The 57,671-nt window shown below is 70.6% G+C and carries 45 protein-coding genes (2 of these 45 cut by a window edge); 24 read left to right on the top strand and 21 right to left on the bottom strand.

Annotation, left to right across the window (positions count from 1 at the left end; all coding sequences use genetic code 11):
- Window positions 1-186 carry the 3' portion of an arsenate reductase family protein gene (locus ACFVYN_RS08820; protein ID WP_389994544.1) on the top strand. It extends 177 nt beyond the left edge of the window, so the window shows 186 of its 363 coding nt (coding positions 178-363); its start codon lies beyond the left edge, outside the window; the stop codon is at window positions 184-186.
- Window positions 187-293: 107 nt separating this feature from the next.
- Entirely contained in the window at window positions 294-953 is a 660-nt protein-coding gene (locus ACFVYN_RS08815; protein ID WP_389994541.1) for a hypothetical protein, read from the top strand.
- 2 nt (window positions 954-955) lie between these two features.
- Here ACFVYN_RS08815 and ACFVYN_RS08810 read toward each other — a convergent pair whose 3' ends face one another.
- On the bottom strand, window positions 956-1,819 hold the full coding sequence (locus tag ACFVYN_RS08810) for an alpha/beta fold hydrolase (protein WP_389994538.1): 864 nt from the start codon (window positions 1,817-1,819) through the stop codon (window positions 956-958).
- Between the two features lie 65 nt (window positions 1,820-1,884).
- Between ACFVYN_RS08810 and ACFVYN_RS08805 the strand changes: the two genes are divergently transcribed.
- Complete coding sequence (locus ACFVYN_RS08805) at window positions 1,885-2,334, top strand: MarR family winged helix-turn-helix transcriptional regulator (RefSeq protein ID WP_389994535.1); 450 nt, start codon at window positions 1,885-1,887, stop codon at window positions 2,332-2,334.
- 64 nt (window positions 2,335-2,398) lie between these two features.
- Here the strand turns inward: ACFVYN_RS08805 and ACFVYN_RS08800 are convergent, their stop codons facing one another.
- The 3 genes from ACFVYN_RS08800 to glnII all read right to left on the bottom strand — a co-directional run bounded on the left by ACFVYN_RS08800 (window position 2,399) and on the right by glnII (window position 5,442).
- Window positions 2,399-3,406, bottom strand: a complete 1,008-nt coding sequence (locus ACFVYN_RS08800; RefSeq protein ID WP_389994532.1) for an NAD-dependent epimerase/dehydratase family protein — start codon at window positions 3,404-3,406, stop codon at window positions 2,399-2,401.
- An 87-nt stretch (window positions 3,407-3,493) separates the two neighbouring features.
- A complete protein-coding gene (locus ACFVYN_RS08795) occupies window positions 3,494-4,060 on the bottom strand; it encodes a winged helix-turn-helix domain-containing protein (protein WP_389994529.1) in 567 nt (188 codons plus the stop codon).
- Between the two features lie 353 nt (window positions 4,061-4,413).
- Window positions 4,414-5,442: a glutamine synthetase gene (glnII, locus tag ACFVYN_RS08790; RefSeq protein ID WP_389994526.1), complete on the bottom strand. Its 1,029-nt coding sequence runs from the start codon at window positions 5,440-5,442 to the stop codon at window positions 4,414-4,416.
- 257 nt (window positions 5,443-5,699) lie between these two features.
- Between glnII and ACFVYN_RS08785 the strand changes: the two genes are divergently transcribed.
- The 3 genes from ACFVYN_RS08785 (at window position 5,700) to ACFVYN_RS08775 (ending at window position 9,379) form a co-directional block, all read left to right on the top strand.
- Entirely contained in the window at window positions 5,700-6,965 is a 1,266-nt protein-coding gene (locus ACFVYN_RS08785) for a sensor histidine kinase (RefSeq protein WP_389994523.1), read from the top strand.
- Entirely contained in the window at window positions 6,956-7,609 is a 654-nt protein-coding gene (locus ACFVYN_RS08780) for a response regulator (protein WP_389994520.1), read from the top strand. The genes ACFVYN_RS08785 and ACFVYN_RS08780 overlap by 10 nt, the downstream gene beginning before the upstream one ends.
- Window positions 7,610-7,792: 183 nt before the next feature.
- Window positions 7,793-9,379 carry a DUF1996 domain-containing protein gene (locus tag ACFVYN_RS08775; RefSeq protein ID WP_389994518.1) on the top strand — a complete coding sequence of 529 codons (1,587 nt, stop codon included), beginning with the start codon at window positions 7,793-7,795 and terminating at the stop codon, window positions 9,377-9,379.
- A gap of 81 nt (window positions 9,380-9,460) precedes the next feature.
- Here ACFVYN_RS08775 and ACFVYN_RS08770 read toward each other — a convergent pair whose 3' ends face one another.
- Entirely contained in the window at window positions 9,461-9,883 is a 423-nt protein-coding gene (locus ACFVYN_RS08770) for a hypothetical protein (protein ID WP_389994516.1), read from the bottom strand.
- 129 nt (window positions 9,884-10,012) lie between these two features.
- Here ACFVYN_RS08770 and ACFVYN_RS08765 point away from each other — a divergent pair, with 129 nt between their 5' ends.
- The 3 genes from ACFVYN_RS08765 to ACFVYN_RS08755 all read left to right on the top strand — a co-directional run bounded on the left by ACFVYN_RS08765 (window position 10,013) and on the right by ACFVYN_RS08755 (window position 13,419).
- A complete protein-coding gene (locus tag ACFVYN_RS08765; protein WP_389994513.1) occupies window positions 10,013-10,522 on the top strand; it encodes a tetratricopeptide repeat protein in 510 nt (169 codons plus the stop codon).
- A 196-nt stretch (window positions 10,523-10,718) separates the two neighbouring features.
- Window positions 10,719-12,674, top strand: coding sequence for a hypothetical protein (locus ACFVYN_RS08760; RefSeq protein ID WP_389994511.1), 1,956 nt, complete (start codon window positions 10,719-10,721; stop codon window positions 12,672-12,674).
- A gap of 55 nt (window positions 12,675-12,729) precedes the next feature.
- The gene (locus ACFVYN_RS08755) at window positions 12,730-13,419 is read left to right on the top strand and encodes a TetR/AcrR family transcriptional regulator (RefSeq protein ID WP_389994508.1); all 690 of its coding nucleotides are present in this window, start codon (window positions 12,730-12,732) and stop codon (window positions 13,417-13,419) included.
- Window positions 13,420-13,430: 11 nt separating this feature from the next.
- Here ACFVYN_RS08755 and ACFVYN_RS08750 read toward each other — a convergent pair whose 3' ends face one another.
- From ACFVYN_RS08750 to ACFVYN_RS08705, 10 genes are all read right to left on the bottom strand, one after another.
- Window positions 13,431-13,784, bottom strand: a complete 354-nt coding sequence (locus ACFVYN_RS08750; protein WP_069764342.1) for a 5-carboxymethyl-2-hydroxymuconate Delta-isomerase — start codon at window positions 13,782-13,784, stop codon at window positions 13,431-13,433.
- A 28-nt stretch (window positions 13,785-13,812) separates the two neighbouring features.
- Window positions 13,813-15,432, bottom strand: a complete 1,620-nt coding sequence (locus ACFVYN_RS08745) for a SpoIIE family protein phosphatase (protein WP_389994504.1) — start codon at window positions 15,430-15,432, stop codon at window positions 13,813-13,815.
- A 73-nt stretch (window positions 15,433-15,505) separates the two neighbouring features.
- On the bottom strand, window positions 15,506-20,911 hold the full coding sequence (gene pulA / locus ACFVYN_RS08740) for a pullulanase-type alpha-1,6-glucosidase (protein ID WP_389994501.1): 5,406 nt from the start codon (window positions 20,909-20,911) through the stop codon (window positions 15,506-15,508).
- A 106-nt stretch (window positions 20,912-21,017) separates the two neighbouring features.
- Complete coding sequence (locus tag ACFVYN_RS08735; protein ID WP_389994498.1) at window positions 21,018-22,418, bottom strand: glycoside hydrolase family 30 beta sandwich domain-containing protein; 1,401 nt, start codon at window positions 22,416-22,418, stop codon at window positions 21,018-21,020.
- Window positions 22,419-22,519: 101 nt separating this feature from the next.
- A complete protein-coding gene (locus ACFVYN_RS08730; RefSeq protein ID WP_389994495.1) occupies window positions 22,520-23,899 on the bottom strand; it encodes an alpha-amylase family protein in 1,380 nt (459 codons plus the stop codon).
- A 134-nt stretch (window positions 23,900-24,033) separates the two neighbouring features.
- The gene (locus tag ACFVYN_RS08725; RefSeq protein WP_389994492.1) at window positions 24,034-24,600 is read right to left on the bottom strand and encodes a dihydrofolate reductase family protein; all 567 of its coding nucleotides are present in this window, start codon (window positions 24,598-24,600) and stop codon (window positions 24,034-24,036) included.
- Window positions 24,601-24,728: 128 nt separating this feature from the next.
- Window positions 24,729-26,390, bottom strand: a complete 1,662-nt coding sequence (locus ACFVYN_RS08720; protein ID WP_389994489.1) for a glycoside hydrolase family 13 protein — start codon at window positions 26,388-26,390, stop codon at window positions 24,729-24,731.
- 116 nt (window positions 26,391-26,506) lie between these two features.
- Complete coding sequence (locus tag ACFVYN_RS08715; protein WP_389994486.1) at window positions 26,507-27,415, bottom strand: sugar ABC transporter permease; 909 nt, start codon at window positions 27,413-27,415, stop codon at window positions 26,507-26,509.
- 13 nt (window positions 27,416-27,428) lie between these two features.
- The gene (locus tag ACFVYN_RS08710; RefSeq protein ID WP_389994483.1) at window positions 27,429-28,433 is read right to left on the bottom strand and encodes a carbohydrate ABC transporter permease; all 1,005 of its coding nucleotides are present in this window, start codon (window positions 28,431-28,433) and stop codon (window positions 27,429-27,431) included.
- A gap of 157 nt (window positions 28,434-28,590) precedes the next feature.
- Complete coding sequence (locus ACFVYN_RS08705; protein WP_389994480.1) at window positions 28,591-29,859, bottom strand: extracellular solute-binding protein; 1,269 nt, start codon at window positions 29,857-29,859, stop codon at window positions 28,591-28,593.
- A 381-nt stretch (window positions 29,860-30,240) separates the two neighbouring features.
- Here ACFVYN_RS08705 and ACFVYN_RS08700 point away from each other — a divergent pair, with 381 nt between their 5' ends.
- Window positions 30,241-31,311: a LacI family DNA-binding transcriptional regulator gene (locus tag ACFVYN_RS08700; protein ID WP_389994477.1), complete on the top strand. Its 1,071-nt coding sequence runs from the start codon at window positions 30,241-30,243 to the stop codon at window positions 31,309-31,311.
- A gap of 95 nt (window positions 31,312-31,406) precedes the next feature.
- Window positions 31,407-32,327 carry a phosphatase PAP2 family protein gene (locus tag ACFVYN_RS08695; RefSeq protein ID WP_389994475.1) on the top strand — a complete coding sequence of 307 codons (921 nt, stop codon included), beginning with the start codon at window positions 31,407-31,409 and terminating at the stop codon, window positions 32,325-32,327.
- On the opposite strand, the gene ACFVYN_RS08690 is transcribed toward ACFVYN_RS08695, so the two are convergent.
- Window positions 32,315-35,302: a bifunctional [glutamine synthetase] adenylyltransferase/[glutamine synthetase]-adenylyl-L-tyrosine phosphorylase gene (locus tag ACFVYN_RS08690; protein WP_389994472.1), complete on the bottom strand. Its 2,988-nt coding sequence runs from the start codon at window positions 35,300-35,302 to the stop codon at window positions 32,315-32,317. The two genes, ACFVYN_RS08695 and ACFVYN_RS08690, sit on opposite strands and share 13 nt — an antisense overlap.
- 184 nt (window positions 35,303-35,486) lie before the next feature.
- Between ACFVYN_RS08690 and ACFVYN_RS08685 the strand changes: the two genes are divergently transcribed.
- On the top strand, window positions 35,487-35,996 hold the full coding sequence (locus ACFVYN_RS08685) for a pyridoxamine 5'-phosphate oxidase family protein (RefSeq protein ID WP_389994469.1): 510 nt from the start codon (window positions 35,487-35,489) through the stop codon (window positions 35,994-35,996).
- A 40-nt stretch (window positions 35,997-36,036) separates the two neighbouring features.
- A complete protein-coding gene (locus tag ACFVYN_RS08680) occupies window positions 36,037-36,471 on the top strand; it encodes a VOC family protein (protein ID WP_389994466.1) in 435 nt (144 codons plus the stop codon).
- Window positions 36,472-36,521: 50 nt separating this feature from the next.
- Here ACFVYN_RS08680 and glnA read toward each other — a convergent pair whose 3' ends face one another.
- Window positions 36,522-37,883, bottom strand: a complete 1,362-nt coding sequence (glnA, locus tag ACFVYN_RS08675; RefSeq protein ID WP_352383150.1) for a type I glutamate--ammonia ligase — start codon at window positions 37,881-37,883, stop codon at window positions 36,522-36,524.
- A 338-nt stretch (window positions 37,884-38,221) separates the two neighbouring features.
- Between glnA and ACFVYN_RS08670 the strand changes: the two genes are divergently transcribed.
- The 3 genes from ACFVYN_RS08670 to ACFVYN_RS08660 all read left to right on the top strand — a co-directional run bounded on the left by ACFVYN_RS08670 (window position 38,222) and on the right by ACFVYN_RS08660 (window position 41,585).
- Window positions 38,222-38,887 carry a DUF3105 domain-containing protein gene (locus tag ACFVYN_RS08670; protein ID WP_389994463.1) on the top strand — a complete coding sequence of 222 codons (666 nt, stop codon included), beginning with the start codon at window positions 38,222-38,224 and terminating at the stop codon, window positions 38,885-38,887.
- Between the two features lie 11 nt (window positions 38,888-38,898).
- The gene (locus ACFVYN_RS08665) at window positions 38,899-39,501 is read left to right on the top strand and encodes a DUF305 domain-containing protein (RefSeq protein WP_389994460.1); all 603 of its coding nucleotides are present in this window, start codon (window positions 38,899-38,901) and stop codon (window positions 39,499-39,501) included.
- A 143-nt stretch (window positions 39,502-39,644) separates the two neighbouring features.
- Window positions 39,645-41,585 (top strand): protease pro-enzyme activation domain-containing protein, encoded by a 1,941-nt coding sequence (locus tag ACFVYN_RS08660; protein WP_389994457.1) that lies wholly within the window; start codon window positions 39,645-39,647, stop codon window positions 41,583-41,585.
- Between the two features lie 75 nt (window positions 41,586-41,660).
- Here ACFVYN_RS08660 and ACFVYN_RS08655 read toward each other — a convergent pair whose 3' ends face one another.
- The gene (locus ACFVYN_RS08655; RefSeq protein WP_389994455.1) at window positions 41,661-42,089 is read right to left on the bottom strand and encodes a hypothetical protein; all 429 of its coding nucleotides are present in this window, start codon (window positions 42,087-42,089) and stop codon (window positions 41,661-41,663) included.
- A 152-nt stretch (window positions 42,090-42,241) separates the two neighbouring features.
- Here ACFVYN_RS08655 and ACFVYN_RS08650 point away from each other — a divergent pair, with 152 nt between their 5' ends.
- Complete coding sequence (locus tag ACFVYN_RS08650) at window positions 42,242-44,278, top strand: NAD(+) synthase (RefSeq protein WP_389994452.1); 2,037 nt, start codon at window positions 42,242-42,244, stop codon at window positions 44,276-44,278.
- A gap of 327 nt (window positions 44,279-44,605) precedes the next feature.
- Here the strand turns inward: ACFVYN_RS08650 and panB are convergent, their stop codons facing one another.
- Window positions 44,606-45,472, bottom strand: a complete 867-nt coding sequence (panB, locus tag ACFVYN_RS08645) for a 3-methyl-2-oxobutanoate hydroxymethyltransferase (protein WP_389994449.1) — start codon at window positions 45,470-45,472, stop codon at window positions 44,606-44,608.
- Between the two features lie 216 nt (window positions 45,473-45,688).
- Between panB and ACFVYN_RS08640 the strand changes: the two genes are divergently transcribed.
- The 6 genes from ACFVYN_RS08640 (at window position 45,689) to ACFVYN_RS08615 (ending at window position 53,215) form a co-directional block, all read left to right on the top strand.
- Window positions 45,689-47,275, top strand: coding sequence for an MFS transporter (locus ACFVYN_RS08640; RefSeq protein WP_389994446.1), 1,587 nt, complete (start codon window positions 45,689-45,691; stop codon window positions 47,273-47,275).
- A 726-nt stretch (window positions 47,276-48,001) separates the two neighbouring features.
- Window positions 48,002-48,625, top strand: coding sequence for a TetR/AcrR family transcriptional regulator (locus tag ACFVYN_RS08635; protein WP_389994443.1), 624 nt, complete (start codon window positions 48,002-48,004; stop codon window positions 48,623-48,625).
- A 196-nt stretch (window positions 48,626-48,821) separates the two neighbouring features.
- A complete protein-coding gene (locus ACFVYN_RS08630; RefSeq protein ID WP_389994440.1) occupies window positions 48,822-49,871 on the top strand; it encodes an endonuclease/exonuclease/phosphatase family protein in 1,050 nt (349 codons plus the stop codon).
- Between the two features lie 103 nt (window positions 49,872-49,974).
- Window positions 49,975-51,195, top strand: coding sequence for an MFS transporter (locus ACFVYN_RS08625; protein WP_389994437.1), 1,221 nt, complete (start codon window positions 49,975-49,977; stop codon window positions 51,193-51,195).
- Window positions 51,196-51,326: 131 nt separating this feature from the next.
- Window positions 51,327-52,352 (top strand): ATP-binding cassette domain-containing protein, encoded by a 1,026-nt coding sequence (locus tag ACFVYN_RS08620; protein WP_389994434.1) that lies wholly within the window; start codon window positions 51,327-51,329, stop codon window positions 52,350-52,352.
- 56 nt (window positions 52,353-52,408) lie between these two features.
- Complete coding sequence (locus ACFVYN_RS08615; protein ID WP_389994711.1) at window positions 52,409-53,215, top strand: ABC transporter permease; 807 nt, start codon at window positions 52,409-52,411, stop codon at window positions 53,213-53,215.
- A gap of 19 nt (window positions 53,216-53,234) precedes the next feature.
- Here ACFVYN_RS08615 and ACFVYN_RS08610 read toward each other — a convergent pair whose 3' ends face one another.
- Window positions 53,235-56,618, bottom strand: a complete 3,384-nt coding sequence (locus ACFVYN_RS08610) for a BTAD domain-containing putative transcriptional regulator (protein WP_389994431.1) — start codon at window positions 56,616-56,618, stop codon at window positions 53,235-53,237.
- Window positions 56,619-56,834: 216 nt separating this feature from the next.
- On the opposite strand from ACFVYN_RS08610, the gene ACFVYN_RS08605 reads away from it, so the two are divergent.
- Complete coding sequence (locus tag ACFVYN_RS08605; RefSeq protein ID WP_389994428.1) at window positions 56,835-57,602, top strand: site-2 protease family protein; 768 nt, start codon at window positions 56,835-56,837, stop codon at window positions 57,600-57,602.
- On the opposite strand, the gene ACFVYN_RS08600 is transcribed toward ACFVYN_RS08605, so the two are convergent.
- A protein-coding gene (locus ACFVYN_RS08600; protein WP_389994425.1) for a hypothetical protein crosses the window boundary here: on the bottom strand, window positions 57,587-57,671 show its 3' portion. Its footprint extends 95 nt past the window's final position; 85 of the gene's 180 nt are visible here — the last part of the coding sequence; its start codon lies off the right edge, out of view; it ends in the stop codon at window positions 57,587-57,589. The two genes, ACFVYN_RS08605 and ACFVYN_RS08600, sit on opposite strands and share 16 nt — an antisense overlap.

The raw sequence follows: 57,671 nt of genomic DNA, 5'->3' as shown, positions 1-57,671 counted from the left end.
GAGGCCGCCGCCAAGGAGCTCGGCCTCAAGGAGTGGGCACGGGACGACAGTTCGCGCGACCGCTGGATCACCGCGCTCGCCGAGCACCCCAAGCTCATTCAGCGCCCGATCATCACGGCGGACGACGGCTCCGCGCTGGTCGGCCGCACCGAGGACGCCGTACGGGATGCCATGGCCAGGAAGTAACCGGGTGTGACGCAGGTTACGTCACATGACTCCCGTGACCACTGAGCAACCTCGTTCGGTATCTCGTACATAGCGGCGTACGCTCCCCCAGCTCTCAGGAGTCGCGGATGTCGCGCAGGAGAACGCTCGGTACTAAGAAGAAGATCGCGCTGCTGGTGAGCGCGGCGGCGGTGGCGGGTGGTGGGGCCTTCGTGATGGCCAGCACCTCGAACGCCGCGACTCCGCAGACGGCGGCGGAGTCGACGGTCTGTCAGGGGCTCGCCACCGCGCTCGGCAACAACCAGCGGTTCATCGAGGGGCAACAGGCCGCTCCCGACGCGCAGTCGGCGGCCCGGATCGCCAACCGGGAAGCGGTGATCGCGCAGATCAAGGTGCAGCAGGAGGCGTCCGGTTGCGTGGTCGGGGAGTCGGCTCAGGGCTCCCAGGCCACCGCGGGGCAGCCCTCGCAGCCCTCACAGGCCGCCTCCCCGTCGGCGCCCGCCGCTTCCCAGGCCCCGCCCGCGGGGAACGCCGCCTCGGGACAGCGGGTGTGCAACGGCTCGACCGTCACGCTGTCCGGCGAGGGCGGCGCGCCCGCCGCGTCCAGCAACCAGTTCCCGGCCGGTACGAAGTTGAAGGTCACCAACCTGGACAACAACAAGTCCACGACGGTGGAGGTCACTTCGGTCTCCGGCAGCTGTGCCCTGCTCAACAACGCGGCCTTCGAACAGGTGCGGGAGCCCGGCAAGTTCCTCATCCGCCGGGCCCTGATCGAGAAGGTGGGGTGAGGCTATTCGGGACGTTCACCTAGGAACTCGCCGAGGCGGCGGGCCAGTTCGGGAGGTGCGGACTGCGGCAGCGCGTGGTGGGAGACGCCGGGGACGACGTCGATCTCCGCCCGCGGCACCAGTGTGCCGGCCTGGGCCGTCACCCGGTACGTGTCATTGGTCCTGCTGTTCGCGGCCACGAGCAGCAGGACCGGCGCGTTCAGGGCGCGCAGTGCTTCCGGGACGGGGCGGGGGCCGGTGACCGGTCGGGCGGCGGGGAAACCGGCGGCGGCCTCCTGGAGGCGGAGCCAGTCGGGGTCCAGGCCGGCTCCCCCGGTCTCCCACTCCAGGAAGGCACGGACGCGGGCCGGCGTCGGACGCAGCAGCATCGGCAGGGCGTGCAGCAGATACGCCGCCTTGAACCCGGCGAAGCACTGGGTCGGGTCCAGGAGGAACAGGCGGCGCATCCGGTGCGGGGCGCGCAGGGCGTAGTGCAGGGCGATCCAGGCGCCGTAGGAGTGTCCGCCGAAGTCGGCCCGTGCGACGCCGAGTCCGTCGAGGAGGGCGTCCAGCCAGGCGGCGAGGTCGGCGACGGTACGGGGGTGACGACCGGCGGCCGGTTCGCCGCGACCCGGGGCGCCGACCAGGTCGACGGCGAGGACCCGGCGAGTGCGGGCTAGGTGGGTGGCCTGGGCGTACCAGGACGTGGAGGTCGCTCCCCCGCCGCCCGGCAGCAGGACGAGCGGGGGCGCGTCGGCCGGGCCGCACGCGTTGACGTACGTCGTGCCGAACGGGGTGGGCACCCGGAGCGCCTCCCGATCGGCGGGCCACTTGCCCAGCACCTTTTCGTATGCGGCCTCGAACGCCTCACCGTCGTAGCGGCCCATCGACCCCTCCCCTATTATCTCGTTCAGCGAGATACTCGATGAGCGAGATAATAGCGGGAGTGCCCATGCCGTCACAGGGACCCGAGATGGAGATCGTCCATCTGCTGCGCGCGGTGAGCGTCGGACTCGGCCTGCACAGCTCCCGGTTCGCGCAGCGCAACGCCATGCACCCGACGGACGTACGCGCTCTGATCGCCCTCATGGACGCCTCCCGCGCGGGCGAGGAGATGACGGCGGGACGGCTCGGCGCGGAGCTCGGGCTCAACTCGGCCGGTACGACCTCGCTGCTCGACCGGCTGGAGCGGGCCGGCCATGTGCGGCGGGTGCGGGGCCGGGAGGACCGGCGCAAGGTGGTCGTCGAGGTGGACGAACGGGCCGTGGAGCTGGGGCATGCCTTCTTCGGGCCGCTGATCGGGCGGGCGGTGGAGCTGCTCCAGGGATACGACGAGGGACAACGGGCGGCAATCCGGGGGTTCTTGGCGGGGGTGCGGGACGCGGCGGCCGAGGGGAGGTGAGCTCGCCCAACACGCCCGGCGCCGCGCACCTGTGCGACCCGGCAGGCAGGGCCGAGTGCTTGTCTCAGTCGCGTTCCCCGGCGGCGAGCGCCTTCGCCTCCGTCTTCTCGTCGATACCCACCACCGGCCGGTCCGGGCGCTGCGGCGCCACCCCGCCGAGCTCCAGCAGCCACTTCCAGGTGTCGGCCACCGTCTCGGTGACCGGACGGCAGCGCAGGCCCGCCGCGGCGGCCCGCGAGGTGTCCGCGCCGTGGAGGGTGGTGTGCAGGTCGGTGTCCGGCGGGACCCACACCGGAAGGCCGGTCCACGGGGCGATGCCCGCGCCGAGGACGGCGTCCGGGTCGGTCCAGCGCAGTTCGGCGTGCGCGCCGGTCACCGCCACGCAGGCGTCGAGGAGTTCGCCCGTCGTGGTGTGGCCCGGTGGACTCACCAGGTTGTACGGTCCGCTGTGCCCCGCCGCGGAGGCCTCCAGCACCCACTCCGCCAGGTCGCGGGCGTCGACGTACTGGAGCGGGAGGTCCCGGGGTCCGGGTGCGAGGACCGGGCCGCCGCGGGCGATACGGCCCAGCCACCACGGGAGCCGGCCGATGTTCTCGTACGGGCCGAGGATCAGGCCGGCCCGTACGAGAAGGGAACGGTCCGCGCCGAAGGCCTCGACGGCGGCCAGTTCACCGCCCCGCTTGTCCCGGGCGTAGTCGGTCTGCTCCGCGTCGGCCGCGGCGCCCTCGACCACAGGCGCGTCCTCGGTGTATCCGGCCGGCTGCGGCCAGGTGTACACCGAGCAGCTCGACACGTACGCGTACCGGGCGGCGCGGTCCCGCAGCAGCCGTGCCGTGTCCCGGACCGCGCGGGGCGCCGCCGACCAGGTGTCCACGACCAGGTCCCAGGGGCCCCCTTCGGCGAGGGCCGCGAGACCGCCGGGCGCGGTGCGGTCGCCGTGCAGCGACCGCACCCCGGCCACGGGCGCGTGCCGTCCCCGGTGGAAGACGGTCACGTCCCAGCCGTGCGCCAGGGCCGCCTCGGCGACGGCCCGGCCGACGAACTCCGTACCACCCAGCAGAAGAAGTCTCATACCGGTGACTGTGCCCGCCGGGACGGCGCGGGGGAACCCCGATCTGCCGTGGGCAGAGGCCGTGCGCAGAGGCCGTGGGCAGACCGGTCAGCCGCCGGTCGGCGGGGTGTACTTGTAGCCGACCCGCCGCACGGTCTGGATCGCGCCCCGGAAGTCCGCGCCCAGCTTGCGGCGCAGCCGGGCGATGTGGACGTCGACGGTACGGCCGTCGCCCACGTGGCCGTAGCCCCAGACCGTGGTGACCAGCTGGTCGCGGGTGTGGACCCGGTGAGGGTGCTGGACGAGGTGGGCGAGGAGCTCGAACTCCAGGTAGGTGAGGTCGAGTTCCCTGCCGTTCACCTCGGCGGTGCGCTGCACGGTGTCGATCCGCACGAGGGGGGCCTCGGCGTCGGCGGCAGCGTCTGCGATCGCCGGCTCCTGGGGGAAGGGCGGGTGCTGGTCGGCCGGGACGAGCACCAGGTAGCCGATCATCGGGGGCTGGCCCGGCAGGGCGGGCAGGGTGTGCTGGGGAGCGGGCAGCCAGGTCGCGCCCGGGGGGAGGAAATCCGCCACGTTCAGGACCTCGTCCGGGCCGACGGCTCGCAGTCGGTGCCGTGCGCCGTTCTCGGACGGGGCGGGAAGGGTGGCGGTGGAGAGAGAACGAGTGGTCGCCATGAGGTCAGCTCTTTCGCGCGGAGGGTCGTCGAGGGACGTACGCTTGCGCGCTGGCCGAAGGCCGGGGTACGGCTTTAGAGGGCCTGCGCGTTCGTCGCGCGGCAACACACCCGGTCGAAGTCATGGTGCTGACGGGAAGGCCAGAAGGGCTCGAGGTCATGGCGACCCGTCGCGCTGCACTTCCGGTAGCTGGCCATGAGCTCATTGAAGCAGACGTCGGCCGACAACAGGAGCCTCCTCTCACTGCTCGGACAATTCCTTGGCTTGAAATTGGCGTGGCACCTGTGCGGCGCGACGCGCCGAGGGGCGCCCACCGTGGCCGGTGGACGCCCCTCGGGAAGCAGCGGGGGGGATCAGACCTGGCCGGCCTTCTCCAGCGCCGAGCAGCAGGTGTCGACGATCAGCCGCGTCACGACGTACGGGTCGACGTTGGCGTTCGGGCGGCGGTCCTCGATGTAGCCCTTGCCGTCCTTCTCGACCTGCCACGGGATACGGACCGAGGCGCCGCGGTTGGAGACGCCGTAGGAGTACTCGTTCCACGGGGCGGTCTCGTGCAGGCCGGTCAGGCGGTCGTCGATGCCGGCGCCGTAGTTCTTGACGTGGTCGAGCGGCTTGGAGCCCTCCCCCAGCGACTCGGCGGCGGTGATGATCGCCTCGTAGGTCTCGCGCATCGCCTTGGTGGAGAAGTTGGTGTGCGCGCCCGCGCCGTTCCAGTCGCCCTTCACCGGCTTCGGGTCCAGGGTCGCGGCGACGCCGAAGTCCTCGGCGGTGCGGTAGAGCAGCCAGCGGGCCACCCACAGGTGGTCGGAGACCTCCAGCGGGGAGACCGGGCCGACCTGGAACTCCCACTGGCCGGGCATGACCTCGGCGTTGATGCCGGAGATGGCGAGGCCGGCCTTGAGGCAGTTCTCCAGGTGGGCCTCGACGATGTCACGGCCGAAGATCTCGTCGGCGCCGACACCGCAGTAGTAGCCGCCCTGCGGGGCCGGGAAGCCGCCCTTGGGGAAGCCGAGCGGGTAGCCGTCCTTGAAGAAGGTGTACTCCTGCTCGATGCCGAAGATCGGCTCCTGGGAGGCGAACTTCTCGGCGACCTCGGTGAGCGCGGCACGGGTGTTGGACTCGTGCGGCGTCATGTCGATGTTGAGGACCTCGCACAGGACGAGGATGTCGTCGCCGCCGCGGATCGGGTCGGGGCAGGAGAAGACCGGCTTGAGGACACGGTCCGAGGAGTGGCCCTCGGCCTGGTTCGTGGACGACCCGTCGAAGCCCCAGATGCCCAGCTCGGCGCCCTTGGCGTCGTCCGCCAGGATCTTCGTCTTCGAACGGAGCTTGGCCGTCGGCTGGGTGCCGTCGATCCAGATGTACTCAGCCTTGAAGCTCACGGGCCACTTCCTTCGGGGATGTGTCTGGGGCACTGCGGGTGCTGCGGCGCTGCGGCACTGAAACGCCGCCTCTTGGTGCTCGCGAGCCTGTCAACAGGCGATTTCCCGGTCATTGCTCGAATGTGAACCCCGTGTTACCTGGTGGTGCTGTGGCGAAATTCATGGTGTGAGCACGGGAGAGGGTGTATCTGGCACCACTCCCCGGCCGGGCGGCCAGACCCAGTGACCCGCGTCGCCCCCTCGGCGAGACTGACCGTATGACCATGCAGACGGGGAACGGCAGCTGGGGTACGAGGGTGCGGGCCATCGGGCTCGCGGCCGTACGGGGGTTCGCGCTGGCGCTGGTGACGCTGCCGGGGGCGCTGCTCGGTTTCACGCTCGCCCTGCTGTCGATCGCGCTCGTGCCGATCGGGATCGGCCTGTTCACGACCCCCTGGGTGCTCACGGGGGTACGGGCCTTCGCGGACTGGCGGCGGGTCCTGGCCGCCGAGTGGAGCGGGGTGCGGATCCCGTCGGCGTACCGGCCGGAACCGAAGGACGCCAAGCCCTGGACCCGCACCTACGGGATGCTGCTCGACCCTGCGGTCTGGCGGGACCTGCGGTGGCTGCAGGTGGACATGACGGCGGGGTTCGTGACCGCCCTGCTGCCGGCGGTGCTCGTCTTCTATCCGCTGGAGGGGATCGCGGTCGCGGCCGGGCTGTGGCGGCCGCTCGCGGAGCTGGGCGGCGGCTACTGGTACGGCTTCGTGCATGTCTCCGACCAGGCCTCCGCGCTCGCCGCCGGCGCCCTGGGTGTCGCCCTGCTGTCCCTCGCCCCGTTCGCCCCGCGTCTGCTGACCGTCCACTTCCGGCTCACCCGGGCCGTACTCGGCGCGGGCCAGGGCGAGTTGGCCGAACGCGTCCGGGTCCTCACCGAGACCCGGCGGGACGCCGTGGACACCTCCGCGGCCGAACTGCGGCGCATCGAGCGGGACCTGCACGACGGGGCACAGGCCCGCCTGGTCGCCATGGGCATGGACCTCGGCACCATCGAGGTGCTCCTCGACAAGGATCCCGCGCAGGCGAAGCGGCTCCTCGCACAGGCCCGCCAGTCCTCCGCGGACGCGCTCACCGAACTGCGCGACCTGGTGCGCGGCATTCATCCGCCGGTGCTGGCGGAGCGCGGACTGGGCGACGCCGTACGGGCGTTGGCGCTCAGGATGCCGGTCCCGACCGAGGTGACCGTGGAGCTCGAGGGCCGGGCGGACGCGCCCGTGGAGTCGGCCGCCTACTTCGCGGTCAGCGAGATCCTCACCAACGCGGTCAAGCACTCGGGTGCCGACCAGATCTGGATCGACCTGCACCAGGTGGAGCGGATGCTGCGGATCACGGTCACGGACAACGGCCGGGGTGGCGCAGGGATCACGGCCGGTTCGGGACTGGCCGGGGTGGAGCGGCGGCTGGGTACATTCGACGGCGTCCTGGCCGTCGGCTCACCCGCGGGCGGTCCCACCATGGTGACCATGGAGATCCCTTGCGCGTAGTCCTGGCCGAAGACCTCTTCCTATTGCGTGACGGTCTCGTACGGCTCCTCGAAGCCCATGACTTCGAGATCGCCGCGGCCGTCGAGAGCGGGCCCGAGCTGGCCCGGGCGCTGGCCGAGCTGGAACCGGACGTCGCCGTGGTCGACGTACGGCTGCCGCCGACGCACACCGACGAGGGGCTGCAGTGCGCGCTGAACGCCCGGCGGGAGCGACCCGGGCTGCCGGTGCTGGTGCTCTCCCAGCACGTGGAGCAGCTGTACGCGCGCGAGCTGCTCGCCGACGGCACCGGCGGCGTGGGCTATCTGCTCAAGGACCGGGTGTTCGACGCGGAGCAGTTCGTGGACGCCGTACGGCGGGTCGCGGCGGGCGGTACGGCGATGGACCCGCAGGTGATCCAGCAGCTGCTGACCCGGCGGGCCGCCGACGACCAGCCGCTCGCCCGCATCACGCCCCGCGAGCGGGAGGTGCTCGAGCTGATGGCGCAGGGGCGGACGAACGCGGCGATCGCCGGCAGGCTCGTCGTCACGGAACGGGCGATCGCCAAGCACACCGCCAACATCTTCGCCAAACTGGGCCTTGAGGTGTCGGACGACGACAATCGCCGCGTTCTGGCGGTGCTCGCGTATCTGGACCGGGGCCGGTGAGCAGACGTTCATTCTCTGTAACTCCTGCTGCTCAGGGGCCTGTTGTCACCCCGAGGCCGGGCAAACCTCTGATTTGTTTGTGGGACTGGTGAACACCCTTGGGACGCCATGCGTATGGGAGGGCGCCGCTTCACTCCTGTCGGGCGCCTCGATAGCCCCGAAAAAGGAAGTCAGAGGAGTTCCATGGGACGCAATACACGTAAACGCCGCTCGTCGATGGCCTCGAAGGCCATAGCCGCGTCGGCGGCCCTAGCGCTCGGTGGGGGCGGGCTGATCTGGGCGAACTTCTACGCTTCGGCGCACGAGTCGAACAACAACGGCTGGTCCCAGAACCAGACCAAGGCCGCCGCCGCGCAGGTGGCGACCATCTCGTGCCCCGACGTCGGTCAGAAGCTGACGAACGTGCCTCAGAACGCGCGTCAGGGGGTGGCCACGGAGCTGGCCAACCTGGACAAGCAGATCACCGAGGCCTACGCCAGGCTCGCCTCGACGCGACAGGCCCAGGCAGGTGACCCGGGGTTCGTCCAGAACGCCATCGTCGGTCCCCTGAAGGAGAAGCGGGCGGCCACGATCGACCGGATCCGCATCGACATCCAGCGGGTCGGGGGTCAGTTCAACACCGCACTCAGCCAGTTGGCCGCCTGCACGACGCAGAACGCGGCCCCGCAGACCAACGCCGGCAACGGCGGCCAGCAGAACGGTGGTCAGCAGAACAACGGCGGCCAGCAGCAGAACGGCGGCCAGAACAATGGCGGCCAGCAGAACAACGGTGGTCAGCAGAACAACGGTGGTCAGCAGAACGGCGGCCAGCAGCAGGGCAACGGCGGACAGGGCGGCAACGGCCCGGTCGCGGCCGACTTCGTGGACATCACCAAGGTCCAGGGCAACGCCCAGCTCGGTGTCGGCCAGAACGGCCTCCCTGCCAACGGCAACTCGGGCTCCAAGGGCAGCTTCACCACCAAGTGCGGCACCAACGCGAACAAGAACCACAACACCGACAACGTGATCGTCGCCCCCGGTGTCGCCAACGGTGCCCACCACCTGCACGACTACGTCGGCAACCAGAGCAACGACGCCTTCGCGAGCGACCAGGAACTGGCGGCGGCCACGACCACCTGCCAGAACCAGGGCGACAAGTCCTCGTACTTCTGGCCGGTGCTGCGTCTGCAGAACGGCACGCAGGACTTCGACCAGAACAAGGACGGCGGTGGCAAGGAAGGCAACGTCGGCAAGATCCTGCAGGCCTCCCAGGCGCAGATCAAGTTCGTCGGCAACAAGAAGGGCAACGTCGTCGCGATGCCGACCGCCCTTCGCATCATCACCGGTGACGCCAAGGCCTTCGTCAACGGCAACGCCAACGCCAACGTGAACTGGTCCTGCACCGGCTTCGAGAACAAGGTGCAGCTGCACGACAAGTACCCGATCTGCCCGCAGGGCAGCCAGGTGGTGCGCACGACCGACTTCCAGAGCTGCTGGGACGGTCAGAACATCGACAGCGCCAACCACCGCACCCACGTGGCGTTCGTCCAGGCCGACGGCAGCTGCGCCAACGGCTTCAAGGCGATCCCGCAGCTCCAGGTCCGGCTCGTCTACAACGTCCCGGCCCCGAAGCTGCAGAACGGCACGGTCGTCAACCCCTACGCGGTGGACACCTTCCCGGAGAACCTGCACAAGCCGATCACCGACCACAACGACTTCATCAACTTCTTCTCCACGAACACGATGAACCAGATGGTCAACTGCATCAACACCGGCAAGAAGTGCCAGTGACGCACTGAGCTGACGCACTGAGAAAGCCGGCGGTGAGAATCTCTCACCGCCGGCTTTCTTGTGTCCGCGTCCTCGGTGCGCCTAGTGCGTGCCCATCTTCGAGTGGTCCGTGCCCTCCTCGATGTCCCCGCCGAGCGTCTTGCGCAGCCCCGTCACCGTCTTGGTGGTGTCGCCGACGGCGACCCACTTGCGGCCGACCAGGAAGTGACCGCCGTAGTCCTTGGCGCCGTTGATCCACTCGCGCTGGCCGCGGTCGGTGGCGAAGGTGGCGAGGATGAACTTGCCGGCGGCGTCCTTGGACTTCTTGCACACGGCCTGGCGCAGTTCGTCGGCGTCGATCTGGATGTTGGGCGTGCACTTCACCTCGGCGGCCAGGTGCTCCAGGCTGCCGGTGGCCGCGGGCGGCACCGTGGCGGCCGTCGCGTCACCGCCGGATCCGCAGCCCGCCAGCGCCAGCACCGCGGCCGCGCCGGTCAGCGCGAGCATCGGTCGGGTCAACCTCATGTGTTCCTCCGGTCACGGGGTCACGTCGGACGGGCCCCGGCGGGGGTCCGTCTCCCCCCATACGGCTGTGGAGCGCGGGACGCTCAAATCCTGGTGTCATCAGGGATACGGCTGTGCGAAAGTGTGCCGGTGAACGACGACTGGGAGAAGCGGGTCGACGCCGCCTGGGCGAGCTTCGACATATATCCGGAAGAACGGGCGGCCGAGTTCCGGGCCGTGATCGACGCACTCGTGGCCGAGCTGCCGGACGGCAGTCCCCTCGGTCTCTTCGAGCGGGCCTGCGCCTGGGACTCGACGGGGCACTCCGACAAGGCCGCCCCGCTGTACCGTGAGGCGCTCGCGAAGGGGCTCAGCCAGGAGAGCGGCTACAAGGGCCGCCGCGCCAAGATCCAGCTGTCCAGTTCGCTCAGGAACATCGGGCAGGCGGCGGAGGGCGTCGAGCTGCTCACGCCCGAACTGGACGCCCCGTCCGACGAGTTGGACGACGCCGTCCGCGCCACGCTCGCCCTGTGCCTGTCCAGCCTCGGCCGGGACCGCGAGGGTCTCTCACTGGTCCTGGGCGCGCTGGCCCCCCATCTGCCGCGCTACCAGCGGTCGATGGCCAACTACGCGCGCGCCCTGGTCGAACCGGCCGACTGAATTCGCCCAGCGGCGATGATCTCGTGCCGCGATGTGGCCGCAGAGCCGCGGAGACCATCGCGACGCAGGTCACCTGGGGTTCCCGTGAATGCTCCGCGTCCCACCGGTCACCGGGACCGGACGCCCCGCTCCCGCACCACCCCGCGGGACGCGGCGGCGGCGGTGACCAACCGACGATTCGCTCGTTCTGCTGAACGTGCAGTCACAGGATGTCGCCCCGCGCCCCGCGCCCGCTTCCGGCTCCGCCGCCGACCCCGTCGTCGATGTGGAGCAGGCCGAGGCCGCGCTCGTCGAGCACTACCCCCGGCTGGTCCGGCTCGCCTATCTGGTGCTGCCGCCGGGCCTGGGCCGGGGACGCCGGGTCCTGACCGCGCACGCCCTCGCCCAGCGGGCCCTGCCGCGGGGCCGGAAGGCGACGCCCGTGATCCCGGCCCAGTCGGCCGGCCGCGACGGCGACCCCGGCTACGCCTTCGTCCGCCTCCAGGTGGTGCGTACGGCACTGGAGGCGGGCCTGCCGCTCAGGCGCAGGGCGTGGCCCAAGCGCTCCCAGCTCCCGCCGCTGCTCCCCCAGGTGTGGGGACTCAGGCTCTTCCCGCGCTCCGGCGGTGCCGACGAACTCGCCCTGGACCAGCGCCTGTCGGCCATGTCAGGGCCGGCCCGCGCCGCCTTCGTCCTGCGCGGCCTGGAGAAGCTCCCCGAGGGTGACGTACGGGAGCTGCTGACGGCGGCGGGCGTGGCCGACGTGGACGCGGCGCTCGACGAGGCCGCCTCCGCCGAGGCCGGCTCTGCCGAGACCGGCTCCGCCGAGGACCGGTACGCCCTCCTCGACTCCCCCGAGTTCGACCCCTGCTCGCTCCAGGCCCGCCCCACCGACCTGATGCGGCGCAGGCAGCACATGAAGGCCGCGCTGGCCGCCGCCGCGGCCGTCGCGGTGTGCGGGGCACTGCTCGGCATGCCCGGTGACGGCTGGGGTCCGGACGGCGCCGCCGCACCCCCCTATGCGCAGAACCCCGCCGCCCAGGCCGCCCTGAACCCGGCCCTGCTGCTCAGGGTCCCGGCCGCCGCGTGGGAGTCCTCGGCGCGCACCGACTTCTCCGTGTGGCCCGCACGCGGCGACCGCACCGGCGACAAGGCCCTGCTGCGCCGCGCCCTCACCGTCTGGGCCCGCCCCGGCGAGAGCGTCCAGGTCTCCGCGACCCCCGGCACCCCGTCGGGCGGCCCCGCAGGACCGCCGCAGCTCCTGTACGCCGGGACCGTCGACAACGCGCGCGTGGTGCTCCTCTACGACGGTCTGCGCATCGTCCGCTACGCCGAGCCGCGCGACGGCACCCAGGGCGCCGCCCTGGACTTCGCCCGGGTCGACGGCGCGGACCGGGCCGGGGCGGGCGCGGTCGTGCTGGGCCGCGCCGACGGCAACATCCGCTATCTGACGGCTCCTTGGGTGACGAAGGCCGCCGAGCGGGACCTGCTGAAGCCGGGCGCCGGTGCCATGGACCTCACGCTGACCGGCGGCGCCACCGCACCGATGGCGGGACCCGCGCAGAGCGGCGCCTGCACCTCCTGGAACGTGCTCCAGCTGACGGACGCCTCCGGCACCCGGCTGCTGACCGACCTCGGCGAGCTGGTCCCGGCCCGCCTCACCACCGGCCGCCCCGGGTCCGTGAAGGACGTCTCCGGAGCGGGGGCGCTGCGCGCCTGGGCGCCGTACGCCTGTTCGCTGGGTGCGATGCGCTCCTCGGGCGTGCGCGCGGTGAACGCCTGGGCGTACGCGTCGCAACCGCTGCCCGAGGCGGGCGGTGCGGCCGACTGGGTGTGCACCCGGGCCGAGACCTGGCAGGGCGGCGGGGAGCGGGTGCTGGCCCAGTTCCACACGCCGGGCTCGCCGTACGGGGCGGTCGCGGCCAAGGCCGAGAACGTGCCGGCGTGCGGGGCGAAGGATCCGCAGGTGCTGGCCGGGGTGCTGTGGAAGTCGGGGACCGGCTCCTGGTACCTGCTGGCGGCGGGGAGCCGGGGGACGTCGTCGATCGGCGCGACGGGCGGCGTGAAGGGGTCCGCCCCGGGCAACCTCCTGGCAGTGAAGGCGGATCAGGGGGCTCAGGCCGAGCTGAAGGCGACCCTGGAGGACGGGCGGACGGTCGGCGGACTCCGCTGACACCGCCGACCGGATCGGCCCGTTCGAGGCCGGATTCGATCGGTAAGGTGTTCGTATGACAACCGGGGTCCGTCGAAGAATGGGAGTCGAGGAACGGCGTCAGCAGTTGATCGGCGTCGCCCTCGAACTGTTCGCCCGCCGCTCGCCCGACGAGGTCTCCATCGACGAGATAGCGTCGGCGGCCGGAATCTCCCGGCCACTGGTCTACCACTACTTCCCCGGCAAACTCAGCCTGTACGAGGCCGCGTTGAAGCGGGCGGCACAGGATCTGGCGAGCCGGTTCGAGGAACCGCACACGGGATCGCTGGGCGGCCGGCTGCTGCGGGTGATGCGCCGCTTCTTCGACTTCGTGGACGAACACGGCCCGGGTTTCTCGGCGTTGATGCGCGGCGGCCCCGCCGTAGGCTCCTCGGCGACGAACGCCCTCATCGACTCCGTACGGCAGGTCGCCTACGAGCAGATCCTGTCGCATCTGCGGGTGACGGACCCGCCCGCACGCCTGGAACTGCTCATCCGCTCCTGGATCTCGCTCGTCGAGTCGACGGCCCTGATCTGGCTGGACGGCCGCCGCATCCCGCGCGCCGAACTGGAGAGGCAGCTCGTCCACGACTTCGCCGCGCTGGCCGCGGTGAGCGCGGCCCACGACGAGGAGATGACCGCGCTGCTGCGCCACATGCTCAGGGACGAGCCGAACGACGGCCCCTTCACGGACCTCGCCGCCCGGCTGATCGCGCTGGCTTCATAGGCCCTGTCGGCCTAGAGCACGGCCTTGGTGTAGGAGGGGTCCAGGTCGCGTACCTCGGCGGAGAGGTGCACGGTGAGGCCCTCGGCGGGTCCGACGTGCTTGCGCAGCAGTTCCACGACTGCCTCGGTGAGCTTCGCCTTGGTCTCCTCGGACCGTCCGGCGAGCAGGGCGAGCGTGACGTTCACGATCGCGTGGTTCCTGATCTCGCCGCCGACCGCCTCGTCCTCGGTGCGCAGGACCCGGGTCTTGCAGGCCTCGAGCTTCGCGGCCGCCGTCTCGACGACGACCGGGTGCAGCGCCAGGGCGAACTCCTCCCAGTCGACATGGTCGAGATACGGGGAGTGTTCGACGGTGATCTGCGGCATGAGGACTCCTGTTCTACGACGGCACAGGTCACCCTAGCCGCAGCGCCAGCATGGCGATGTCGTCCTCCCGGTCGTGGCCGAAGGTGTCCAGGAGGGTGTCGCACAGCGCGTCAAGGCCGGGCAGGGCGCCCGAGGAGGCCGCGCGCAGGTGTTCCAGGGAGGCCGTGAGGTCGGTGCCCCGGGTCTCGATGAGGCCGTCGGTGACCATGAGGAGCCGGTCGGTGGGTTCGAGGAACAGCTCGGTGGCCGGCGGATGGGGCAGGCCGACCCCGAGCAGCGGGCCGGCCGCCTCGGCGTAGTCGGCGGTGCCGGTGTCGTGGACGATCAGCGGCGGGATGTGACCGGCGTTGGCGATCCGGGTGCGCCCGGTGTCCGGGTCGATCAGGGCCAGGCAGACGGTGGCCGTGGTGTCGGGGTGGTAGCGCCTCAGCGTCCGGTCGAGGCGCTCGGCGAGCACGGCCGGATCGCTCTCGTCGACGGCGTAGGCCCGCAGCGCGTGCCGGAGTTCGACCATGACGGTCGCCGCGTCAAGCGAGTGCCCGACGACATCGCCGACCGCGGTCAGCACGCCCTCGTCCACGCGCAGCGCGGCGTAGAAGTCGCCGCCGATCTCGGTCTGCCGGGAGGCGGGGACGTACCGGACCACGACGTCGATGCCGGGCAGGTCGGGCAGCCGGTGCGGCTGGGGCAGGAAGCTGTGCTGGAGGGTGAGGGCGACATGCCGCTCGACCTTGTACATGAGCAGCGGCTGGGCGGCCAGCGCGGTGGCCTGGGCCAGCTGGGCCAGCAGGGCCTCGCCCTCCAGGCCCACCCTGCGCATTCCGCGCGCGGGCGCGGCCAGGCACACCGGGGCCCGGCCGTCCTGGGTGACGACGAGCGCGAGGCGGGCGTCCTGCTCGACGCCGGGCCGGAAGAACCCGCTGGGCCACAGCGGCGCGGGCACGGTGGTCAGCTGCACTCCGGCCTGCCCGCGGGTGAGCCGGCGCAGCAGTCCTGCGACGGCCTGGTCGGCGGCCTCGCCGGGCAGTGCGACGGGGATGCGGTCGCGGGACAGACCGCGGTAGAGCTGGTCGTCCTGGTCGAGGACGAAGACCGCGGCGGGGGTGCCGGTGAGCCGCGCGACACCCTCGGCGGCCGCGTCGGACAGCTCCTGGAGGGTGCGTGCCGACTGGATGGTGACGATCGTCTCGGAGAGCAGGGTGAGCCGTCGTACGAGCGCCTGGTCACCGGCCCGCAGTTGCGCGTTGCGTACGGCGGCCCGGACCACCGCCTCGATCTCCAGGGGCTCGGCGGGCACCCGCAGATAGGCCTCGACGCCCGCGTCCAGGCCCTGGCAGAAGTCGGCCGGGGGCGAGGCCGCGGCGGAGAAGTGCACGACGGGCATCCCGGCCGTGTGCGGGCGTTCCTTGAACAGCCGGCACAGGTCGAAGCCGCTCATGTCGGGCAGCCCGACGTCGACGAGCGCCACGTCCGGCAGGGTGCCCTTGAGCCGTCGTGCGTCGAGTTCGGCGAGGGCCTCGCCGCCGGTGGCGACCGGTACGACCCGGTGCCCGGCGCGGCTCAGCACGGTGCCCACGGCGTACCGGCTGGCTTCCACGTCGTCCACGACCATCACGGTCGTGCCTGTCAGCTTGCTTTTTGCGTCCATCTGTCACCCCTCGGGCAACACCGGTGGAGCAGACCGCGTTTCGAGGTCTGCTCCACCAAGGTAATGCGTTCAGCTAGGGATGGCGGAGGAAAACGGCCACGGTTCTCGCCGGAACGGCGAACGTACCGGATTCCTTCTCGTAGGACGCCTCCTTGACGATAGGGTCCGCCCCCGCCAGCTGCACGGGCTGCAGCCGGTAGGTGCTTCCGGCAAGGGCGCCGGCCCGCTGGCTCTGTGCCTCGGGTGTCGCGTTGAAGACGACGACCAGGTCACCGAGTGCCATCGTGATCACCCCGGGCGTCTCCGCCGTGCCGGACAGCGGGAAGGACAGCCGCGACTGCACCTGGTCCGCGGTGCCGAGCGAGAACGCCTTCTCCGTCGTACGGATCCGCAGCAGGTCCTGGTACGCGGCCGACGCCCCCTCGATCTGCGCGCAGCCGACCTGTACCGAGCCCAGCAGCGGCTTGGCGTACGGCCACTTGGAGGCGTTGTCGGCCGCCATGGGCAGTCCGCGGCCGAAGCCGTTGCCGTCCCGGCAGTCCCAGTGGATCGCGTTGAACCAGTCGCCGCTGTCGAAGGAGTTGCGGTCCAGGGACTTGGAGCGCAACAGGTCGGTGCCCGCCTGGGAGAGCGCCGGGCCCTGGGAGAGGGCGGCCGTGGCCAGGGCGAGAACCTGCATCCGGGCCCGGTCGGAGGCGCTGGTACCGGCGGGCAGTTTGTACGTCAGCGCGTCGAACAGTGACTCGTTGTCGTGCGCGTCGGCGTAGGCGAGGGCGTCACCGGGCGCGTCGGCGTATCCGGCGGGCTGCCCGTTGTAGTCGACCTGGGCACCGGTGACCTCCTTGCCGTCGCTGCCGGTGAAGCGGTACGTCGCGAGGTTGCCGGACAGGCCCACCTTGATGAGGTCCTGGTAGTGGAGCAGGCGGGCCTTCTGCTGCGCCGGAGTCCCGTTCGCCGTCGACCCGTTGGGGTCGGTGTACAGCCCGGACGCGAAGCCCTGGACGCCGGGGTCCTCGTCGAAGGGGCCGCCGCCGCGTACGGCGTCACGGGCACGGTCGGAGAAGGTCGCGATCCCGGTCCCGGCCATGTTCTTCTGCGTGGCCTGCACGAAGCGGGCGTCGTCGGCGACCTCGCCGAAGTTCCAGCCCTCGCCGTACAGGATGATCTTCTTGCCGTCGACGCCGTCCTTCTCGAGGGTCAGCACGTCGAGGGCCTTGCGCACGGCCAGGATGTTGGCCCTGGGGTGGTGGCCCATGAGGTCGAAGCGGAACCCGTCGACCTTGTACTCCCTGGCCCAGGTGACGATCGAGTCGACGACCAGCTTGCCCATCATGGCGTTCTCGGTGGCCGTGTTCGCGCAGCAGGTGCTGGTGGCCACCGAACCGTCGGCGAGGAGCCGCTGGTAGTAGCCGGGCACGATCCGGTCGAGGACGCTGGTGGCGGCCTGTCCGCTCGCCGCGGTGTGGTTGTAGACGACGTCCATGACGACCCTCAGCCCGTCGTCGTTGAGGGACTTGACCATCTTCCGGAACTCGACCGTGCGGCCGGTGCCGTTCGGGTCGGTCGCGTACGAGCCCTCGGGGACGGTGTAGTGGTACGGGTCGTAGCCCCAGTTGTAGGCGTCCTTGGCGGCCGACTTCGCCACGCACTCCTGCTGCCGGTCGGAGTCGGCCGGGTAGGAGGCGAGGTCGCAGTCGGGGGTCGCCTGGTCTTCCCGGCGTTCGGGGATGGTCGCGATGTCGAAGGCGGGCAGGAGGTGGACGTAGCTGGTCCCCGACTTCGCGAGCGCCTTGAGGTGCCTGGAGCCGTCGCTGTCCTTGTCGGTGAAGGCGAGGTAGGTGCCCCGGTCCCCGGCCGGCACGGTCTTTTCCGCCACCGAGAAGTCCCGGACGTGCAGCTCCTGGATCTCGGCGTCCCTGAGCGGTACGGCCTTCGGCTTGGTGTACGTCGACCAGCCGCCCGGGGCCAGGGACCTGTCGTCCAGGTCGACGACGAGGCTGCGCTCGGAGTCGGTGGTGAGGGCGACCGAGTAGGGGTCGGTGACCTTGTTGGTGACGACCTTGCGGACGGCGGGCGCCCAGACCTTCACGACGTACCGATAGGGCTTGCCCTTCCAGGACCGGGGGCCGGTGACGGACCAGACGCCGGTGGTGGCGTTCCGCGTCATCGTGACGAGGTCCCCGTCGAGCTCCAGCCGCACCGACTGCGCGGTGGGCGCCCAGACGGACAGCGTGGGGCGCCCCTTGTGGAAGACGGGGCCCAGCTCGGCCTTCGTGGCGGCGGGATACAGGTCGTCGAGCACGCCGGCGATCTGGACGCCGGTGGCGCTCAGCACCGCGCCGTTCGCGGCACGTTGGGAGGCGACGAGCTGACCGGACAGGGCCTGCTTCACCCGGTCACGGTCACGGGGGTCGACGGACCAGGCCTGGTAGTCCTTCAGCTGCGGGAACTTCGCCTTCTGCGCGTCGGTGAGGGTGGTCCTGGTCAGCCGCAGCCACCGCTCGTCGTCGCTGGTCAGGGTCCCGTCGTGGACGGTGATCGAGCCGTCGTGGGAGGACAGCAGCTGGGTGGAGGCGGCCGCCTCGGAACCGTTCCAGGCGACCGTGTTCCGGTCGATCCAGACCGCCTTGGAGGTGGTCGGGTCTAGCGCGGAGGCCGACCCGGCGGGCTGCGGGAGCAGGTACTTCCCCTGGCCGTTCAGCAGCCACACCTCGTGGCCGTTCGCCGTGAGGTCGAGGGACTGGTCGGTGGGCAGGTCCTTCTCGTCGCCCTTGTGGATGATGTAACCCAGGCTCGTGGCACCGTCGTTGAGCGGTACCTCGTAGACCGCGCCGTAGGCGTCCGTCCGCACCGGTTCCAGCGGCTTCGACCAGTCGGTGGGGTGCGCGGCGCCGGTCCAGACGTGCAGACCCCAGCCGTCGTAGTTCCCGTCGGCGCGGTGGTAGTGGACGACCGCCTTGGTCCTGTCCTGCGCCGGGTAGTCGGGCCGCTGTGTCTGTACGGCGTCCTTGCCCTGCTCGATCCAGATCTCACCGGTCCTGGTGACGTCGATCGTGCGGTCGGTGGAGACGTCCTTGTTCCCGTCCTTGTCGATGACGAGGAAGCCCACGGTCGAGGCGCCGGGCTTCAGCTTGACGTAGGCGAAGGCGCCGTACGCGTCCCGGCCGACGAAGGGGTGGCTGTCGGGCCAGGTGGTGGACTCGCCGTCGGCGAGGTCGCCCCACGCGTACAGACCCAAGTCGGCGTAGTCGCCGTCCGCGCGCTTGTAGTGGACCACCGCGTAGTCGCGGGAGGAGGCGGTGGGGGTCTCGGCCGCGGGCGGGGTTCCGGTGACGGACTCCGCCGTCGCTGAAGCGGTGCGTCCCGTCGAGTCGACGACAACGGCCTTGTAGCGCAGAGCCGTTCCGGCCGGTACGGCCTTGCCGACGGTCTGGGTGACCTTGTACGGCGCGTGGTCGGCGGAGCCGAGCGTCTCCCACTTACCGCCTCCGACCTGGGCGGCGAAGACGACTCGGTCGAGCTGTCCGCCGGCCACGTCGGCGGTGAGGTCCACGGTGCCGGTGGCTCCGGGGGCGGGGGCCTTGAGGATGACCGTCGGCTTGGTGGCGGGCGGGGCGAGCTTGCCGGCGGCCTTGAGGACGATCGCGGAGCCTGCGGGGACGGTGACGGTGATCTTTTTGTCCGCGTCGGAGGCCGTCTTCGCGGACGTCCCGTAGATGCCGGAGAATTCCATGCCGGCCGAACCGGTCGCGAACGTCGCCGACTTGGCCTCGCCGGCGTTGTTGAGGGCGACGACGTACTCGGTGCCGGTCTTGGCGTGGGTGCGGGAGAAGGCGTACACCCCCGGCCCGTCCGCCGCGTACCGCTCCTCCTGGACGCCGTCCGCGAGCGCCGGGTCGGCCTTGCGGAGCTTGGCCAGTCGGGCGATCTGCCGGTACAGCGGCGCGCTCGTGTCGTACGCGTCGCTCGCGTGGGTGCGGTCGGTGCCGATCTCGTCGTCGTCCAGGTAGTCGGCCGTCCTGGAGGCGAACATCGTCTGGCGGGCGTCCTTGTCGCCGCCGGCGCCGGTGAAGCCCTGTTCGTCGCCGTAGTAGACGACGGGGTTGCCGCGGCTGAGGAACATCAGCTCGTTGGCGAGCCGGTCCTTGGCGAGGAGTTCGGCGTCGGTGGCTTTCGGGTTGTCCTGGTTCAGGAAGTACCCGAGGCGGCCCATGTCGTGGTTGCCGAGGAAGGTGACCTGCTCGTACGCGTTGGCCTTGTCGGTCGTGTACTTGTAGTCGTCGCCGAAGACCTTCGCGAGGGACTGTGCGCTGCCGCCCTGGGAGGCGTACTGCCGGGCGGCCTCCTGGAAGGGGAAGTCGAGGGTGGCGTCGAGGCGGCCCTGGGTGACGTACGGCGAGGTGATCGACGTGTCGGCCGAGTAGACCTCGCCGAACATGAAGAAGTCCTTGCGGCCCTGCTCGGCCGCGTAGGCGTCGAGGGCCGTGGCCCACTGGGTCCAGAACTCCATGTTCACGTGCTTCACCGTGTCGATCCGGAAGCCGTCGATGTCGAAGTCCCGGACCCAGCGCCGGTAGATCCTCTCCATGCCGGAGACGACCTCGGGACGTTCGGTCCACAGGTCGTCGAGGCCGGAGAAGTCGCCGTAGGTCGTGGACTCACCGGCGTAGGTCGAGTCTCCGCGGTTGTGGTACATCGTCGGGTCGTTGAGCCAGGAGGGAACCTTGGCGCTCCTGCTGGTGACCGTGGGTGTGCGTGGGAAGGAGTCGGCGTCCACGGCGGGGAACCTCCTGCCGCCGGACGCGTAGTCGGCGTCGTCGAACGGCTCCCCGTCCTTCGTCAGATACGGGAAGGCGCCCTTGGAGAGGTAGTCGTAGGACTTCTCCTCGTAGTCGACGACGTCGGCCGTGTGGTTGGTGATGACGTCGAAGAAGACCTTCATGCCCTTGGCGTGGGCCTTGGAGATGAGGGTCTCCAGGTCCTTGTTGGTGCCGAAGTGCGGGTCGACCTGGGTGAAGTCGGTGATCCAGTAGCCGTGGTAACCGGCGGAGGCGTTGGCCCCCGTGCCCTGGACGGGCCGGTTCTTGAAGATCGGGGCCATCCAGATGGAGGTGGTGCCCAGGCCCTTGATGTAGTCGAGCTTCTTGGTGAGGCCCTTGAGGTCGCCGCCCTGGTAGAAGCCCTTGTCGGTGGGGTCGTAGCCGGTGGTGAGGCGGGTGCCGGTGAGGCCGCCCCTGTCGTTTTTCGGGTCGCCGTTGGCGAAACGGTCCGGCAGGACGAAGTAGAACTGCTCGCGGGTGTCGTCGTGCCGGGCCGGCTGCGCGGCGAGCTTCGCGTCGGAGGGCGGTGGCGGCGGGGTGTCCGCCCGGGCGGACAGCGGCTGGACGAGCGCTGCGGCCAGCGCGGTCACGGTGACCGCGGCGACCCGTCCGGCATGCGTGGTGCGGCGCCTCGACGGCACCGGCCATCTCGGTATCACAGGCGTGAACTCCTTGCGATGTACGGCTCTGCGGGTCCGACCCCGCGTGACCGTATCGCCGCCGTAAGGATTACAGCAAGGGTCCTGAAAGCAACGGTAAGAACTTTCAGCGTCGGAGGGTGTAGGTGACGAGCGAGCGGGCCGGGACGGTGGCCGTGAGCGAACCCCCGGCGACCGGGATCGACGCCTGGCGGGCGGTACTGTTCGAGGCGTTGGTGAGGTACGGCGTCGCACTCCCGCTGGTGATGCCGGTGTTCCGGAGGCTGAAGCGGACCTGGTTCGCCTCGGTGGCCGTGTTCAGCGCCACGACGGTGACCGTGCCGTCGGTGTTGCGGAACGCCGAGAGCTTCAAGGCGCTGTCGGTGGTCGTGGCGCCGACACGGGTGGCGCCGGGGCGGACGAAGCGGCTGTAGTTGGCCATCGCCCACAGCCGCTTGGAGACGTGGTAGCTGTCGCCGTCCAGCTGGATCAGGCCCCGGGTCGCGCCCAGGGAGGCGCCGTACCAGTAGACGTACCCGCTGACGTTGCCCTTGGTGAGGGCGTCGTGGATCGCGGAGGCGACCGCGAAGCCGTCGTAGCCGCTGCCGTCGTCCCAGTTCTCGTTCCAGGTGGTGCCGTTGGGCGACCACTCCGACATCCAGGTGCGCCTGGAGGTGGGCAGCGGGCTGTCGACCGTGCTGGCGTAGTTGTGGCCGGTGTGGGTGCTCACGTAACCGCGGGCGGTCGCATCGGCCTCGATCGCGCTCGTGTAGGCCTTCTGCTGGGTCCAGCCGAAGGAGTCGCAGCAGGCGACCTTGTATCCGGCCGCCCTCGCGATCGGGCCGAAGAACTTCACGTACTCCGTCGCCTGGGCGGGCGTGAGCCGCATCGAGTCGTACGTCGCCGTCCAGTCGGGTTCGTTGGTGAAGCCGATGTCGGTGATGCCGATGCCCTCCTGGCCGTAGAACTTCGCCCACTGCACAAGGAAGTCGGCGTATGCCTTGCGCCAGTCCCCGCTCGCGCAGCTCGCGCCGGAGAGGCCGCACAGGGTGCCGCCGTCGGCGTCCGTGCCGTTGGTCTTCATGTAGCCGGGGGCGGTCCAGGCGTCGGCGTAGAAGCGGTTCACGCCGTACGCCTTGGCCTCCTTGGCGAGCCACACCTGGCCCTTGTCGTAGCCGTCCCAGGTGTACCGGGGGGTGGCGTTCGGGCCGCCGGGGTCGGTGGGCTGGATTCCGGAGTCGATGCCGAGGCGCAGGATGCTGAGGCCTGCGCCGGTGGTGCGGCTCAGCAGCAGATCGAGCAACTCCCGCTGGTGCTGGGCCGACAGGCCCTGCGAGCCGTTCATGACGGCGGCCCGGCCGAAGTGCTCGGAGAAGCCGAAGCCGTCGATGGGCTGGTAGGTGGTGGAGCCGTTGACGGTGGCGGTGGTGGCGGTGACCTTGTGGGGCAGGTCGGCGGCCGTGACGCCGGCGACGGTGAGCAGGGCCGCCGCCGTGGTCACCGTCCACTTGCTGAGTCCGCGCTGCATGACGCACTCCTTCGGGGAAAAGGGTGGGAGCGCTCCCAGAGACAGCAGGGAACGTAGGACGACACTGCTTGAGCGTCAATCCCACGTTTCCCGCCAGTGGTTCAACAGCTCGACTTGCCCACCCGGATCGCCAGTGCCGTGTTGGCGCCGAGGGTGGTGGTGAACTGGCCGTTGGAGCCGACCGTGACGCTCGTGTTGTTCTGCACGTTGCAGTACGTCCCGGCGGGCAGCGAGGTCTGGTAGGTCCGGCTCAGGCTGCCCGACTCGTGGTTGATGGCGACGTACCCCTTGGCGCCGCGCCCGAAGGCGATCGCGTCGCCGCCGTTGTCCCACCAGTTGGTGACCGCCTCACCGCGGACCGCGTTGCGGAAGGCGACCATGCGCAGGATCTCCGGCCAGGCGTGCTGGCACTTCCAGCCGTTCTGCCAACAGGCGCTCACCGAGCCGTTGTCGGGCGGCCCGGCGTCCGAGTCGGACCACTCGTAGCCGGAGTTGATGTCCGGGGCACCGTACGGGTAGGCGAGCATGAAGACGTTGGCGAGGGTGTAGTTCGCGCCGTCCTTGTAGTTGAGCGTGGAGCCGTTGCGCTCGGTGTCGTGGTTGTCGACGAAGACGCCGGCCACCGAGCTGTTCATATAGCCCCAGCCCTCGCCGTAGTTCTTCAGGTAGGCGAGGTTCTCGTTGTTGAAGACCCGCTTGAGGTCGTAGGCGTAGCGGAACTCCTGGACGTCCCCGTTGCCGGTGTACTCGGTGGGCTGGACGGCCTCGCCGCTGCCGTAGATGACCTCCTGCTTCCAGTACACCGACGGGTTGCTCAGCCGGGACTTGATGGTGGCGAGGTCGGTGGCCGGGATGTGCTTGGCCGCGTCGATGCGGAAGCCGTCGACGCCGTAGCCCAGCAGGGAGTTCAGATAGCCGGCGATGGTGGCGCGGACGTACTCCTCGCCGGTGTCCAGGTCGGCGAGGCCGACGAGTTCGCAGTTCTGGACGTTGGCGCGATTGGTGTAGTCGGTGATGGTCGCGGTGCAGTCGTCCATGTCGTACGAGGAGTACAGGCCGGGGTAGCTGTACTTCGTGTACGACGAGCCGCCGGTGCCGGTGCCGCTGCCCGCGGACATGTGGTTGACGACGGTGTCGACCACGACCTTCACCCCGGCCGCGTGGCAGGTGCTCACCATGTTCTTGAAGGCGGTGGCGTCACCGAGGCGCCCCGCGATCCTGTAGCTGACCGGCTGGTACGAGGTCCACCACTGCGAGCCCTGGATGTGCTCGGCGGGCGGGGAGACCTGGACGTAGCCGTATCCGGCGGGGCCGAGGGTGTTGGTGCACTCCTTGGCGACGGAGGCGAAGTTCCACTCGAAGAGGACCGCGGTGACGTCCTTGGTGCCCGGCGGGGAGGCCTGGGCGGCGGTGGGGGTGAGGACGGCGACGGTGGCGGCGAGGGCGGCGGCGCCCGCGGTGGTGGACCATCTCGATATCACGTGGGGGTTCTCCTTGCCCGACGGCCAGGCGTCTTTGCCTGGCGCCGGGCGAGAACGTACCGCTGTTGAAATGTTTACAGCAAGGGTCGTGAAAGCAACGGCAAGAACTTCCACGCGCGCTCTTGAGGAGCGGCTCAGCGCTGGCTCGCCGGCTTGTCCGGAAGGTCCTCGCGGCTTCCCTTGCAGGAGTACACGATCTCCACCGACCCGCCGGGCAGCGCCCGCTGGCTGAGGAAGGTCAGCCCGGTCTCGGGGCTGAGCGCGGGCGTGAGCTGCATGCCGCCGCCGAACAGCAGGGGCACGACGACCAGTTCGAGGCGGTCGAGCGCGCCGAGGGCGTGGAAGGTGCCGATCGTGCGGGGGCCGCCGATGAGGTGGACGTCGCCGCCCCGGTTGGCGGCGCGGACCTTCTCCAGCAGGCGTACCGGGTCGCTGTCGGTGGTGACGTGGTCCGGGGTGCCCTCGGGACGGTGCGAGCCGAGGACGAACACGTCCAGGTTCGGCCAGGGCCAGCGGCTGTTGGTGAGCGCCGGCTCGAAGGTCGTACGGCCCATGAGCGCGGCCTCGCAGCCGGCCAGGAACTCCCGGATGCCGTGGCTCTCACCGGAGACGAAGGCGGGGTCGGCGGTCTGCGCGGGCCAGCCGTTCGGGGTGGTCACGTAGCCGTCGGCACTCATACCCAGGCGGGCGCGGATCTGCATGGTCTCTCCTCGGACGCGGGGCGCGGTTCGCCCTCTCACCCAAGCGTCGAACTCGCCTCCCGCCGATCGACACGCCGGGCAAAAAAATCACCGGACCCCCGTGAGGACCCGGTGATTCCCCCATGTGATCAGGCCGTCGTCCACCACACGGTCGTGTCTGCCGGCACCTTCGCGTCCCCGTCGACCTCGGCGACCTCCGCGCTGGCGAGCAGCAGACGGCCGTACGCCGGGGTCGTCACCGACTCACGCGTGGTGTTGGCGACACAGACGAAGTCGCCACGACGGAGGGCGAGGACGCCCTCGGGTGCCCGGAGCCACTCGACCGCGTCACCGGCGCCCAGGTCGGGCTGGGCGCGGCGGACGGCGAGGGCCGTGCGGTACAGCTCCAGGGTGGAGTCGGGGTCGCCGGTCTGCGCCTCGACGCTCAGCTCCGCCCACTCCGACGGCTGGGGGAGCCAGCTGCCGCCCGCGCCGAAGCCGTACGAGGATCCCTCGCGGGTCCACGGGATCGGCACCCGGCAGCCGTCGCGGAAGCCGTCCTGGCCCGCGCCGCGGAAGTACGCCGGGTCCTGGCGGACCTCGTCGGAGAGGTCGACGACGTCCGGGAGGCCGAGCTCCTCGCCCTGGTAGATGTACGCCGATCCGGGCAGCGCCAGCATGAGCAGCGTGGCGGCGCGGGCGCGGCGCAGCCCGAGCTCCCTGTCTCCTGCCGTGCGGATCTGGGTGCCGAGTCCTGGCGGGTTGGCGAAGCGGGTGGTGTGCCGGGTGACGTCGTGGTTGGAGAGCACCCAGGTGGCCGGGGCGCCGACCGGGCGCATCGCCTCCAGGGTGCGGTCGATGACCTCACGCAGCTCCCCGGCGTCCCAAGCGGTGCTCAGGTACTGGAAGTTGAAGGCCTGGTGCAGCTCGTCGGGCCGGACGTAGTTGGCGGTGCGCTCGATGGTGGGGGTCCAGGCCTCGGCGACGAAAATCCGCTCGCCTGAGTACTCGTCGAGGATCAGCCGCCACTGGCGGTAGATCTCGTGGACGCCGTCCTGGTCGAAGAACGGCATGACATCGTTGCCCAGGAGCTTGACCTGATCGTGGGATCCCAGGTCGGGCAGCCCCTCCGCCTTCACCAGGCCGTGTGCCACGTCGATGCGGAAACCGTCCACGCCCATGTCCAGCCAGAAGCGCAGGATCGAGCGGAACTCGTCGCCGACGGCCGGGTGGTCCCAGTTGAAGTCGGGCTGCTCGGGTGCGAAGAGGTGGAGGTACCACTCGCCGTCCTTGACGCGCGTCCAGGCGGGGCCGCCGAAGATCGACTCCCAGTCGTTGGGCGGGAGTTCGCCGTTCTCGCCCTTGCCGGGGCGGAAGTGGTAGCGGTCCCGCAGAGGTGATCCCGGCCCTTCCGCGACCGCCCGCCTGAACCACTCGTGCTGGTCCGAGGAGTGGTTGGGCACCAGGTCGACGATGGTCCTGAGCCCCAGTGCACGGGCGTCGCGGATCAGGGCGTCGGCGTCCAGGAGGTTGCCGAACATGGGGTCCACGGCCCGGTAGTCGGCCACGTCGTAGCCGGCGTCGGCCTGCGGGGAGGCGTAGAAGGGGCTGAGCCACACGGCGTCCACGCCGAGGTCGCGCAGGTACGGCAGTCGGGTACGGATGCCTTCCAGGTCGCCCATGCCGTCACCGTTGCTGTCGGCGAAGCTGCGCGGATAGACCTGGTAGATCACCGCGTCCCGCCACCAGTCGCTGCGCTGGGCTTTGGCGGGGGTCGATGCCGGGGCGGTGGCGTAGTGCTGCTGGCTCATGGCGTCCTTGGTACGTAAAGGAGTCATCGGGTTCTGAGGTAAGTGTGTGACGAGGCGGCCACGGTCACAGCGGGGTCGGATGGAGACCGCGGCCGCCTCGGGTCTTGGAGTGGGCGCTAGCCCTTGGTGCCGCCCGCCGTGAGCCCGGTCACCAGGTTCTTCTGCACCAGGTAGAAGAACACGGACACCGGTATCGCGATCAGCACCGCCGTCGCGGCCATCAGGTTCCGCTGGGCGTCGTGCTCGCTCACGAAGCTCTGCAGCCCGACCGCGAAGGTGTATTTGGTGTCGGACAGCATGAACGTCGAAGCGAACGCGACCTCACCGAAGGCCGTGAGGAAGCTGTAGAACGCGGCGACCGCGAGCCCCGGCTTGGCGAGCGGCAGGATCAGCCGCGCGAACGTGCCGAAGGGGGTCAGCCCGTCGACGCGTCCGGCCTCGTCGATCTCGAACGGGATGGTGTCGAAGTAGCCCTTCAGCAGCCAGGCGCAGTACGGCACCGCCGTCGAGCAGTACACGAGGACGAGTCCAAGATAGCTGTCGATGAGCTGGAGGTCCGAGAGCATCTGGTACATCGGCACCATGAGGACGGCCACCGGGAACATCTGGGTGACCAGGAGCACCCACATGAACTTCCGGTAGCCCGGGAAGCGCATCCGGGACACGGCGTACCCGGTGGTCGCGGCGATCAGCACACCGATCACCGTGGTGCCGAGCGAGACGATCAGCGAGCTCTTGAGCCAGTCGAAGAACGCCGTGTGCTGGAGGACGAACGAGTAGTTGTCGAACGTCATCTTCTTCCAGATGCCGCCCGGGTGGAGGTAGTCGTCCTTGTCCGGGCCGAGCGACAGGAAGACCAGCCAGACGATCGGGAACAGGGCTACGAGGCTCGCGACGACGAGGATGCCGTGCGAGACGAGGGAGCCGGCGAGGCTCGTCTCACCGCGGCGGCGCATCCGGCCGGGCGCCTGTGCGGGGCCGGCCTGGGACACCGCGGCGGAGGTCTCGACTGTGGTCGTACTCATGGGAGCTCCTGCCTCAGATCGCGAGCTGCTGGTCATTGCGGTTCAGCCAGCGGCGGTAGAAGGAGGTGAAGACGATCAGGATGGCCAACAGCAGGATGCCGTACGCCGCCGACTGGGCGAAGTCACGCGGCTGCTGTCCGAAGCCCAGGTAGTAGGCCCAGGTGACGAGGATCTGCGCGTCCGGCGCGGTGGTGCCGAACAGCAGGAAGAGCACAGCGAACTGGTTGAACGTCCAGATGATGCCGAGCAGGACGACGGTGGAGCTCACCGAGCGCAGGCCCGGGAGGGTGACGTACCGGAACCGCTGCCAGGCGCTCGCGCCGTCCATCTCGGCGGCCTCGTACAGCGAACCGTCGATGGACTGGAGTCCGCCGAGCAGCGAGACCATCATGAACGGCACACCGCACCAGGTGTTGACCATGATCGCGGCGAACTTCTGCCAGAAGGTGTCCTCCAGCCAGGCCGGTGACGGCAGATGGAGTGCGTCCAGGACGGAGTTGATGATGCCGCCGTCGGCGAGCATGAACCGCCAGCCGAAGACGGTGACGAAGGTCGGCACGGCCCAGGGCAGCACCAGGATCAGCCGGTACAGGGTGCGCCCCCGCAGCTGCTGGTCGAGCAGCAGCGCGAGGCCGAGCCCGATGCAGTAGTGCAGGGCCACGCACAGGGCGGTCCAGACGACGGTCCAGATGAAGTGCGACCAGAAGCGGTCGTAGGCCGTGTCGCCCCACAGGATGTCGGCGTAGTTGTGCAGGCCGATGAACTTGTAGGTGGCGTCGATGTGGTTGACGCCGATCGTGCGGGCCGTGTTGAGGCTGTTGGCGTCGGTGAGCGTGAGGTAGACGCCGTAGACCAGGGGGTAGAGCACGAGGACACCGAGGACGACCGCCACCGGGGCGATCATCGCGTAGGCGTACCAGTGCTTCTGGTAGCTGTGCTTGAGGCGTTGGCCCCGCCCGGGCCGCGGCGCGCGGTCACCGTGGCGTTTGCCGGTGGCGCGGTCGATGGCGACTGTCATGTTCGACACCTTCTGAAAGTTCTGCGGCTCTGAGAAGTGGCTCGGCGCGAAGGCCGCCCGGCGGGCCCGGGCGAAGCGGTCCCCCGGCGGCCGGGCACAGGCCGGTGGCCGCCGGATCTCTCCCTCCGTGACCGGGAGATCCGGCGGCCACCCGGGCTCACTTGCTGAAGTCCGGCACCAGCTTGGCGATCGCGACCTCGGCGTTGCTCAGGCCCTTGTCCAGGGACTCCTTGCCGCCGGCGATCTTCAGCAGCTCGGTGTCCAGCGGGGTCAGCAGGGAGCTGTACTCGGGCAGGGCCACGCGCGGCTGGGCGGAGGCGAGGACCGTCTGGTAGCCGGCGATGCCCGGGTCGGCCTTGACCTCGGCGGTGTAGGCGTCGTCGCGGGTGGGCAGCGTGGAGTTCTTCAGCGCGATCTGCGTCTGCGCCTTCGCGGAGGTCATGAAGCCCACGAACTTCTCGGCCGCCTTCTGGTGGGCGGAGTCCGAGCCGGCGTAGACCGACAGGTTGTGGCCGCCGGTCGGGGCGCCCGCCTTGCCGCTGGAGCCGGCCGGGACGGTGGCGATGCCGAGGTTGTTCTTGTCGGCGAAGGCCGAGCCCTTGTAGAAGTTGGTGATCTCCCACGGGCCCTGGATGATCGCGGCGACCTTGCCGTTGACGAACGCGTCCTGGATGTGGGCGTAGGCGTCGGCGGTGGTGTCGGCCTTGTGCAGGCCCTTGCCGGAGAAGAGGCTCAGCCAGGTGCCGTAGCCCTTCTTGGCGGCGTCCGAGTTCACCGTGATCTTCTTGGCGGCGGCGTCGACGGTGTCGGTGCCCTCGCCGTAGAGGAAGGTCTGGGCGTAGTAGGCCGCGGTGGAGCCCCAGTAGCCGTCGACGCCGGTCTTCGACTTGATCGTGGCGGCGGCGGTCTTCAGGTCGTCCCAGGTCTTGGGGGCCTGGACGCCGGCCTTCTCGAAGAGCTGCTTGTTGTAGACCAGGGCGAGGGTGTCGGTGACGAACGGCACGCCGTAGGTCTTGCCGTCGTACTTCGCCTGCTCGATCAGGTTCGGCTTGAACTTGGCCTGGTCGGCGAGGGCCTCGGTGCCGTCGAGGGGCAGGAAGTAGCCCTTCTTGGCGAAGGCGGGGGTCCAGCCGACGTCGGAGCGCAGCACGTCGGGGGCGCCGCTCGCGCCGGCCGCGGTGTCGAACTTGTTCTGCGCCTGGTCGAAGGGCACGTTGACGTACTTGACCTTGACGTCCTTGTTGGCGGCCTCGAAGTCCTTGATCAGGGCCTGGTACGTCGGCGCCTCATTTGTGGCGTTGGAGGTGTCCCACCAGGTGATGGTGACCGGACCGTCGGCCTTGTCGCCGCTGTCGCTTCCGCCGCAGGCCGTCGCCGCGAGGGCGAAAGACGCCACCAGCGCTGTGGCCGCTATGCCACGCCGCATGAGTTCTCCTTGAGGGTGAAAGCCCGTGTGCTGCGAGGAGAGGCCCCGTCTGCCCTCCCCGTCTGCCGACTGCGCCTTTGCGGCCGCCGGGCGAGTGGGAACGTAACAGCGATGCAAGACTTGCGAAAGACCTTGCAGAAAAAAAGTGCAAGGCCCTGCGGAAGTTACCCTGTCGTGATCCCTCTTCGACCGTCCCGAGGCCCTTGTCTTACGGGCCTGAGCGGGCCTGAGCGGGTCTGAGCCGGACGACCACGGGTTGTGCAAGACTCTGCAAGCTCTTGCCATACCCCTCCCTTGCGGGAATCATCCCCTTGTGGGACAAGGGGCGCCGACCAGAACAGAGGGACCGCGATGACGATACGGCCGGTACAGTCCGGTGCCGTGACCACACGGCTAGCCGACATCGCTGCTCAGGCCGGGGTGAGCGAGGCGACCGTCAGCCGCGTCCTCAACGGGAAGCCGGGCGTCGCCGCGACCACCCGCCAGACCGTCCTCGCCGCACTCGACGTGCTCGGCTACGAACGCCCGGTGCGGCTGCGGCAGCGCAGCGAGGGACTGGTGGGCCTGATCACCCCGGAGCTGGAGAACCCGATCTTCCCCGCCCTGGCCCAGGTGATCGGCCAGGCGCTGACCCGGCAGGGCTACACACCCGTCCTCGCCACCCAGACCCCGGGCGGCTCCACGGAGGACGAGCTCACCGAGATGCTCGTCGACCGGGGCGTGGCGGGCATCATCTTCGTCTCCGGGCTGCACGCGGACACCTCGGCGGACATGGAGCGCTACGAGCAGCTGCGGGCCCAGGGCGTTCCGTTCGTGCTCGTGGACGGGTTCTCGCCGAAGGTGCAGGCGCCGTTCATCTCCCCCGACGACCGCGCGGCGATGGCACTGGCGGTGACGCACCTGGTGTCGCTTGGGCACACGCGGATCGGGCTCGCGCTCGGCCCGAAGCGTTTCGTGCCGGTCCAGCGCAAGATCGAGGGCTTCGTGCGCACCATGCAGGACCTGCTCGGCCTGGCCGCGGCCACCGTCGAGGCGGACCTCGTCCAGCACTCGCTGTACACCCTGGAGGGCGGCCAGGCGGCGGCCGCCGCTCTGATCGACCGTGACTGCACGGCGGTGGTGTGTGCGAGCGACATGATGGCGCTGGGTGCGATACGGGCGGCCCGGCAGCGGGGCCTGGAAGTCCCCCGGGATGTCTCGGTGGTGGGTTTCGACGACTCCCCGCTGATCGCCTTCACCGACCCGCCGCTGACGACGGTCCGCAAGCCGGTGCCGGCCATGGGACAGGCGGCGGTGCGGACCTTGCTGGAGGAGATCGGCGGAACGCCCGCCCCGCACAGCGAGTTCGTGTTCATGCCGGAGCTGGTGGTGCGGGGTTCGACGGCCTCGGCCCCTGGGGAACGCACTCGTCCGCAGGGCGGAGAGACAGGGCCTGCACCCCTGCGCCGGTAGGAGAACGGGACACTCTTCCCGTCGTAGGACATGCGACCCGAACCCGACCGGGGGATGATCGGTGGGATAAGGGGATTCTGGCAGACTTTGTCTCTATGGGTGACTCGACCGTGACCAGTCTGGAAGACCGCGAGAAGGCGGCCGCTCCGGACTCCCTCACGGCCGCGGACCGGCCGGGTTTCCGGCCGGGTTTCCGGTCGGCTTTTCTGCGTCGGAGGCGCACTCCGCGCCGACCGCGCCTGTGGTTCGAGATCCTGCTGATCGCGGTGAGTTACTGGACGTACTCACTGGTCCGCAACGCGGTGCCGGAGCAGAAGGCGGAGGCGCTGCGCAACGCCGACTGGATCTGGCGGATGGAGCACCACCTCGGCATCGCGGTCGAGGAGTCCGTCAACCACGCGGTGAACTCGGTGACTTGGCTCGTCGTCGGGATGAACTACTACTACGCGACACTGCACTTCATCGTGACCCTGAGCGTCCTGGTCTGGCTCTACCGCAGCCACCCCGGCCGTTACGCGGCAGCGCGGCTGGTGCTCTTCGCGACCACGGGCGTGGCCCTGGTCGGCTACTACCTGTATCCGCTCGCGCCCCCGCGGCTCATGACCGGCGGCCACTTCGTCGACACGGTCATGGTCCACCAGACCTGGGGCTCGATGGCCTCCGGCGACCTGAAGCACATGTCCAACCAGTACGCGGCGATGCCGTCCATGCACATCGGCTGGTCCCTGTGGTGCGGTCTGACGATCTTCGCGCTGGCGTCGGTGCCCTGGGTGCGTGTCCTGGGCCTTCTCTACCCGGCGGCGACGCTGCTGGTCATCGTCGCCACCGCCAACCACTTCTGGCTCGACGCGGTCGGCGGCCTGCTGTGCCTGCTGTTCGGCTTCGCGGTGGCGCGGCTCTGGTACGGGGCGCTGCCGTACGCGTTGCCGAGGGCCGTGCCGGCCCGGCCGCGGGGCGCTGCAAGCTCTGCAGGCTCTCGGCGGCCGCCGGTCGAAACGCCCCCTCACGCCCCGTAGAACAGCTCCTCCACCACACCCCGGGCCCGCCGGGCCGTACGCCGGTAGTCCTCCAGCATGTCTCCCGCGTGCCCCGGCCCGTACCCCAGGTACCGCCCCACGGCGGCGAGTTCACGTGCCACGGTCGGGAACGTGTCCCCGGCCCGTCCCCGCACCAGCATCACCGCGTTGCGCACCCGGGTCGCCAGCACCCACGCCTCGTCGAGGACCTGGGTGTCGTCCGCGGTGATGAATCCGGCGTCCCGTGCGGCGACGAGGGCCGCGCGGGTCCGGGTCGTGCGCAGCCCCGGCACCTGCGCCCCGTGCCGCATCTGGAGCAGCTGGACCGTCCACTCGACGTCCGAGAGGCCGCCGGGCCCGAGCTTGGTGTGCAGTTTCGGGTCGGCGCCGCGCGGCATCCGCTCGGACTCCATGCGTGCCTTCAGACGCCGGATCTCGCGTACGGCGTCGTCGCCGAGGCCGGCCGCCGGATAGCGCAGGGGGTCGATGAGCTCGACGAAACGGCGGCCCAGCTCCTCGTCCCCGGCGACCGGTTCGGCCCGCAGCAGCGCCTGTGCCTCCCAGACGAGGGACCAGCGGCGGTAGTAGGCCGCGTACGACGTCAGGGTGCGCACCAGCGGTCCCGACTTGCCCTCCGGGCGCAGGTCGGCGTCGATGAGCAGCGGCGGGTCGGCGCTCGGGATCTGGAGCAGTCGGCGCATCTCGGAGACGACCTTGTTGGCGGCCTCGGAGGCCGCCCGTTCCTCGACGCCCTCGCGCGGTTCGTGCACGAACAGGACGTCCGCGTCGGAGCCGTAGCCCAGTTCGTGACCGCCGAAGCGGCCCATGCCGATGACGGCGAACCGGGTGGGCAGGGTGTCGCCCCAGCCTTCCCTGACGACCGCGCGCAGGGTGCCGGCGAGGGTCGCGGCGGTCAGGTCGGACACGGCGGCGCCGACGCGCTCCACCAGGGCGCCCTGGTCCGGTTCGGCGGGCTGGGTCTCGGTGCCGTAGGAGCCGACGATGTCCGCGGCGGCCGTACGGAACAGTTCGCGGCGGCGCACTCCACGAGCGGCTGTGACGCCCTGGACGGCGCCCTCGGCGCGGCCGACCGCGGCGAGTATCTCCTGTTCGAGACCGGCCCGCCCGCGCGGGGCGAGCCCGCCGCCGTCGCCGTCCCCGAGCAGGGCCACGGCTTCGGGGGCGCGCATCAGCAGGTCGGGGGCGAGGCGCCCGGCGGACAGCACGCGCGCGAGGTTCTCCGCGGCGGCGCCCTCGTCCCTCAGCAGCCGCAGATACCAGGGTGTCTTGCCCAACGCGTCCGACACCTTGCGGAAGGTGAGCAGTCCGGCGTCCGGGTCGGCCGACTCGGCGAACCAACCCAGCAGAACGGGAAGAAGAGTGCGCTGGATGGCGGCCTTGCGGGAGACACCGGAGGCGAGGGCCTCCAGGTGGCGCAGGGCGGAGGCGGGGTCGGCGTACCCGAGCGCGACCAGGCGTTCCCGCGCCGCCCCGGCGCTCAACCTGATCTCGCCGGGCCCGAGTTGGGCCACGGCGTCCAGCAGCGGCCGGTAGAACAGCTTCTCGTGCAGTCGTCGTACGACGGAGGCGTGCCGCTTCCACTCGCGGTTCAGGTCGGTCACCGGGTCGGCGCGCAGGCCCAGGGAGCGGCCGAGGCGCCGCAGGTCGGCCTCGTCCTCGGGGACGAGGTGGGTGCGGCGCAGCCGGTAGAGCTGGATGCGGTGCTCCATGGAGCGCAGGAAGCGGTAGGCGTCGTCGAGCTGGGCGGCGTCGGCCCGGCCGACGTAGCCGCCGGCGGCGAGGGCCTGCAGGGCGTCGAGGGTGGTGCCGCTGCGCAGCGAGCCGTCCTCGCGGCCGTGCACCAACTGCAGGAGCTGTACGGCGAATTCGACGTCCCTGAGCCCGCCGGGCCCGAGCTTGAGCTGCCGGTCGAGCTCGGCGACGGGGATGTTCTCCACGACCCGGCGGCGCATCTTCTGCACGTCGGCGACGAAGTTCTCGCGCTCGGCGGCCTTCCAGACGAGGGGTTCGAGAGCCGCGACGTACTCCTCGCCCAGCTCCAGGTCGCCGGCGACCGGACGGGCCTTGAGGAGGGCCTGGAACTCCCAGGTCTTGGCCCAGCGCTGGTAGTAGGCGAGGTGGCTGGCGAGGGTGCGCACCAGGGGGCCGTTTCTGCCCTCGGGCCGCAGATTGGCGTCGACGGGCCAGATGGACCCCTCGACGGTGGTCTCGGAGCAGACGCGCATCAGGTGCGAGGCGAGCTTGGTGGCGGCGCGCAGGGCCTTGCCCTCGTCGGCCCCGTCGACGGCTTCACCGACGAAGATCACGTCCACGTCGGAGACGTAATTGAGCTCGTGGCCACCGCACTTGCCCATCGCGATCACCGCGAGCCGGCACAGTGCCGCGTCCTCGGGGGCGGCCGCCCGCGCTATGGCGAGCGCGGCGCGCAGGGTCGCGGTGGCGAGGTCGGCGAGTTCGGCGGCGGTCTCGGCGAGGTCGGTGGTGCCGCACACGTCACGGGCGGCGATCGACAGCAGACAGCGCCGGTAGGCGACGCGCAGGGCGACGGGGTCGGTGGCCTCGGCGAGCCCGCGCTCGAACTCCTCGACGCCGGGGTGCAGGTCGCGGGGCTCGTAGGTGACGAGGGCATGCCAGTCGCCGGGGTGCCGGGCGAGGTGCTCGGCGAGGGCGGCGGACGCGCCGAGCACCCCGAGCAGCCGGTCGCGGAACGGCTTCGCCGCTATCACCGTATCGAGCAGTTCCCGGCCCGGCTGCGCCTCCAGGAGCCGGACGAGCCCGAGCAGCGCGAGATCGGGGTCGGCGGTCGCGCCGAGCGCCTCGAGGAGCACCGGGTCATTGCGTACGCCGCTCAGCTCCGCGCTGTCGAGCAGCCGCTCGGCGGCCGACGGATCGGTGAAACCGTGCCGCAGCAGCCGCGTGAAGGTACTGCTCCTGCGCCCCGGCGCCGCCGTCATCCCTGCCTCCCGTCCGATCAAGGTCGTACCGATCGAGCCTAACCGCAGAGCCGGGGAGAAGCGCCGGGAGACGGGTGGGGGGATTTTCGGGCGGGACGGCGTTCCAAGGGCGCTGTGGGCAGACTGGGTGTGTCGAGCCGGACCGCCACGGTGGCCCGGGTGTTCCCCGAGCCGGAGGCCTGTGATGACCGAGAAGGAACCCGAGACCCACCTCGACCCCCGCTACAGCGACCCCGACGCGGTAGCGCACTCCTGGGCCGACGCGGAGTCGCTGCTGGCCTCCGCCGAGCTGTTCTGGATCTCGACGGTACGACCGGACGGGCGCCCGCACGTCACGCCGTTGCCGGCGGTGTGGGCGCACGGGGCGCTGCACTTCTGCACCGGACCCGAGGAGCGCAAGGCGAAGAACCTCGCGCACAACGCGCACGTGACGCTGACGACCGGCACCAACATCTGGGACAAGGGCTACGACCTGGTGGTGGAGGGCGAGGCGGTACGGGTGTCCGACGACACTCGTCTGAGGGAGCTGGCCGCCGCGTGGGAGGCCAAGTACGGCGACTTCTGGCGCTTCGAGGTGCGGGACGGCTACTTCCACCACGGTCCGGGACACGCTGTCGTCTATGCGGTGGCGCCGCGCACGGTTTTCGGCTTCGGTAAGGGACAGCCGTTCAGCCAGACGCGGTGGCGCTTCTGAGAACGGCCCCCGGTACGGACGTCGACAAGGGAGTCACGCCATGGACATGAGCCTCGAAGTCATCCTGCTGCCGGTCACGGACGTCGACCGCGCCAAGGAGTTCTACCGCGACAAGGTCGGCTTCCACGTGGACCTGGACGGCGAGGTGATGGAGGGCGTCCGCATCTGCCAGCTGACCCCGCCCGGCTCGGGCTGTTCCATCGCCCTGGTGGACGGCCTCCAGGTCCCCACGGGAACCCCGCAGCCCGGCACGTACCACGGCATGCAACTGTGTGTGACGGACGCGAAGGCGGCGTACGAGGAGCTCACCTCGCGCGGCCTGGACGTGAGCGAACCGGTGCAGTTCGCCCCGCAGGACGGCGCCACCTTCATGTACTTCAAGGACCCGGACGGCAACGGCTGGGCGATCCAGGAGTACAAGCGCCGCGAGACGGAGCCGCTGCACCAGGTACTGGCGCAGCTGGCGGCGCAGTAGCACACCGAAGGGGGGCGCGGCCCTCCGCGCCCCCCTTCGGCAGGAAACCCCTACAGCACCGGCAGGTTCTTCCGCAGCTCGAAGGCGGTGACCTCGCTGCGGTACTCCTCCCACTCGCTCTTCTTGTTGCGCAAGAAGAAGTCGAACACATGCTCGCCCAGGGTCTCGGCGACCAGGTCGCTGCGTTCCATCAGGGTGAGGGCCTCGCCCAGGTTCTGGGGCAGGGGCTCGATGCCCATGGCGCGGCGCTCGGAGTTGGACAGGGCCCAGACGTCGTCCTCGGCGCCCGGCGGGAGCTCGTAGCCCTCCTCGACGCCCTTGAGGCCGGCGGCCAGGAGGAGGGCGTAGGCCAGGTACGGGTTGGCGCCGGAGTCGAGGGAGCGGACCTCGATGCGGGCGGAGCCGGTCTTGCCGGGCTTGTACATCGGGACGCGGACCAGGGCCGAGCGGTTGTTGTGGCCCCAGCAGATGTAGGAGGGGGCCTCGCCGCCGGCACCGGCGGTGCGCTCGGTGCCGCCCCAGATGCGCTTGTAGGAGTTGACCCACTGGTTGGTGACCGCGGAGATCTCCGCCGCGTGCTTGAGCAGGCCCGCGATGAAGGAGCGGCCGACCTTGGAGAGCTGGTACTCCGAGCCCGACTCGTAGAACGCGTTCCGGTCGCCCTCGAAGAGGGACAGGTGGGTGTGCATGCCCGAGCCGGGGTGCTCCGAGAACGGCTTCGGCATGAACGTGGCCTGGACGCCCTGCTCCAGCGCCACCTGCTTCATGACCAGGCGGAACGTCATGATGTTGTCGGCCGTGGAGAGCGCGTCGGCGTAGCGGAGGTCGATCTCCTGCTGGCCGGGGGCGCCCTCGTGGTGGGAGAACTCGACCGAGATGCCCATCGACTCCAGCATGGTGATCGCCTGGCGGCGGAAGTCCATGCCGATGTTCTGCGGGGTGTGGTCGAAGTAGCCGGAGTTGTCGGCCGGGGTCGGGCGTGAGCCGTCCAGCGGGCGGTCCTTCAGGAGGAAGAACTCGATCTCCGGGTGGGTGTAGAAGGTGAAACCCAGGTCGGAGGTGCGGGCCAGGGCACGCTTGAGGACGTACCTGGGGTCCGCGAAGGACGGGGAGCCGTCCGGCATGAGGATGTCGCAGAACATCCGGGCCGTGCCGGGGGCCTCCGCGCGCCAGGGCAGGACCTGGAAGGTCGACGGGTCCGGCTTGGCGATCATGTCGGATTCGTATACGCGGGCGAATCCCTCGATCGCCGACCCGTCGAAGCCGATGCCCTCGTCGAAGGCCTGCTCCAGCTCGGCCGGGGCCACGGCCACGGACTTGAGGAAGCCCAGCACGTCCGTGAACCACAGGCGTACGAACCGGATGTCGCGCTCCTCCAAGGTCCGGAGCACGAACTCCTGCTGCTTGTCCATCTTCCGCTTCCCCATCCTTGCTGGTCAGGCCGCCTGTCTCCGTGTCCCGCAGGAGGCGGTCGGGCACCTGAGCATCACACCACAACAGCATTTCGTGCGCGTTGCCGACCTTGATCGTCCCGGCGACCCGGGAGTGAACGCCTCACGTGCGGCGATGTACTGCTCTGCCGCCCATCTTGCCTGCTCGGATCGACATACGTAATGCCCGGCCCGCTCCGTCTCACCCCGCGTCCGGGTTTCCTTTGGGCTCCCTGCGAGAAGTCACCCCCGTCCCACTACGATCAGCGGACCGGTCGTCACCATCCGTCCCGCCCCTTTCCCCCAGAAGGACACACCTCATGGGTTCCGCCAAGAAGAGCACCGCCACGGCACGCAAGGCGCGCATAGAGGAGATGCGGCGCGCCGAGCAGTCCCGCGAGCGCCGCAACCGGATCCTCACGATCACCGCGAGCGTCGTCGTCGTGGCCGGTCTGGTCGCCGGCGGCGTCGTGCTGGTGCGGTCGCAGTCCGACGACAGCACGGCGGCCGACGGCAAGGGCACGGGCACGGGGCACTTCGTCACGGGCTCGGACGGCGTCAAGACCTGGAAGGGCACGCTGGGCCGCAACCACGTCGTCAAGACCGTGAGCTACCCGATGGAGCCCCCGGTCGGCGGCGACCACAACCAGGTCTGGATGAACTGCAACGGCGACGTCTACGCCAAGGCGCTCAACAACATGAACGCCGTGCACTCGCTGGAGCACGGCGCGGTCTGGGTGACGTACACCGACAAGGCCAAGAAGGCGGACGTGGACGCGCTCGCGGCGAAGGTGAAGAAGACGCCGTACACGCTGATGAGCCCGGACGACAAGCAGAAGGACCCGATCGTGCTGTCGGCGTGGGGCCACCAGCGGACTGTGACAGGGGCGAACGACCCGAACGTCGACACGTTCTTCGAGAAGTTCGTGCAGGGCCGGCAGACGCCCGAGCCGGGCGCCGCGTGCACGGGCGGTCTGTCGCAGTGAGGTTCGCAGGAGTGGCCGTGGCCGTCGCGGGCGTCCTCGTCGCGGCCGGTGCGATCACCTACGCCGTGGCCGAGGACGGCGGCTCGGGCGAGACCCCGTCCGCCGAGTCCGCGGACGCCGGGTTCGCGCGCGACATGGCCGTACACCACCAGCAGGCCGTCGAGATGTCGTACATCGTGCGCGACCGCACCAAGGACGTCGAAGTGCGGCGGCTCGCCTACGACATCGCGCAGACGCAGGCCAACCAGCGCGGCATGCTGCTGGGCTGGCTGGATCTGTGGGAGCTGCCGAAGGTGTCGGCGGATGCGCCGATGACGTGGATGGGCATGGGTGACATGCCGTCGGCCGGTGCGGGTTCGCTGATGCCGGGCATGGCGACCGACAGCGAGATGAAGAAGCTGGGCACGCTGAACGGCAAGCAGGCCGAGATCCTCTATCTGCAGTTGATGACGGACCATCACCAGGGCGGCATCCACATGGCGAAGGGCTGTGTGGACAAGTGCACGGTCGGCGTCGAGAAGCGGCTCGCGCAGGGGATGGTCGCCGCGCAGCAGTCGGAGGTCGACCTGATGGCGGGGATGCTGAAGGAGCGGGGCGCAAAACCTCGATCATAGAGGGTTAACCCTCGAACCAGCCTTGTTCATTAGGTTAATTGGCCTGTTCTTGGCATGCGCATTCCCCTTGCATGAACCGTTCGTCGCAAGAGTGGCCACACCGTCGAGTGATCACTCGCGACGAACCGCATCCAGGGGGTTCCATGAGATCCAACCGCGCCAAACTCCGCGCCGGGGTGAGCATGGCGGCGACGCTGCCGATGCTCGCGGGCGCGCTGGCGCTCGGTATACCCGCGGCCCACGCCGCGGACAGCCCGAACCGCGACACGCTGGCCGGGACCAAGCCCGCGTGGGCCACCGCCAAGGCCGACAAGGGCGCCACCGCGGACAGCTCCAAGGTCTCCGCCCGGGTCTACCTCGCCGGCAAGGACGCCACCGGGCTCGCCGCCTACGCGAAGTCCGTGGCCGACCCGAGCTCGGCGTCGTACGGCAAGTACCTGAGCGCGCAGCAGGCGAAGCAGCGTTTCGGCGCCACCGCCGCCCAGGTCGCGGCGGTCAAGTCCTGGCTGACGTCCGCCGGGCTGAAGGTCACGGACGTGACCGAGCACTACGTCGCCGTCAGCGGTGACGTGGCCGCCGTCGAGAAGGCCTTCGGGACCCAGCTGCACAACTACGCCAAGGGCTCGAAGACCTACCACGCCCCGGCCAAGGCCGCCTCCGCGCCGGCCGCCCTCGACGGTGCCGTCCTGACCGTCACGGGCCTGGACAACGCGCCGCACAAGGCGAGCAGCAAGGACCAACTGCCGCCGCCGGACGCCGTGTTCAAGAACGCCGGGCCGTTCTCCTCGTACTACGGCTCGAAGACCGCGAGCACGCTGCCCGCGGCCTACGGCTCGAAGATCCCGTACGCGATCAAGGGCTACACCGGCAAGCAGCTGCGCGCCGCCTACGGCGCGGGCAAGTACACCGGCAAGGGTGTGCGCGTCGCCATCACCGACGCCTACGCCTCCCCGACCATCGCCTTCGACGCGGCCACGTACGCGAAGAAGAACGGTGACGCCGGCTACAAGAGCAACCAGCTGAAGCAGGTCCTGCCCGACGGCTACACCAAGACCGAGGAGTGCGGAGCGTCCGGCTGGTACGGCGAGGAGACCCTCGACGTCGAGGCCGTGCACGCGGTCGCGCCGGACGCGAACATCACGTACGTGGGTGCCGCGTCCTGCTACGACGACGATCTGCTCGACTCGCTCAGCAAGGTCGTCGACAACCACCTGGCCGACCTCGTCTCCAACTCGTGGGGCGACATCGAGGCCAACCAGACGCCGGATCTCGCGGCCGCCTACGACCAGGTCTTCCAGTTCGGCGCGGTCGAGGGCATCGGCTTCTACTTCTCCTCCGGTGACAACGGCGACGAGGTCGCCCACACCGGGACGAAGCAGGTCGACACCCCGGCCAACTCGGCGTGGGTGACGGCGGTCGGCGGTACCTCGCTGGCCGTCGGCAAGGGCGACAAGTACCTGTGGGAGACCGGCTGGGGCACCGAGAAGGCCACGCTGTCCGCGGACGGCAAGAGCTGGACCAACTTCCCCGGCGCGTTCACCTCCGGTGCGGGCGGCGGCACCAGCAGGACGGTCGCCGAGCCCTTCTACCAGAAGGGTGTCGTTCCGGACGCGCTCGCCACGGCCAACAACGCCGCCGGCAACCGCGTGGTCCCGGACATCTCCGCGATCGCCGACCCGAACACCGGATTCCTGGTGGGGCAGACGCAGACCTTCCCCGACGGCTCGCAGCAGTACAGCGAGTACCGCATCGGCGGCACGTCGCTGGCCTCGCCGGTGATCGCGGCCGTGCAGGCGCTCGCCCAGCAGGCGCGGGGCGGCAAGGCGATCGGTTTCGCCAACCCGTCGATCTACGCGAAGTACGGCTCGAAGGCCTTCCACGACGTCACGGACAACCCCACGGGGTCCGGACTCGCGGTGGCCCGCACCGACTTCGTCAACGGCTCCGACGCCAGCGGTGGTCTGGTCGTCTCGGTCCGCAGCCTCGGCAAGGACAGCTCGCTGTCCGCGGTGAAGGGCTACGACGACGTCACCGGCGTGGGTACGCCCGCGAACGGTTACGTGCAGTCGTTCCGCAAGCACTGATCCCGACGCGCGTCCACAGGGGTCCGGTCCCGCAGGTGAGAACCTCCGGGGCCGGGCCCTCGCGCATGTCCCGCCCTAGCGTCCCGACACGCGGCCCGCTCGCGCGCGGCGGCCGGCCATCACATGGACCACGCAGCCCGCCACCAGTACGAGCACCCCGGCGACGAGGAACGGAACAGGCGTGTACTCGTCGGTGCAGGACTGCCCGCCCGGCACCGCGTGGCACACCTCCCCCGGGCCGCCCCGGTTCAGGTACGCGAGGTAGAACAGCGGCAGGGCCACTCCCGAGACGCCGCCCAGGACAGCGCGTCGAGGGCCCCTGCGGAGCAGGAACACCGCGGCCACCGCGGCGAGTACGAGGAAGGCCACGCCCACCGTCAGGATCGCCGCGAGGCCGATGCCGGCGCACGCTCCCACCAGGAGCCAGGCCAGGAACCAGCCCCATCCCCACGCACGGCCCGGGCCGTCGTCCCGCGTTCCGCTCATCCCACTTATGCCGGTCATGCCGCTCATTGAAGGCAAGGTCATGACAATCCGGCAAGGGGCACCGAAGGATCATGACCCGGCCAACACACAGACTTGGCTTCGGGCAGACCGTCCCGCACCGTGCAGACCCCCTCCCCCATCGCGTCGCTCTGACGATTACACTGATCCCCGTGACTGCCTCGAACTTCTGGTCCAGCTATCAACACGGGTTCGCACGCGTCGCGGCGTGTACGGGTCACACCGTCATCGCGGACCCGCCCGCCAACGCCGAAGCGGTACTGCGTCACGCGCGCCGGTGCTCCGAGGAGGGGGTCGCCGTCGCCGTCTTCCCGGAGCTGGGGCTGTGCGGCTACTCCATCGAGGACCTGCTCCTGCAGGACGCGCTGCTCGACGAGGTCGAGACGGCGCTCGCGGACGTGGTCGCCGGGTCGGCCGGCCTGCTCCCGGTGCTGGTCGTCGGCGCCCCGCTGCGCCACCGCAACCGGGTCTACAACTGCGCGGTGATCGTCCATCGCGGCCGGGTCCTCGGTGTCGTACCGAAGTCGTACCCGCCCAACTACCGCGAGTTCTACGAGCGTCGGCAGATCGGCGACGGTGCCGACGAGCGCGGCGGCTCGATCCGGGTCGGCGGTGCGAGCGTGCCGTTCGGCGTGGACCTGCTGTTCGAGGCGGCGGACGTCCCGGGTCTCGTGCTGCACGCGGAGATCTGCGAGGACATGTGGGTGCCGGTGCCGCCCAGCGCGGAGGCCGCGCTCGCCGGTGCGACCGTCCTCGTCAACCTCTCCGGCAGCCCGATCACGGTCGGGCGGGCCGAGGACCGCAAGCTGCTGTGCCGCTCGGCGTCCTCGCGCTGCCTCGCCGCCTATGTCTACGCGGCGGCCGGACTCGGCGAGTCGACGACCGACCTGTCCTGGGACGGCCAGGCCATGGTCTACGAGAACGGCGTCCTGCTGGCCGAGACCGAGCGGTTCCCGCAGGGCGACGAGTACGCGGTGGCCGACGTGGACCTGGACCTGCTGCGGCAGGAGCGGATGCGGATGGGCACGTTCGACGAGAACCGACGGACTCACCAGACTCGCACCGGTGACTTCCGTACGGTGTCGTTCGAGCTCGATCCCCCGGCGGGCGACCTGGGCCTCAAGCGCCGTCTGGAGCGCTTCCCGTTCGTGCCGGCCGACGCCGAGCGGCTCGCCCAGGACTGCTACGAGGCCTACAACATCCAGGTCGCCGGGCTCCAGCAGCGGCTCGCGGCGATCGGCGGCCCCAAGGTCGTCATCGGCGTCTCGGGCGGCCTGGACTCCACGCACGCGCTGATCGTCGCCGCCCGCGCGATGGACCGGGCCGGCCGGCCGCGCAGCGACATCCTGGCCTGGACGCTGCCCGGTTTCGCCACCAGCGACCACACCAAGTCCAACGCCCACCGCCTGATGCGGGCCCTCGGCGTCACCGCGGCCGAGCTGGACATCACGCCGACCGCGCGGCTGATGCTCCAGGAGATGGACCATCCCTTCGCCTCCGGCGAGCCGGTGTACGACGTCACCTTCGAGAACGTCCAGGCGGGCCTGCGCACCGACTACCTGTTCCGGCTGGCCAACCAGCGCGGTGGCATCGTGCTCGGCACCGGTGACCTCTCCGAGCTGGCGCTCGGCTGGTCGACGTACGGCGTGGGCGACCAGATGAGCCACTACAACGTCAACTCGGGCGTGCCGAAGACGCTGATGCAGCATCTGATCCGCTGGGTCGTCAGCAGCGAGCAGTTCGACGCTGAGACCGGTGAGATCCTCACCGCGATCCTCGACACCGAGATCAGCCCCGAGCTCGTACCGGGCGAGGAGATGCAGTCCACCGAGTCGAAGATCGGGCCGTACGCGCTGCACGACTTCACGCTCTTCCATGTGCTGCGCTACGGCTTCCGGCCGTCGAAGATCGCCTTCCTGACCTGGCACGCCTGGCACGACGTGGATGCCGGTGAGTGGCCCCCGGGCTTCCCCAAGGACAAGCGCGGGACGTACGACCTGCCGACGATCCGGCGCTGGCTGGAGGTGTTCTGCCGCCGCTTCTTCGCGTTCGCGCAGTTCAAGCGGTCGGCCATGCCGAACGGACCGAAGGTGTCGGCGGGCGGTTCGCTGTCGCCGCGGGGTGACTGGCGGGCACCGTCGGACAGCTCGGCGAAGGCTTGGCTGCGGGATCTGGAGCGGTTCGACTAGGCCGGTGGGAGGGCGAGCGGCTACGGAGTTCAGCCTGCGCGGCTGCAGATGCCCGGGTACGCGGAGGCGATGAAGGTGGCCGCCGCGCCGCCCGAAGATGTCGGCGAGCGGTTCCCTGTCGCCGCGCGGTGACTGGCGGGCGCCGTCGGACAGCTCTGCACGAGCCTGGCTGCGGGATCTGGAGCGGTTCGACTGATCCGGGTGGTGACGACCGACGGGGAGCGCCCCGCCGACGGGGGAAGATCGGCGGGGCGCTGTGGTGCCGCTGTGGCTCTGGCGGGCCGTGGCCCTGGTGGACGGCTTGAGCCCGAGTGGACGGAGTGGGCCCTAGTGGACGGAGTGCTCCTCCAGCGGGAACGTGCCGCTGACGACGTCCTCCGCGAAGGCCTTCACCGCGTTGCCCATGACCTCGCGCAGGTTGGCGTACTGCTTGACGAACTTCGGGACCCGCCCGCCGGTGAGGCCGAGCATGTCGGTCCAGACGAGGACCTGCGCGTCGGTCTCGGGGCCCGCGCCGATCCCGACCGTCGGGATGTGCAGGACCCGGGTGACCTCGGCCGCGAGCTCCGCGGGGACCAGCTCCAGGACGACGGCGAAGGCGCCCGCGTCCTGGACGGCCTTGGCGTCGCGCAGCAGCTGCTGGGCCGCCTCCTCGCCGCGGCCCTGGACGCGGTAGCCCATGGAGTTGACGGACTGGGGGGTCAGGCCGATGTGGGCCATGACCGGGATGCCGGACTCCACAAGGAGCCGGATCTGCTCGTGGGAGCGCTCGCCGCCCTCCAGCTTCACGGCTCCGACGCCCGCCTCCTTGACCAGCCGGGTCGCCGAGCGCAGCGCCTGCACCGGGCCCTCCTGGTAGGAGCCGAAGGGCAGGTCGCCGACGATCAGGGCGCGCGAGGTGCCCCGTACGACGGCGGCCGACAGCATGGTCATCTCGTCCATGGTGACGGGCACGGTGGTCTCGTACCCGAGGTGACAGTTGCCCGCCGAGTCGCCGACGAGCATCACGGGAATGCCGGCCTCGTCGAAGACGGAGGCGGTCGTCGCGTCGTAGGCGGTGAGCATGGGCCACTTCTCGCCGCGTTCCTTGGCGAGGGAGATGTCCCGGACAGTGATGCGGCGCGTGCCCTTGCCCCCGTACAGCGCCTTGCTGCCGTCGGAGGGCTTGGTGTGGGCAGCCGAAAGCTGCGTCATTGCAACGGCTCCTTACGTCATCTCGAGGCGCCCTCACGGCGTCCCCGGATCACCCCCATGGTGGCACCTCGTCCCGGTCAGGGCCAGAGGTGGTCGGTGTGACCGTTCAGGCACGGCTCGGACGGCCGCCGGGATGAGTAAGGGCTGAGTAAGGGCCGAGTAAATAATTAACGATACGAGACGGTTCCGTATCGTAATGGGGTTACTCTCGGAGGCATGACTACCGCAGCCCCTGACTCCCGGGTACCGGAGGCGGTGTACCGGCGCCGCTGGGCGATCCTCGGTGTACTGATGCTGAGCCTCCTGATCGTGGTGCTCGACAATTCCATTCTGAACGTCGCGATCAAGACGATCTCGACTCCCGCGCCGACCGGCCTGGGCGCCACCCAGAGTGAACTCGAGTGGGCGATCAACGCCTACACCCTGGTCTTCGCCGGTCTGCTGTTCACCGCGGGCCTGCTCGGCGACCGGCTGGGCCGCAAGAAGGTGCTGCTGGGCGGCCTGCTCGTGTTCGGCGCCGGTTCCGCGCTCGCCGCGTTCTCCGGCTCGCCGAACCAGCTGATCGCCTTCCGCGCGCTGATGGGCCTCGGCGCCGCGTTCGTCATGCCGGCCACGCTCGCCGTCCTGATGAACGTCTTCGAGCGCGAGGAGCAGCCCAAGGCCATCGGCATCTGGGCGGGTGGCGTCGGACTCGCCATCGCCATCGGGCCGATCACCGGCGGTGTGCTCCTCGACCACTTCTGGTGGGGCTCGGTCTTCCTCATCAACGTGCCGATCGTGGTGCTCGCCCTCGCGCTGATGCTTTGGCTGGTACCCGACTCCCGCGACCCGAACCCGGGGCGTCTCGACCCCGTCGGTGTCGTGCTGTCGGTCATCGGACTGGTCCTGCTCGTCTACGGCATCATCAAGGGCGGTCAGCTCGCCGACTTCACGGACGCGACGGTGCTGGCCACCATCGGTGCCGGTCTCGCGGTGCTGGTCGCGTTCGTGGTGTTCGAGAAGCGCAGCGACCATCCGTCGATCGACGTCACCTACTTCAAGAACAAGGTGTTCTCGGCCGCGATCGGTGCCATAGGGCTGGTCTTCTTCGCGCTGATGGGCGTGACCTTCTTCTCGGTCTTCTACACCCAGAGCGTGCGGGGCTACTCGCCGCTGCAGACCGGTCTGCTGATGCTCCCGCTGGCCGCCGCGCAGCTGATCTTCGCGCCGCGCGCCCGGCTGGTCGTGGACCGCTTCGGCAACCGGGCGACGACGACCGGGGGCATGCTGCTGATCGCCGCGATGCTGGTCGCGTTCGCCGGGCTGGAGGCGGACACGCCGATCTGGCTCCTCGAGGTGATCTTCTTCCTCATGGGCACCGGCATGGCGCACATCATGACGCCGACCAGCGTCGTCATCATGCAGGCCCTGCCGCGCGAGAAGGCCGGCTCCGCGTCCGCCCTCAGCAACACCTTCCGGCAGGTCGGCGGCGCGCTCGGCATCGCCGTCCTCGGCTCGGTGCTCTCCACGGCCTACCGCAACGGCATCGAGTCCCACCTCGGTTCCGTCCCGGCGGGCGTACGGCACACCGCGGGCGAGTCCATCGAGGCCACGCTCGGCGTCGCCGCGAAGCTCGGCCCCCGGGGCGACGCCCTGGTCGGCCCGGCCAACGACGCCTTCCTCCACGCGATGCATGTCACCGCGCTGTGGGGAGCGGGCGTGGCCCTGGTCGGCGCCGTCGTGGTGGCCCTGTACCTGCCGGGCCGCCCGAAGGAACCTCAGCGGGGCAAGGAGGAACAGGAGTTGGTCCCCGCGGCGGAGTGACCTGACGGCCCCGACCACCAGGACGGTGACGCCCGGGCCGGCCAACTGGGCCGGGGAGGGCCTGAGGCGGTCGGTCCGGGGCCCAAGGCGATGGCGTCGGGCGGGACGACTGGGCAGCAGCGGTAGGCGCCCGCCCGAAGCCACCGGCACGGCGAACTGCCGGAAGCAGCGGCACCGGAGAGACCGGAGGCGGTGGTACCGGAGAGACCGGAGGCGGTGGTGCCGGATGGGACGTCCGGACAGCGGCAGCGGCAGCGGCAGCGGCAGCGGCAGCGGCAGCGGCAGCGGCAGCGGCAGCGGCAGCAGGATGTCGGCCCCACTGCCGGCACCGGGTGAACGGCCGGAAGCAGCGGCACCGTTGGCGAGACCGGAGGCAGTTGCGCCAGGGGAAAACCCGAGGGAGGCGGCGGTGCCGAACGGGCGACCGGAGAGCAGAGGCAGCGGAGGCAGCAGGCGGAAGCCCACCGCCACCGCCACCGCCACCGCCACCGGCACCGCCACCGCCACCGGCACCGGCACCGGCACCGGCACCGGCGAGGATCAGAAGCCACCGGCACCACCGGAAGTCCGCAAGCCACCAGCCCCGGACGGAAGTCGAGGACACCGGCACCGAACAGAAGCCGAAGCCCAGCCGGCCCCGCCAGGCGGCCGTGGCCCGACCCCGCCTCCCCTTCACCGCCGTCGACCAGGGAGAATCACCCCATCGCACAGAGAGGACCATGCGACGTGAGCGGCCTCGCGGAGGGTCAGGCCAGGCAGTCGGGGGCCGTACGGGGGCGGCCCCGCAGTGAGGCCGTGGAGCGGTCCATCATCGAGGCCGTCATGAGGCTGCTGGAGGACGGCGTGCCGCTCGCCGAGCTGTCCATCGAGCGCATCGCGCGGACCGCGGGCGTCGGCAAGGCCACCATCTACCGCCGCTGGAACGGCAAGGAGGAGCTCTTCGTCGACGTCGTGCGCACCGCCGAGCCCCCGGACGCCGAACTGCCCGGCACCTCCATGCGCGACGATCTCGTGGCGCTGCTCGAGCAGTTGCGGCAGCGCGGACTGATGACCCGTTCCTCGGCGCTGCTGCACAGTGTCTTCGCCCAGATGAAGAGCAGCCCGAAGGTGTGGGACGCCTACCACACGCTCGTCGTCGCGCCCCGGCGCCGCAAACAGATCGCCATCCTGCGCCGGGGACAGGCCAACGGCGAGCTCCGCGGGGACATCGACGTCGAGTTGGTCAACGACCTGTTCATCGGACCCATGCTCTTCCGCACCATCATGCACCCCGACGCCGCCCTGCCGGAGGGCCTCTCCGAACAGATCGTCGACACCGTCCTCGAAGGCCTACGCCCCGTCAGTTCCTAGTGTGCGCGTTTCGTCACAGAGGGCGCTTTCCCCGCCGCTTTGGGGAACTCGGGAAGCCGACTTGTACGTCATCGCCCCCGTCCGGTCGTCATGGGACGACGAGAGGGAAGCCGATCATCCCCTAGGGTCGTACGGGGCGTCTGACGCCCCACGCAACGGGGTGAACGGTGTGTACGGCAGGTAGTGAGGCGACGGTATGGCGCAGCAGGCATACGTGACGGAGACGGCGAACGGCGGCTCGGGACCCGAGCGCCAGAGAGACCGGCTCCGGCGCCTGCTCGGCCGCCCGCTCTCCGGCTGGCGCGGTGACCGCCGGATCTGGCGTCGCGGCCTCGTGCTGGCCGCCCTCGCGGTGATCGTCGCCCTGGTGATGCTGGTGCACGCGCAGATCCCGAACGCCGTCGGCAACCTCGGCAGTCTCACCGAGACCTTCCTGCCGTGGCTCGGCGTGTTCGTCCCGGTGCTGCTCCTGCTCGGCTTCCTGCGCCGGTCCGCGACCGCGCTGATCGCGGTGGTGCTCCCCGCGGCCGTGTGGCTGAACCTCTTCGGCGGGCTGCTCTCCGACAAGTCCGCCACCGGCGGCGACCTCACGGTGGCCACCCACAACGTCAACGCCGACAACCCCGACCCGTCCGGCACCGCCCGGGACGTGGCCGCCTCCGGCGCGGACGTGGTGGCCCTGGAGGAGCTGACCGCCTCGGCGGTGCCGGTGTACGAGAAGGCGCTGGCGTCCACGTACAAGTACCACGCGGTGGAGGGCACCGTCGGGCTGTGGAGCAAGTACCCGGTGAGCGGCGTCAGGGCGGTCGACATCAAGCTGGGCTGGACCCGTGCCATGCGTGCCGCGGTGGCCGCTCCGGACGGTCAGGTCGCGGTGTACGTCGCCCATCTGCCGTCCGTGCGGGTGAAGATGGCGGCCGGGTTCACCGCCCGGCAGCGCGACACGAGTGCCGACGCGCTGGGCGAGGCCATCGCCGACGAGAAGCTGTCCCGGAAGATCCTGCTCGGCGACCTCAACGGCACGATGAACGACCGCGCGCTCAACGCCGTCACCTCGCAGATGCGCTCCACGCAGGGCGCGGCGGGCAGCGGCTTCGGGTTCAGCTGGCCGGCGTCGTTCCCGATGGCGCGGATCGACCAGATCATGGTGCAGGGCGTGGAACCGGTGAGTTCGTGGACGCTGCCCGCCACCGGGAGCGACCATCTGCCGGTGGCGGCCCGTGTGAACCTCGCCACCTCGTCGTAACCCACCGGAAGCCCTTTGGAATACCAGGCCCGGGAGCATTTGTTCCGTACTTGAACATACACTGGTACGGAACTCCGCTCTCCCCTGAAAGGCTCGGCTCTTCATGCCCTTGGCCCTGCTCGCACTGGCCGTCGGCGCTTTTGGTCTCGGCACCACCGAATTCGTGATGATGGGCCTGCTGCCCGACGTCGCGGACGACCTCGGCATCTCGATCCCGACCGCCGGGCATCTGGTCTCCGCGTACGCGCTGGGCGTGGTGATCGGCGCCCCGCTGCTCGCCGCGGTCACGGCCCGGATGTCCCGTCGCGTGGTCCTCATCGGCCTGATGGGACTGTTCGTGGTCGGCAACGCGCTCTCCGCCTTCGCCCCCGACGAACACTGGCTGCTCGCGGCCCGCTTCCTGAGCGGGCTGCCGCACGGTGCCTTCTTCGGGGTGGGCGCGGTCGTCGCCACCGGCATGGTGGCGCCGGAACGCAAGGCCCGCTCGGTGTCCCTGATGTTCCTCGGCCTGACCCTCGCCAACATCGCGGGCGTGCCCGTCGCCACCCTCATGGGCCAGCACCTGGGCTGGCGGGCGACCTTCCTCGGCGTCAGCGCGATCGGCCTGGCGGCGATAGCCTCCCTGGCGCTCCTCATCCCCCGCGACCACGCGCACGCCCCCGCGGTGGGCCTGCGCCGTGAACTGGTCGCGCTGAAGTCGCTGCCCGTCTGGCTGGCGCTCGGCACGACGGTCGCCGGCTTCGGCGCGCTGTTCGCCGCGTACAGCTACATCACGCCGATGCTCACGGACGCGGCCGGCTACGCCGACTCCAGCGTGACGCTGCTGCTCGCCCTGTTCGGAGTGGGCGCGACGGCGGGCAACCTGGTCGGCGGACGGCTCGCCGACCACTCGCTGCGCGGCACCCTGTTCGGCGGACTGACCGCGCTGGTCGTGGTCCTGGCCCTGTTCCCGGTGCTGATGTCCGCGCAGTGGAGCGCCGCGGTGGCGGTCGTCCTGCTCGGCACGGCGGCCTTCGTCACCGGCTCCCCGCTCCAGCTGATGGTCATGGAGAAGGCGTCCGCCGCCCCCTCCCTGGCCTCCTCCGCCAACCAGGCCGCCTTCAACCTGGCCAACGCCGGCGGCGCCTGGATCGGCGGCCTCGCCCTGGCCGCGGGCCTCGGCGTGACGTCCCCGGCCCTGACGGGCGCCGCCCTGGCCGTGCTCGGCCTCGGCGTCGCCGCGGTGGCCGCGGTCGTGGACCGGCGGCGCGTGACCGTGCCGGCCGGCCGCGAGCGGGTGGTCGCGTCCCATCTGCCGGAGCACGCGGAGGCCGTACGGCACTGAGCGGTCGTACGACGGCAAGGGGCGCCCGGTGCATGCCGGGCGCCCCCCTTTTTTTGCTCTGTCGGCGACCTGTCGGCCGGTGTAGGCGGCCTGTCGGTGGTTTGTCGGTGCGGGCTGGCACCGTCCTCGGTATGACGCGAATCGACAAGAACCCCAAGAGCGGGGACTCCGCCGTTTCCGTGCGGGGGCTGGTCAAGCACTACGGCGAGACCAAGGCGCTGGACGGCGTCGACCTGGACGTGCGCGAGGGCACCGTGAGGGGTGTCCTCGGGCCGAACGGCGCTGGCAAGACCACCCTCGTCCGCATTCTGTCCACCCTCCTCACCCCGGACGCCGGACAGGCCACGGTCGCCGGTTACGACGCCGTACGGCAGCCCCGGCAGCTGCGGCGGGTCATCGGGCTCACCGGACAGTACGCCTCGGTGGACGAGAAGCTGCCCGGCTGGGAGAACCTGTACATGATCGGGCGGCTGCTCGACCTGCCCCGCAAGGAGGCCCGCAGCCGGGCCGACGAGCTGCTGGAGCGGTTCTCGCTCACGGACGCCGCGAAGCGGCCGGCGAACACCTACTCCGGCGGTATGCGGCGCCGCCTCGACCTCGCCGCCTCGATGATCGGCCGGCCCCAGGTGCTCTTCCTGGACGAGCCGACCACCGGTCTCGACCCGCGCACCCGCAACGAGGTGTGGGACGAGGTCAAGCGGATGGTCGGGGAGGGCGTGACCGTCCTGCTGACCACGCAGTACATGGAGGAGGCCGAGCAGCTCGCCTCCGAGCTGACCGTCGTGGACCACGGCAAGGTCATCGCCGAGGGTGCCACCGAGGAGCTCAAGGCGAAGGTCGGCGGCCGCTCGCTGCGGGTACGGCCCGTCGATCCGCTGCAGCTGCAGCCGCTCGCCGGGTGGATCGACGAGCTCGGCATCACCGGCCTGGCCACCAGCACCGTGGACACCGACAGCGGCGCCCTCGTCGTCCCGATCCTCAGCGACGAGCAGCTGACCGCCGTGGTCGGCGCGGTCACCGCGCGCGGCATCACCCTCTCCTCCATCACCACCGAACTGCCCAGCCTGGACGAGGTGTTCCTGTCCCTCACCGGCCACCGTGCCAGTGCCCCGCAGGACACCGTCCCCACCGACACCCGCGAGGAGGTCGCCGTATGAGCTCCCGCCCGTCGCCCACCACCACCCTCAACGAGGCGCTTCGCGCCACCCCTTCGATGACCGCCACCACGATCGACGCCGACGCCCGGATCCCGCTGCGCGGCCACCTGCGCCACACCGGTGCCCTGGTCCGCCGCAACCTGCTGTGGATCCGGCAGGACCCGGAGTCGATGTTCGACGCCATCCTGATGCCGGTCGTCTTCACCCTGCTGTTCGTCTACGTCTTCGGCGGCTCGATCGGGCAGGCCCTGGGCGGCGGACAGGACGGCTACGTCCAGTACGTCATCCCGGGCATGATCGCGATGATGAGCATGACCCTGTCCCAGGGCGTCGGCACCGGCTTCAGCCAGGACTTCAACTCCGGTGTCATGGACCGCTTCCGGTCCCTGCCCATCGGGCGCGGATCCGTGCTGTTCGCGAAGGTCTCGGTGGAGCTGCTGCGGATGCTGTTCGCGACCACCGTGCTGATGATCGTCGCCGTCCTGGTCGGTTTCGACATCCACCACTGGGGCGGTCTGTTCGCGGCGGTCGGTCTGTCCGCCGTGTTCGCCTCCTCGATCATGTGGGTGTTCCTCACCCTCGGCGTGATCCTGAAGAACGCCCAGTCCGTGCAGGCGATGGGCTTCCTGGTGCTGTTCCCGCTCCAGTTCGGCTCGTCGATCTTCGCGCCGACGAACTCGATGCCGGGCTGGCTCCAGCACTTCACCGACTACAACCCGCTGTCCACGCTCGCCGACGCGGCCCGCGGTCTGATGGTGGGCGGCCCGGTCGCCCACGACCTGTGGGTGACGCTCGGCTGGTCCGCGGCGATCACGGCGGTGGCGGCACCGTACGCCATCCACAAGTTCCGCACGAAGAACTGAAGTACGGCGCCGGTGCGCGTCACACCAGGGCGGCGGCCTCCTGCGGGGAGAGGCCGTCGCCCTCCGCGTACGCCGACTCGTAGGCCGCGTCGCCCAGCACCGCGCGCAGTTCCCGCTCGGCCCTGCCGCGCACGATGCGCTCGACGGTCGTCGGGGCGTGACCGGGCGGCAGCAGCGCGTCCCCCGCCCGGAGACAGCGGGCTCCGTCGCGGGCGCGGGCGCCGCTGTCGGCCCCGGCGAGGGCGAGCCCGGCGGTGTGCAGGTACATGGTGCGCATCTGCGGGGCGATGGACAGGGCCAGCGGGTCCTCGGACTTCTCCAGCGCCCGGCGAGTCAGGACCAGACACTTCTCGTAGCAGCCGTCCATGGCCTCCAGCCAGGCCTCCGAGCCGAGGATGAAGGCGTCGAAGATGACGAAGTGGGCGATGCCGAACTGCTGGCGCAGCAGCCGGAGTTCCTCGCGCGCCTCGGGAATGCGGCCGGTCAGGCCGAGCCGGCCGGCGAGGAACATCCGGGCCGCGGGCATCGCCTCGTTGCGGGCGCCGTCCTGGTCGGCGATCACCTCACGCAGCAGGGATTCGCCGCGCTCGGCCTCCCCCGTCTCCAGCAGCGCGCTGCCCAGCCGGGCGTTGAGCACGGACTTCTGGGCGCGGGCGCCGAGCTGTTCGGCCCGCTCGATCGCCCGCTCGTAGTCGGCCGCGGCCTCGTGCCATTCACCCTTGCGTTCATGGGCCTCGGCGCGCGCGGAGAGCGCCTCGGCGGTGCCCCACACGTCGCCGATCCGCTCGTAGAGCTCCAGCGCCTCCTCGGCGTCCTGGATCGCGTCGCCGGCCCAGTCCGAGCGGTTGGCGAGCAGGTTGGCCCGCCACTGCAGGGCCGCGGCGAGCTCCCAGTCGTAACCCGGGGTGGTCCGGCAGGTGTCGACGGTCGCCGTGATGACGTCCCGCAGCCGGTCCATGTCCCCGGTGAGCATGATGGCGAAGATCCACAGGGAGCCCGGTATCCGGCAGGTCTGCGTCATGCCGGGCTCGTAGGTGGCGGCGATGGACCGCAGCTTCGCCTGCGTGGGCTGGGTCTGCCAGGCGTCCAACTCGGTGTCCATGCAGGCGAGATGGACGAGATGGGCACCGCGCCGGGCCTCCTCCAGGACCTCCCCGGTCCACGGCGGCGGGGTGTCCGTGCAGCGCTCCGACACCGGCGTGGCCGGGCGGACCGGCTCGGTGAACGGGTCAGGGCCCAGGCCCTGGACGTCGCGGGACCAGTTGCGGGCCTCGATGCGCAGGTCGCGCATCTGCCAGTACCAGGCGAGGGACAGGACCAGGCACAGCCCTTCCTGCTCGTCGCGGTCGGCCACGGCCCGGCGCAGGGCGGTACGGAGGTTCTCGTACTCGCGCTCCAGCCGCTCGATCGCGGCGAGTTGGCAGGGGCCGCGCAGCAACGGGTCGGTGGTGCGGGCGAGTTCACGGTAGTACGTCAGATGCGCGCGCTCGGCGTCGGCGCGCAGGCCGTCCACCTCGTCGAGGCGCTCGCCGGCGTACTCGGCGACGGTCTCCAGGAGCCGGTAGCGCATCTCGCCGTCCCCCTGCCCGGAGGAAGGCGCCGCGACCACGAGGGACTTGTCGACGAGCGAGCCGAGCGCGTCCAGCGCGGCGGGACCGCACACGGCCTCGGCGGCGGCCAGGTCGCACCCGCCGGCGAACACCGACAGCCGCCGCAGGACGTCCCGTTCCTCCTCGTCGAGCAGGTCCCAGGACCAGTCGACGACGGCCCGCAGGGTCTGCTGGCGGGGCAGCACGGTACGGCTGCCGGAGGTCAGCAGCCGGAAGCGGTCGTCGAGCCGGTCGGCGATCTGACGTGCGGTCAGCATCCGCAGCCGGGCGGCGGCGAGCTCGATGCCGAGGGGCAGCCCGTCGAGGCGCCGGCAGATCTCGGCGCAGGCCGCCGCGGTCTCCTCGTCGGCGTCGACCCGGAAGCCGGGCCGGGCGGCGGCACCCCGGTCGGCGAGCAGCCGCAGCGCGACCGGCTCCGGCAGCGGCTCCACGGGTCGCAGCAACTCCCCCGGCACGCCGAGGGGTTCACGGCTGGTGGCGAGGACGGTCTGCCCCGGACAGCGTTCGAGGAGCGTCTCCGTCAGCCGGGCGGCCGCGTCGACCACGTGCTCGCAGTTGTCGAGGATCAGCAGCATGCTGCGCCGGCCGCAGTGCTCGGCGAGCCGCTCGACCGGGTCGTCGAGCCGCTCGCTCCCGGCGGCGCGCATCGCCTCGGCACCGGCGCCGTACAGCACGGTCTCGCGGGCGCCGACGGCGGTGAGCACGGCCTCGGGGACGGCGTCCGGATCGTCGACCGGCGCGAGCTCGGCCAGCCACACCCCGTCCCGCACCACGCCCCCCACGGCCTCGGCGGCCTCCTGCGAGAGCCGGGTCTTCCCGGCCCCGCCCGGCCCGAGCAGCGTGACCAGCCGCGCGCCGGCGAGGTCTCCGCGGATCGCCTCGATGTCGGCTTCCCGGCCGACGAAGGAGGTGAGACGGGCGCGGAGGTTGCCGGGGGGCGAGGGTGCGCCCGCGTGCGTCGCGGCCGGGGCGTTCGTGCGGGCGCCACCGTCGGCGCCGCGAACCGGCTCACCCACACCGGTCCCAGCGGTCCCAGCGGTCCCCCGGTCCTCGCGGGTCGTCTCCGGTCGCAGTAACTCCCCGTGCAGCGCCCGCAGTTCGGCCCCCGGGTCCGCTCCCAACCGGTCCGCGAGGAGCTGTCGTACGGACTCGTACGCGGCCAGCGCCTCCGCCGTGCGGCCCGTGTCGCGCAGGGCGCGCAGGCGCAGGGCCTGGAGGGGCTCGTCGAGGGGGTGGGTGTCGCACAGGGCGGTCAGTTCGGGCAGGGACTGGTCGGCTTGGCCGAGCGCGAGCGCGGCGCTGTGACGGGCGCGCAGGGCGTCCAGCCGGCGGGCCTGCGCACGCGCCGCCTCGGCCGTACGGTCGGGCAGATCGGCCAGTGCCGGGCCCCGCCACAGCGCGAGGGCGTCGTCCAGGACCACGGCCGCCTTCGCGGGATCACCGTCGGCCAGCGCCCGCATGCCGTCACCGGCGAGCCGCTCGAAACGGTGCAGGTCGATGTCGTCCGGTCCCGCCGTCAGCCGGTAGCCGCCGCCCTCCACCGAGGCGACCGCGTCCGCCCCGAGCGCCCGCCTGAGCCGCCCGACCAGCGCCTGCAGTGCGCCGGTGGCGTCGGCCGGGGGGTCGTCACCCCACACCTCGTCCACGAGGATGCTGACCGGGACGGTACGGCCGGGCCGCAGAGCGAGCACGGTCAGCAGCGCGCGCAGCCGCGTGCCGCCGACGGGGACGGACGTACCGTCGGGACGGAGTGCCTGGGTGGTGCCGAGGATGCGATAGCGCACGGGGTCCATTGTCTCCGGTGAGATCGAGGCGGGTCACGGGGTTTCTTCAGCGGGGTGTCGCAGAAGCCGGGCGGGTCGGGTCGTCCGGCGGGTGGTGGCCTCCGGCGGGTGCGGGCCCCGATCCGCCACCCTCCCTGGAACCTCCGCCCCGCCCCGAGACGTTCTCACCTGTGCCCGGCACCGTCGGGCAGTCCCACCGCGCGCATGTCCAGTCCAGGGAGCCCCATGACCACCGTCACCACCCGCCACAGTGACCGGCGGGTCAGCCCCGTCTTCCTCGGGATCTGCGCCGTGACGGCGGTGACGGGCTGGGCCACCTGGACCGGATTCGCCGAGAAGCCCGGCGTCGCGGTCTTCCTGTTCGTGACCGGCGCCTGGATCGTGTCCCTCTGTCTGCACGAGTACGCCCACGCCCGCACCGCACTGCACAGCGGCGACATCACCGTGGGCAGCAAGGGCTACCTGAGCCTCAACCCGCTCGCCTATACCCACGCGCTGCTCAGCATCGTGCTCCCCGTCATCTTCGTGATCATGGGCGGCATCGGCCTGCCCGGCGGCGCGGTGTTCATCGAACGCGACCGGATCCGCGGCCGCTGGCGGCACAGCCTGATCTCGGCGGCGGGCCCCCTGACGAACGTCCTGTTCGCGATCGTCTGCACGGCCCCGTTCTGGCTGGACGCGCTCGACGGCGTCCCGTCGGCGTTCCGCTACGCGCTGGCCTTCCTCGCCCTGCTCCAGGTCTCCGCCGCGCTCCTGAACTTCCTGCCGGTCCCGGGACTGGACGGCTACGGCGTCATCGAGCCCTGGCTCTCGCACGAGGTCAAGCGCCAGATCGAGCCCTTCGCCCCCTTCGGCCTGCTGTTCGTCTTCGCGCTGCTGTGGGTGCCGCAGGTCAACAGCGTGTTCTTCGACCTGGTCCACACGGTCCTGAACGGACTCGGGGTCAGCGACCTGGAGGCGTCGTTCGGCTGGAGCCTCTACCGCTTCTGGTAGGCGTCGACCCTGCCGCGCTTGACGTAGTACCAGCACATGTTGGACGACAGCCCCGCCAGCAGCACCCAT

This window comes from Streptomyces sp. NPDC058307, assembly GCF_042880295.1.
Taxonomy (GTDB): domain Bacteria; phylum Actinomycetota; class Actinomycetes; order Streptomycetales; family Streptomycetaceae; genus Streptomyces.
The sequence above is the reverse complement of the archived record's forward strand: the minus strand, read 5'-3'. Positions and strand labels throughout refer to the sequence as shown.

Bases quoted from the DNA above. Each gene is read 5' to 3' on its own strand.
- ACFVYN_RS08815 (WP_389994541.1), top strand. From the start codon at position 294: ATGTCGCGCAGGAGAACGCTCGGTACTAAGAAGAAGATCGCGCTGCTG.
- ACFVYN_RS08810 (WP_389994538.1), bottom strand. From the start codon at position 1,819: ATGGGCCGCTACGACGGTGAGGCGTTCGAGGCCGCATACGAAAAGGTG.
- ACFVYN_RS08805 (WP_389994535.1), top strand. From the start codon at position 1,885: ATGCCGTCACAGGGACCCGAGATGGAGATCGTCCATCTGCTGCGCGCG.
- ACFVYN_RS08800 (WP_389994532.1), bottom strand. From the start codon at position 3,406: ATGAGACTTCTTCTGCTGGGTGGTACGGAGTTCGTCGGCCGGGCCGTC.
- ACFVYN_RS08795 (WP_389994529.1), bottom strand. From the start codon at position 4,060: ATGGCGACCACTCGTTCTCTCTCCACCGCCACCCTTCCCGCCCCGTCC.
- ACFVYN_RS08785 (WP_389994523.1), top strand. From the start codon at position 5,700: ATGACCATGCAGACGGGGAACGGCAGCTGGGGTACGAGGGTGCGGGCC.
- ACFVYN_RS08775 (WP_389994518.1), top strand. From the start codon at position 7,793: ATGGGACGCAATACACGTAAACGCCGCTCGTCGATGGCCTCGAAGGCC.
- ACFVYN_RS08770 (WP_389994516.1), bottom strand. From the start codon at position 9,883: ATGAGGTTGACCCGACCGATGCTCGCGCTGACCGGCGCGGCCGCGGTG.
- ACFVYN_RS08755 (WP_389994508.1), top strand. From the start codon at position 12,730: ATGACAACCGGGGTCCGTCGAAGAATGGGAGTCGAGGAACGGCGTCAG.
- ACFVYN_RS08750 (WP_069764342.1), bottom strand. From the start codon at position 13,784: ATGCCGCAGATCACCGTCGAACACTCCCCGTATCTCGACCATGTCGAC.
- ACFVYN_RS08745 (WP_389994504.1), bottom strand. From the start codon at position 15,432: ATGGACGCAAAAAGCAAGCTGACAGGCACGACCGTGATGGTCGTGGAC.
- ACFVYN_RS08735 (WP_389994498.1), bottom strand. From the start codon at position 22,418: ATGCAGCGCGGACTCAGCAAGTGGACGGTGACCACGGCGGCGGCCCTG.
- ACFVYN_RS08725 (WP_389994492.1), bottom strand. From the start codon at position 24,600: ATGCAGATCCGCGCCCGCCTGGGTATGAGTGCCGACGGCTACGTGACC.
- ACFVYN_RS08720 (WP_389994489.1), bottom strand. From the start codon at position 26,390: ATGAGCCAGCAGCACTACGCCACCGCCCCGGCATCGACCCCCGCCAAA.
- ACFVYN_RS08715 (WP_389994486.1), bottom strand. From the start codon at position 27,415: ATGAGTACGACCACAGTCGAGACCTCCGCCGCGGTGTCCCAGGCCGGC.
- ACFVYN_RS08710 (WP_389994483.1), bottom strand. From the start codon at position 28,433: ATGACAGTCGCCATCGACCGCGCCACCGGCAAACGCCACGGTGACCGC.
- ACFVYN_RS08705 (WP_389994480.1), bottom strand. From the start codon at position 29,859: ATGCGGCGTGGCATAGCGGCCACAGCGCTGGTGGCGTCTTTCGCCCTC.
- ACFVYN_RS08695 (WP_389994475.1), top strand. From the start codon at position 31,407: ATGGGTGACTCGACCGTGACCAGTCTGGAAGACCGCGAGAAGGCGGCC.
- ACFVYN_RS08690 (WP_389994472.1), bottom strand. From the start codon at position 35,302: ATGACGGCGGCGCCGGGGCGCAGGAGCAGTACCTTCACGCGGCTGCTG.
- ACFVYN_RS08685 (WP_389994469.1), top strand. From the start codon at position 35,487: ATGACCGAGAAGGAACCCGAGACCCACCTCGACCCCCGCTACAGCGAC.
- ACFVYN_RS08680 (WP_389994466.1), top strand. From the start codon at position 36,037: ATGGACATGAGCCTCGAAGTCATCCTGCTGCCGGTCACGGACGTCGAC.
- glnA (WP_352383150.1), bottom strand. From the start codon at position 37,883: ATGGACAAGCAGCAGGAGTTCGTGCTCCGGACCTTGGAGGAGCGCGAC.
- ACFVYN_RS08670 (WP_389994463.1), top strand. From the start codon at position 38,222: ATGGGTTCCGCCAAGAAGAGCACCGCCACGGCACGCAAGGCGCGCATA.
- ACFVYN_RS08660 (WP_389994457.1), top strand. From the start codon at position 39,645: ATGAGATCCAACCGCGCCAAACTCCGCGCCGGGGTGAGCATGGCGGCG.
- ACFVYN_RS08655 (WP_389994455.1), bottom strand. From the start codon at position 42,089: ATGACCGGCATAAGTGGGATGAGCGGAACGCGGGACGACGGCCCGGGC.
- panB (WP_389994449.1), bottom strand. From the start codon at position 45,472: ATGACGCAGCTTTCGGCTGCCCACACCAAGCCCTCCGACGGCAGCAAG.
- ACFVYN_RS08640 (WP_389994446.1), top strand. From the start codon at position 45,689: ATGACTACCGCAGCCCCTGACTCCCGGGTACCGGAGGCGGTGTACCGG.
- ACFVYN_RS08630 (WP_389994440.1), top strand. From the start codon at position 48,822: ATGGCGCAGCAGGCATACGTGACGGAGACGGCGAACGGCGGCTCGGGA.
- ACFVYN_RS08625 (WP_389994437.1), top strand. From the start codon at position 49,975: ATGCCCTTGGCCCTGCTCGCACTGGCCGTCGGCGCTTTTGGTCTCGGC.
- ACFVYN_RS08620 (WP_389994434.1), top strand. From the start codon at position 51,327: ATGACGCGAATCGACAAGAACCCCAAGAGCGGGGACTCCGCCGTTTCC.
- ACFVYN_RS08615 (WP_389994711.1), top strand. From the start codon at position 52,409: ATGACCGCCACCACGATCGACGCCGACGCCCGGATCCCGCTGCGCGGC.
- ACFVYN_RS08610 (WP_389994431.1), bottom strand. From the start codon at position 56,618: ATGGACCCCGTGCGCTATCGCATCCTCGGCACCACCCAGGCACTCCGT.
- ACFVYN_RS08605 (WP_389994428.1), top strand. From the start codon at position 56,835: ATGACCACCGTCACCACCCGCCACAGTGACCGGCGGGTCAGCCCCGTC.